Annotated in this window: 41 protein-coding genes and 1 pseudogene (1 of these 42 running past the window's edge); 19 read left to right on the top strand and 23 right to left on the bottom strand. The window is 40.9% G+C overall.

Annotated features, from left to right (window positions below):
- Positions 1-119: 119 nt before the first annotated feature.
- The 4 genes from V7L20_RS18885 to V7L20_RS18900 all read right to left on the bottom strand — a co-directional run bounded on the left by V7L20_RS18885 (position 120) and on the right by V7L20_RS18900 (position 3,064).
- Positions 120-305 (bottom strand): hypothetical protein, encoded by a 186-nt coding sequence (locus V7L20_RS18885; RefSeq protein ID WP_334745558.1) that lies wholly within the window; start codon positions 303-305, stop codon positions 120-122.
- 174 nt (positions 306-479) lie between these two features.
- Entirely contained in the window at positions 480-2,042 is a 1,563-nt protein-coding gene (locus tag V7L20_RS18890) for a thioredoxin-like domain-containing protein (RefSeq protein ID WP_334745559.1), read from the bottom strand.
- A 39-nt stretch (positions 2,043-2,081) separates the two neighbouring features.
- Positions 2,082-2,699 carry a Uma2 family endonuclease gene (locus V7L20_RS18895; RefSeq protein ID WP_334745560.1) on the bottom strand — a complete coding sequence of 206 codons (618 nt, stop codon included), beginning with the start codon at positions 2,697-2,699 and terminating at the stop codon, positions 2,082-2,084.
- Positions 2,700-2,848: 149 nt separating this feature from the next.
- Positions 2,849-3,064 (bottom strand): RICIN domain-containing protein, encoded by a 216-nt coding sequence (locus V7L20_RS18900; RefSeq protein WP_334745561.1) that lies wholly within the window; start codon positions 3,062-3,064, stop codon positions 2,849-2,851.
- Between the two features lie 186 nt (positions 3,065-3,250).
- On the opposite strand from V7L20_RS18900, the gene glsA reads away from it, so the two are divergent.
- Positions 3,251-4,165: a glutaminase A gene (glsA, locus tag V7L20_RS18905; protein WP_334745562.1), complete on the top strand. Its 915-nt coding sequence runs from the start codon at positions 3,251-3,253 to the stop codon at positions 4,163-4,165.
- On the opposite strand, the gene V7L20_RS18910 is transcribed toward glsA, so the two are convergent.
- The gene (locus V7L20_RS18910) at positions 4,142-5,605 is read right to left on the bottom strand and encodes a hypothetical protein (protein ID WP_334745563.1); all 1,464 of its coding nucleotides are present in this window, start codon (positions 5,603-5,605) and stop codon (positions 4,142-4,144) included. The genes glsA and V7L20_RS18910 overlap by 24 nt on opposite strands.
- 544 nt (positions 5,606-6,149) lie before the next feature.
- Between V7L20_RS18910 and psaA the strand changes: the two genes are divergently transcribed.
- The 4 genes and pseudogenes from psaA to V7L20_RS18930 form a co-directional block, all read left to right on the top strand.
- The gene (gene psaA, locus V7L20_RS18915) at positions 6,150-8,408 is read left to right on the top strand and encodes a photosystem I core protein PsaA (RefSeq protein WP_334745564.1); all 2,259 of its coding nucleotides are present in this window, start codon (positions 6,150-6,152) and stop codon (positions 8,406-8,408) included.
- A gap of 119 nt (positions 8,409-8,527) precedes the next feature.
- Entirely contained in the window at positions 8,528-10,759 is a 2,232-nt protein-coding gene (gene psaB, locus V7L20_RS18920) for a photosystem I core protein PsaB (protein WP_334745565.1), read from the top strand.
- 132 nt (positions 10,760-10,891) lie between these two features.
- Complete coding sequence (locus V7L20_RS18925; protein WP_334745566.1) at positions 10,892-11,947, top strand: DUF262 domain-containing HNH endonuclease family protein; 1,056 nt, start codon at positions 10,892-10,894, stop codon at positions 11,945-11,947.
- A gap of 135 nt (positions 11,948-12,082) precedes the next feature.
- Positions 12,083-12,511 (top strand): annotated as a pseudogene (locus V7L20_RS18930) (DNA methyltransferase); the annotation flags it as partial.
- Positions 12,512-12,589: 78 nt separating this feature from the next.
- Here V7L20_RS18930 and V7L20_RS18935 read toward each other — a convergent pair.
- Complete coding sequence (locus tag V7L20_RS18935) at positions 12,590-12,802, bottom strand: hypothetical protein (protein ID WP_100899890.1); 213 nt, start codon at positions 12,800-12,802, stop codon at positions 12,590-12,592.
- 920 nt (positions 12,803-13,722) lie between these two features.
- Between V7L20_RS18935 and V7L20_RS18940 the strand changes: the two genes are divergently transcribed.
- A complete protein-coding gene (locus tag V7L20_RS18940; protein WP_334745567.1) occupies positions 13,723-14,778 on the top strand; it encodes an SGNH/GDSL hydrolase family protein in 1,056 nt (351 codons plus the stop codon).
- Positions 14,779-14,954: 176 nt separating this feature from the next.
- Here V7L20_RS18940 and larE read toward each other — a convergent pair whose 3' ends face one another.
- Positions 14,955-15,782, bottom strand: a complete 828-nt coding sequence (gene larE / locus V7L20_RS18945) for an ATP-dependent sacrificial sulfur transferase LarE (RefSeq protein ID WP_334745612.1) — start codon at positions 15,780-15,782, stop codon at positions 14,955-14,957.
- A gap of 182 nt (positions 15,783-15,964) precedes the next feature.
- Positions 15,965-17,827 carry a hybrid histidine kinase/response regulator HrmK gene (hrmK, locus tag V7L20_RS18950; protein WP_334745568.1) on the bottom strand — a complete coding sequence of 621 codons (1,863 nt, stop codon included), beginning with the start codon at positions 17,825-17,827 and terminating at the stop codon, positions 15,965-15,967.
- A gap of 205 nt (positions 17,828-18,032) precedes the next feature.
- Between hrmK and V7L20_RS18955 the strand changes: the two genes are divergently transcribed.
- Entirely contained in the window at positions 18,033-18,899 is an 867-nt protein-coding gene (locus V7L20_RS18955; protein ID WP_334745569.1) for a branched-chain amino acid ABC transporter permease, read from the top strand.
- Between the two features lie 20 nt (positions 18,900-18,919).
- Here the strand turns inward: V7L20_RS18955 and V7L20_RS18960 are convergent, their stop codons facing one another.
- Together V7L20_RS18960 and lipA are read right to left on the bottom strand one after the other, a co-directional pair.
- Positions 18,920-19,057 (bottom strand): photosystem I protein PsaX, encoded by a 138-nt coding sequence (locus tag V7L20_RS18960; protein WP_334745570.1) that lies wholly within the window; start codon positions 19,055-19,057, stop codon positions 18,920-18,922.
- A gap of 170 nt (positions 19,058-19,227) precedes the next feature.
- Positions 19,228-20,133: a lipoyl synthase gene (gene lipA / locus V7L20_RS18965; protein WP_334745571.1), complete on the bottom strand. Its 906-nt coding sequence runs from the start codon at positions 20,131-20,133 to the stop codon at positions 19,228-19,230.
- Positions 20,134-20,463: 330 nt separating this feature from the next.
- Between lipA and V7L20_RS18970 the strand changes: the two genes are divergently transcribed.
- Together V7L20_RS18970 and V7L20_RS18975 are read left to right on the top strand one after the other, a co-directional pair.
- Positions 20,464-21,129, top strand: coding sequence for a response regulator (locus V7L20_RS18970; RefSeq protein ID WP_334745613.1), 666 nt, complete (start codon positions 20,464-20,466; stop codon positions 21,127-21,129).
- A 994-nt stretch (positions 21,130-22,123) separates the two neighbouring features.
- Positions 22,124-27,820, top strand: coding sequence for an AAA family ATPase (locus V7L20_RS18975; protein ID WP_334745572.1), 5,697 nt, complete (start codon positions 22,124-22,126; stop codon positions 27,818-27,820).
- Positions 27,821-28,158: 338 nt separating this feature from the next.
- Here the strand turns inward: V7L20_RS18975 and V7L20_RS18980 are convergent, their stop codons facing one another.
- Together V7L20_RS18980 and V7L20_RS18985 are read right to left on the bottom strand one after the other, a co-directional pair.
- Complete coding sequence (locus tag V7L20_RS18980; RefSeq protein WP_334745573.1) at positions 28,159-29,559, bottom strand: cytochrome P450; 1,401 nt, start codon at positions 29,557-29,559, stop codon at positions 28,159-28,161.
- A gap of 180 nt (positions 29,560-29,739) precedes the next feature.
- On the bottom strand, positions 29,740-30,705 hold the full coding sequence (locus V7L20_RS18985) for a terpene synthase family protein (RefSeq protein WP_334745574.1): 966 nt from the start codon (positions 30,703-30,705) through the stop codon (positions 29,740-29,742).
- A gap of 735 nt (positions 30,706-31,440) precedes the next feature.
- Between V7L20_RS18985 and V7L20_RS18990 the strand changes: the two genes are divergently transcribed.
- The 5 genes from V7L20_RS18990 to V7L20_RS19010 all read left to right on the top strand — a co-directional run bounded on the left by V7L20_RS18990 (position 31,441) and on the right by V7L20_RS19010 (position 37,345).
- A complete protein-coding gene (locus V7L20_RS18990) occupies positions 31,441-32,736 on the top strand; it encodes a sensor histidine kinase (RefSeq protein WP_334745575.1) in 1,296 nt (431 codons plus the stop codon).
- Between the two features lie 38 nt (positions 32,737-32,774).
- Complete coding sequence (locus V7L20_RS18995) at positions 32,775-33,926, top strand: FIST signal transduction protein (RefSeq protein ID WP_334745576.1); 1,152 nt, start codon at positions 32,775-32,777, stop codon at positions 33,924-33,926.
- Between the two features lie 6 nt (positions 33,927-33,932).
- Positions 33,933-34,976: a sensor histidine kinase gene (locus V7L20_RS19000; RefSeq protein WP_334745577.1), complete on the top strand. Its 1,044-nt coding sequence runs from the start codon at positions 33,933-33,935 to the stop codon at positions 34,974-34,976.
- Positions 34,977-35,321: 345 nt separating this feature from the next.
- Positions 35,322-35,864, top strand: a complete 543-nt coding sequence (locus V7L20_RS19005; RefSeq protein WP_334745578.1) for a methanogen output domain 1-containing protein — start codon at positions 35,322-35,324, stop codon at positions 35,862-35,864.
- A gap of 83 nt (positions 35,865-35,947) precedes the next feature.
- Complete coding sequence (locus V7L20_RS19010) at positions 35,948-37,345, top strand: ATP-binding protein (RefSeq protein ID WP_334745579.1); 1,398 nt, start codon at positions 35,948-35,950, stop codon at positions 37,343-37,345.
- 285 nt (positions 37,346-37,630) lie between these two features.
- On the opposite strand, the gene V7L20_RS19015 is transcribed toward V7L20_RS19010, so the two are convergent.
- The 9 genes from V7L20_RS19015 to V7L20_RS19055 all read right to left on the bottom strand — a co-directional run bounded on the left by V7L20_RS19015 (position 37,631) and on the right by V7L20_RS19055 (position 49,700).
- Positions 37,631-39,235 carry an NAD(P)H-quinone oxidoreductase subunit N gene (locus V7L20_RS19015; protein WP_334745580.1) on the bottom strand — a complete coding sequence of 535 codons (1,605 nt, stop codon included), beginning with the start codon at positions 39,233-39,235 and terminating at the stop codon, positions 37,631-37,633.
- Between the two features lie 361 nt (positions 39,236-39,596).
- Positions 39,597-39,869 (bottom strand): hypothetical protein, encoded by a 273-nt coding sequence (locus V7L20_RS19020; RefSeq protein WP_334745581.1) that lies wholly within the window; start codon positions 39,867-39,869, stop codon positions 39,597-39,599.
- A gap of 76 nt (positions 39,870-39,945) precedes the next feature.
- Entirely contained in the window at positions 39,946-41,007 is a 1,062-nt protein-coding gene (locus tag V7L20_RS19025) for a WD40 repeat domain-containing protein (protein WP_334745582.1), read from the bottom strand.
- A 72-nt stretch (positions 41,008-41,079) separates the two neighbouring features.
- Positions 41,080-42,051, bottom strand: a complete 972-nt coding sequence (locus tag V7L20_RS19030) for a CobW family GTP-binding protein (protein WP_334745583.1) — start codon at positions 42,049-42,051, stop codon at positions 41,080-41,082.
- Between the two features lie 321 nt (positions 42,052-42,372).
- On the bottom strand, positions 42,373-43,284 hold the full coding sequence (locus V7L20_RS19035) for an alpha/beta fold hydrolase (RefSeq protein ID WP_334745584.1): 912 nt from the start codon (positions 43,282-43,284) through the stop codon (positions 42,373-42,375).
- A gap of 118 nt (positions 43,285-43,402) precedes the next feature.
- On the bottom strand, positions 43,403-43,843 hold the full coding sequence (locus tag V7L20_RS19040) for a SufE family protein (RefSeq protein WP_109011258.1): 441 nt from the start codon (positions 43,841-43,843) through the stop codon (positions 43,403-43,405).
- A gap of 446 nt (positions 43,844-44,289) precedes the next feature.
- On the bottom strand, positions 44,290-44,796 hold the full coding sequence (locus V7L20_RS19045) for an RNA recognition motif domain-containing protein (RefSeq protein WP_334745585.1): 507 nt from the start codon (positions 44,794-44,796) through the stop codon (positions 44,290-44,292).
- A gap of 803 nt (positions 44,797-45,599) precedes the next feature.
- On the bottom strand, positions 45,600-47,867 hold the full coding sequence (locus V7L20_RS19050; RefSeq protein WP_334745586.1) for a M48 family metalloprotease: 2,268 nt from the start codon (positions 47,865-47,867) through the stop codon (positions 45,600-45,602).
- A gap of 204 nt (positions 47,868-48,071) precedes the next feature.
- On the bottom strand, positions 48,072-49,700 hold the full coding sequence (locus V7L20_RS19055) for a peptide chain release factor 3 (protein WP_334745587.1): 1,629 nt from the start codon (positions 49,698-49,700) through the stop codon (positions 48,072-48,074).
- A gap of 123 nt (positions 49,701-49,823) precedes the next feature.
- Here V7L20_RS19055 and V7L20_RS19060 point away from each other — a divergent pair, with 123 nt between their 5' ends.
- The 3 genes from V7L20_RS19060 to V7L20_RS19070 all read left to right on the top strand — a co-directional run bounded on the left by V7L20_RS19060 (position 49,824) and on the right by V7L20_RS19070 (position 51,883).
- Positions 49,824-50,183, top strand: coding sequence for a DUF4870 domain-containing protein (locus V7L20_RS19060; protein WP_334745588.1), 360 nt, complete (start codon positions 49,824-49,826; stop codon positions 50,181-50,183).
- A gap of 536 nt (positions 50,184-50,719) precedes the next feature.
- Positions 50,720-51,700 carry a porphobilinogen synthase gene (hemB, locus tag V7L20_RS19065; RefSeq protein WP_334745589.1) on the top strand — a complete coding sequence of 327 codons (981 nt, stop codon included), beginning with the start codon at positions 50,720-50,722 and terminating at the stop codon, positions 51,698-51,700.
- Positions 51,701-51,736: 36 nt separating this feature from the next.
- The gene (locus V7L20_RS19070; RefSeq protein WP_334745590.1) at positions 51,737-51,883 is read left to right on the top strand and encodes a hypothetical protein; all 147 of its coding nucleotides are present in this window, start codon (positions 51,737-51,739) and stop codon (positions 51,881-51,883) included.
- Between the two features lie 385 nt (positions 51,884-52,268).
- Here the strand turns inward: V7L20_RS19070 and V7L20_RS19075 are convergent, their stop codons facing one another.
- The gene (locus tag V7L20_RS19075; RefSeq protein WP_334745591.1) at positions 52,269-52,502 is read right to left on the bottom strand and encodes a hypothetical protein; all 234 of its coding nucleotides are present in this window, start codon (positions 52,500-52,502) and stop codon (positions 52,269-52,271) included.
- Positions 52,503-52,662: 160 nt separating this feature from the next.
- On the opposite strand from V7L20_RS19075, the gene V7L20_RS19080 reads away from it, so the two are divergent.
- Complete coding sequence (locus V7L20_RS19080; RefSeq protein WP_334745592.1) at positions 52,663-54,810, top strand: NAD(P)/FAD-dependent oxidoreductase; 2,148 nt, start codon at positions 52,663-52,665, stop codon at positions 54,808-54,810.
- Between the two features lie 99 nt (positions 54,811-54,909).
- Here V7L20_RS19080 and V7L20_RS19085 read toward each other — a convergent pair whose 3' ends face one another.
- A complete protein-coding gene (locus V7L20_RS19085) occupies positions 54,910-56,460 on the bottom strand; it encodes a hypothetical protein (protein ID WP_334745614.1) in 1,551 nt (516 codons plus the stop codon).
- Positions 56,461-57,157: 697 nt separating this feature from the next.
- On the opposite strand from V7L20_RS19085, the gene V7L20_RS19090 reads away from it, so the two are divergent.
- Positions 57,158-57,671: the start of a threonine aldolase family protein gene (locus tag V7L20_RS19090; RefSeq protein WP_334745593.1), read on the top strand. It continues 545 nt past the right edge of the window; 514 of the gene's 1,059 nt are visible here — the first part of the coding sequence; the start codon lies at positions 57,158-57,160; its stop codon lies beyond the right edge, outside the window.

Genomic DNA, 57,671 nt, shown 5'->3' on the forward strand with positions numbered 1-57,671 from the left:
ACGTTGTTTTTTGAAATTAATTGACTTTATGAATAATTTTCGGGCGAGTCCAATCAGTTTTCCTATTGCTAGTTGAATAACATTACCGTTTTTTCATTCCCCAAAGTAACAAAAGAGGGCTAATACCAATTTTTTATGAAGATGCACAGAATATTAAACGAACTGCCCTTCGGGTGACGCTCCTTCATCGCTTTAAGCAAAGCCATGCCAAAGGCTTTACGCTGCGCTAACACCAGTCGCTTACGGTGGGAAACCCGCTTACAGCGCTGGTTCACCAAGTACGCCAAGAATAGAGAGTTACTCATTTAGTGCAGCTTCACATTAAATTGGTATAAGCCCTCTTTTGTCACTCTGGGGAAATAAAAATTGAAGCTAAATAATGAAACCTAGATTTAGTGAGAAGATTAGCGATCACAAACTAATAGAAACAACCAAACAAAGTTCTATAGGCAAAATCTTGTCTGGGCAAGAGTTACAGATTATTCTCTGCCGAAAGTGACAAAAGAGGGATAAGAATTAATGACTGGCAGATTAACTGGAATACAAACATCCGGCGCACACAATCCAAAAAACTCTAGCGTTTTCACTTCAAAAGTATTCAAATCTACGCGGCGGATGGCATGATTATTGGTATCGGCAATATATAAAAAAGAAGCGATCGCACTCAATCCTGAAGGTTCAAAAAACCGAGTGTTTTTACCCTGGCCATCTTGTAAGCCACTACTACCATTACCTAAAACTGTTTGACAATTCCCTGTACTGGGACTCACTAATTTAATTTGGTGATTGTAAGTATCTGCCACCCAGAGAAAATTTTGAGCGTATTCTACTCCTAAACAGTGCTGCAAACGGACATCTTCACCTTGTCCATCTAAATTACCAAAACCAAATAAACTCCCACTACCGCAAATAGTTCGCACTTGATACGGTTCTACAATTCCAACACCGCGAATTGAGCTAACTTCACTATCAGCAATATATAATTCATTCCCATCGGTGCTGATACCACTAGGTTGAGCAAAGGCAGATTCGGTAAGTGAACCATCAACGCAAGCTTCTGCACCAGTACCAGCATAAGTTTTGATGATGGTAGTTTCTAAGTCCATTTCCCAAATTTGATGCGACCCAGCCATTGCAATAAATAAGGTATTTCCCACTTTGACTAAATCCCAAGGAGAATTTAGCGCAGTTTCTAAACCAGCACCGCCATGAGGATGGATATTGCGGCTTTGTTCACCAGTTCCTGCGATCGCTTCCACCACTTGATGCTTCAAGTCAACTCGCCGCAGTGTATGATTTTCTGTATCAGCAACATAAAGAATTTGATTTTCGGCATCATAAGCCATTCCCTGTGGTGCAAAAAATTGCGCTTCGCTAAAAGCACCATCAGTTAAACCAGATTTTCCAGTACCAATCAAATGTAAAATTTCCCCATCAAAGCTACTCATAATCAAGCGATGATGTCCAGAGTCAGCGATGAATAAACCCGTTGGAGTAGCTAGAACTTTACCAGGAAAAGCTAGAGGTGTGATTAATGGTTGGTGCTGTTTTTCTAAAGTCAAGCTGAGTTCTTGAAAATTAATTGTGCCTTTGTCTTGATGTTGATGAATTAGCTTTTGAATTAACTCGTCTAAAATGTCACGATTTCCTTCACCAGAAATCTGATCAATCACGTAACCTTCTGGATCAATAATTATTAATGTAGGCCAAGCACGCACAGCATACTCTTCCCAAATCCGAAAACCACTGTCAACTACAACTGCATGTTCAATGTCGTAGCGCAGGATAGCTTGACGAATATTTTCTATTTCTTTTTCGTTGTCAAATTTGGCAGAATGGACACCAATAACAGTAAGGCTATCTTTATATTTCTGTTCTAAATATTTCAGGTTTGGCAGAATATGCAGACAATTGATGCAACAGTATGTCCAAAAGTCTAAAATTACGACTCTACCTTTGAATTGTTTAAGAGATAAGGGTTTTTCGGTGTTGAGCCAAGAATAATTTTGCGGTAATTCTGGCGCTCTGACACGAGGAATCATCTTTACTGCCTACCTCTGATAATTTAGTAAAATCAATACTTATTGACCAGCATTAAAAACTTGTTCCACCGTCAACTTTAACTCAGGTAAAGTAGGAGATATTATTTTATCCCTACCCCGAAACTGACTGACTTGGTATTCCCCATCAATTAGTTGATAAACTGAAATAGTGGGTTGTTTAGGATTACCAATAAATTTTATAGCTCCCAAGGCGGCATAATCAACAATCCAATATTCAGGAATGCCCATCTCTTCATAATTGGCAAGTTTCAGATAATAATCATCGCGCCAATTGGTACTGACAACCTCAATTACTAAAGGAATTGATGTACCCTTAGTCACAGTAGAATATTTTTCCCAAAGAGGTTCATCAACCAAAGCCACATCATTTAGTATTAATACATCAGAGAAATAACCTGATTCTCTTTCCGGTGGTTTTACAATTGCTTGATTGGGGATAAAGTAGGCAAAATTTAATCGTCTAAACTCTAAAGTCAATTCAGCAGATGAAAATCCTTTTATCCTTTCATGTTTCCCGGTTGGCTGTGCCATTTCGACAATTTCCCCATTATGTAGTTCGTAGCTTACCCCAGAGTTTTCGGGATACCAGGTGATAAATTCATCAAAGGCAACTATTTTCGCTAAGGTTTGGGTCATAACAGTTGATTACTGTAGGTTGTATTTTTATTCTAGAAGTACTGTACCTTCTTCAGTTTCTTCTTCCTAATTTTCTAAAATAAGCCGATGAAAAATAATGATATATTACCCTATGTTGCTATTAGAGGCTTAGACAAGCGTACGCACAATTACAAGAAATCATTGATGAGTTGTATGAAGCTCATGAGAGGGCAATGATCTGTGATTTTACCAGAAGGGCTAAATCCAGACAGTTCACAGTCAAAAAGTGCCAGTGGCGTACCATTAACTGTGCCAGGATCTGCTAATACATCAAGGCACTTGTTTGATAGTTCGTTTATGATAAACATTCCCCCTACTTGGGCAATAGCATTTTGATTTTCCATTACGCAAGTTGCTCCCCATAACAACGAGCCAACGAATCCAACTATATCGCTGTATGCTTTTTCAAATTAGGTTTCACAAGTTTTTTATCCTTGATCTCGTGTTTCTACGTATTACAAAGCCTTGAGCAACATCAGAGTATACTGTTAGTTGCTATTTAATCAATGAAGTTTTATAAAATTTACACTTTGAAAAGACTTGACAAACTAACTACTACAGATTTGTCAGCCTGGGTGCAACTAGCTAAAATTCAGGCTAAACAGGGACAAGTTGCCGATCGCATTCCGCAATTAGCTAAAGTTAATCCTAGTTGGTTTGCAGTTCACATCTGCTATGAATCTGGAAAAACTATCAGCTTTGGGGATACAGCTTATATTTTCCCGTTAATGAGCGTTATTAAGACATTTTCCTTACTTTATTTGCTAGAACACTTTGGTGCAGAAACGGTTTTTGGGTGGGTTGGAGTGGAACCATCGGATGCACCCTTCAATTCTTTAGAACAACTGATTGCTGATCGCGGATACCCCCGTAACCCGATGATTAATAGTGGGGCAATTACCCTGTCTGATAAATTACCAGGAAAGAACCCTAGTCAACGCACTCTTTTATTTTGTCAATGGCTCAACCAATTAGCAGGTTGTCAACTAAGCTTAGATGAGGTAATGCTGGCCTCAGTGCGATTAACCCGTTCAACAACCAATGAAGCGATCGCAAACTATCTCACCCAAACAAATCATTTAGAAAATCCCCAAACAGCACTTGAGACTTACGAACAAATATGCTGTTTATCTGGGCGAGTTGAAGATTTAGCCCTGCTAGGAAAACTGCTAGCTTATGAAAATGGCTGTTTACTATCACAAAACTGTCGAATTGTCAATGCTGTAATGTTAACTTGTGGGTTATATGAAGCTTCTGCCGAGTTTACAGTCAGAATTGGTCTACCGATGAAATCAGGGATTGGTGGTGGACTTATAGCAATAGTACCAGGTGAGGGAGCGATCGCTTGTTACAGTCCTGGATTGGATAATATCGGAAATCCTGTAGGAGCGATCGCATTTGTTGAGGCTTTAGCCCAAGAGTTACAATTGAGTGTCTTTGGTTAATTCTGTTGTTTTAGGTAGCGGTGTTAATTTAGGAGTTGGGGTTACCGTTGGCTGTGGTTCTGGTGCAGGAGACTCAATAATCTCTGGCAGTGTGGGTGGCAAACTGGGAGACGGCGCAACTGTTACTTCTGGAGTAGGTGTCTTGCTCGTTCGACGATTGAAAAATCCACCAAACTTAGATTTTTTTGGCTGAGGGACTACTTTTTCAGGTAACGGCGTAAATTTGGGAGTTGGTGTTACCTCTGGCTGTGGTTCAAGTGTTGGCGTAATTATTTTTGGTGCCGGAGACTCAATAATCTCTGGCAGCGTGGGTGGCAAACTAGGAGTGGGAGATGGTATAGCTGTTGGAACTTCTAACTTTGGTTGTTCTGGCTGTGTTTTGGATTCTTCTGGAATTTCTGTTTCAGGAATCGACTGTTTTTCTACCTTTGGTTGTATTTGGGGTGTTTTTTCAACGGACGGCGTAGGTGTAAGTCTATAATTCTGGTCTACAATGGGGCGCACCTCATCTGCTGTGAGTTCTTTGCGGACAATTCTCGACAAAGTATCTTTACCCTTTGGCTGGTAGTCAATCAATCTAACTGTAGTATTAAAAGCATTTTTGATAGGATTTCCCTGATTATCGATAAATTCTAGTTTGACCCAGTTTTTTCCTGAACGAAAGCCTTTAAGATAAACTGCTTGCCAGCGATCAAAAATAAAGCTTTCACCATTAATTGTGGAGCGGATGCGCCAATCACTGAATTGGTCGTTAGGGTTTTCTTTACCAACGAGGTGCAGGGGAGCATTAGTTAGGTAAAAGTCTAGTAAGATTGGTTCTGCTCCATAGCTACTTTGAGGGCGGCTATAAGTTAGCAGGGGTAACTTGGGATCTGGATTGTTGTCGTCGGTTTTGGTGAAGACATGAAATGTTGTTTGGGCATAAGCGCCTTCATTCTTAAAGCTTTCATGCCAAGGACGGGAGGCAAAGACGCGCAGTGTATGAGTCCCTGGAGACAAGTCTGGCAAAACCAAGGGCTGATTCAAGTCGTAAATAGCAATATAAGGTTGATTATCCAGAATTACATGTAAATGGGGCCCCAGTTGTAATTGTGAATCCTTAAATATTGGTAGATCCTTAACCTGAAAACTGGCTGTGGCTTTGTTGTCTTGGAGAACTTCATCAGCTTGTGGAGTAACAATTGTCACTTGTGGCTGATAAACTTCCAAAATTGTCCGCAGTTCTTGGATCACAGATGGTGGGGAAACTTCCGAAAATTGCTTTGAAATTTGAGAAATTTGTGCAGGGTTTTCTCTATAGTCAGTAGATACTTCCTGGCTAGTGACTTTATCGCCACAACTAGTCAAAGTTAATACCAGCACCAATGTCATTACCCACCTGAAAATCGGGAACCTCTTAGGGAAGAGCTTCTCTAACACCCTTTTCTGCCACGAGTTCATGCGTTGCACCCAGTGATAGTTCTTCGACAAATTACAGATTATTTTGCCTCAAACTGTCCATCTGGAACTATAGCCCAAAAGATGAAATCTGCCTCAAATCCCATAATTTTTCTTGTGTATCTCAGTAAATTCTAAAATAAGTCGTATTCTTTACAGCTTTTTACTTACAACAATAGAAATATGACACAAATATTCATGAGCAATAGCAGCAAAAGCTGGAACATCGGCCTATACAGCCAAACTATAAAATTTGCAAATTGTTATTCTTTGTAAATTAAATGAATAATCTATTGACTTTTGGACAAAGGCTTTACCAGTTAAAAGGCAGTTAAGGCAGTAATTCCAGCAATATTTCAGCAAGTTTGAATTATTGTTAAAATATCTCCAAGTATCTCCAACAAAGTACAAGTTAAGACTTTATAATTCAACGAGAAACAACTATCCACATAGGTCTTCATGGCGGCTTCAGCAAAATGGAGTTTGCGGTAATGGTTAACTTTGTGGTATTCATGATTCCTCATTCCTTATCAAGAGAGGAGGTCGAATGACAATAAGTCCTCCGGAGCGAGAGGAAAAAAAGGCAAGAGTAATCGTCGATAATGATCCAGTTCCAACCTCATTCGAGAGATGGGCGCAACCTGGACACTTTGACAGATCCTTAGCCAGAGGTCCCAAAACCACCACATGGATTTGGAACCTGCACGCACTCGCCCATGATTTTGATACACATACAAGCGATTTAGAAGATATATCCCGCAAGATATTCTCAGCCCACTTCGGCCACTTAGCCGTTGTTACTATTTGGTTGAGCGGGATGATTTTCCACGGCGCGAAGTTTTCTAACTACGAAGCTTGGCTAACCGACCCATTGAACGTTAGACCTAGTGCCCAGGTCGTTTGGCCCATAGTGGGACAAGACATTTTAAACGGTGATGTTGGCGGTGGTTTCCACGGTATTCAAATCACCTCCGGTTTGTTCCAAGTATGGCGTGGCTGGGGGATTACAAACTCCTTCCAGCTTTACTGCACAGCGATAGGTGGCTTGGTATTAGCAGGCTTATTCTTATTCGCTGGCTGGTTCCATTACCACAAACGCGCTCCCAAACTGGAATGGTTCCAGAATGTGGAGTCGATGCTGAATCACCACTTGCAAGTATTGCTAGGTTGTGGTTCCTTGGGATGGGCAGGTCACTTAATCCACGTATCCGCACCAACTAACAAGCTTTTGGATGCAGGCGTTGCTCTCAAAGACATACCCTTGCCCCACGAGTTCATCTTGAACAAAGACTTGTTGACCGAGTTGTATCCAGGCTTTGCTGCTGGTTTAGCACCTTTCTTCACCTTGAACTGGGGTCAGTATGCTGACTTCCTCACCTTCAAGGGCGGTCTGAACCCAGTAACAGGCGGCTTGTGGATGACTGATATTTCCCATCACCACTTAGCGATCGCAGTTCTCTTTATCGTTGCTGGTCACCAGTACCGTACCAACTGGGGTATTGGTCACAGCATTAAAGAGATCCTAGAAAACCACAAAGGTCCTTTCACCGGTGAAGGTCATAAAGGTCTCTACGAAAACCTGACCACATCTTGGCACGCTCAGTTGGCTACTAACCTGGCCTTCTTGGGTTCGCTGACAATCATCATCGCGCATCACATGTACGCGATGCCCCCCTATCCATATTTGGCAACTGACTACGCTACCCAGTTGTGCATATTCACTCACCATATTTGGATCGGTGGCTTTTTGATTGTTGGTGGAGCGGCTCATGCTGCGATCTTCATGGTGCGAGATTACGATCCAGTTGTTAACCAAAACAACTTGCTTGATCGGGTGATTCGTCACCGTGACGCGATTATTTCTCACCTGAACTGGGTATGTATTTTCCTCGGCTTCCATAGCTTTGGACTATATATCCACAACGATACAATGCGTGCATTGGGTCGTCCTCAAGACATGTTCTCTGATACGGCAATTCAGTTGCAGCCAGTATTTGCCCAGTGGGTACAAAATATCCACACATTGGCTCCTGGTGGCACTGCTCCCAACGCATTAGAACCAGTTAGCTATGCCTTTGGCGGCGGTATCTTGGCTGTTGGTGGTAAAGTGGCAATGATGCCCATTGCTTTGGGTACAGCGGACTTCCTAATTCACCACATTCACGCCTTCACGATTCACGTCACCGTACTAATTCTGCTCAAAGGTGTGCTGTTTGCCCGTAGCTCTCGTCTGATTCCAGACAAAGCAAACCTGGGCTTCCGCTTCCCCTGCGATGGTCCTGGTCGTGGCGGTACCTGTCAAGTGTCTGGTTGGGATCACGTATTCCTCGGACTTTTCTGGATGTACAACTCCCTGTCTATTGTAATTTTCCACTTCAGTTGGAAAATGCAATCAGATGTCTGGGGAACGGTAGATGCAGATGGTGTTGTGACTCACATCACTGGTGGTAACTTTACCCAAAGTGCCATTACCATCAATGGTTGGTTGCGTGACTTCTTGTGGGCACAAGCTACACAAGTCATCAATTCCTACGGCAGTGCGCTATCTGCTTATGGACTCATGTTCTTAGGCGCTCACTTTGTTTGGGCATTCAGCTTGATGTTCCTATTCAGTGGTCGCGGCTACTGGCAAGAATTAATTGAGTCCATTGTTTGGGCGCATAATAAACTGAAGGTAGCACCAGCAATTCAGCCTCGTGCTCTGAGTATCATTCAGGGTCGGGCCGTAGGGGTAGCTCATTACCTGTTGGGAGGAATTGCCACAACTTGGGCGTTCTTCCATGCACACATCCTTTCAGTAGGGTAGCAATCAGCAAAATTTTGGGTTTTGGATTTGAGATTTTAGATTCAATCCAAAATCCAAAATCTAAAATCCGAAATTGAACTGATACTTGATGGCTAAAGGTCAGAGGATTTATTAAACCTATGGCGACAAAATTTCCCAAATTTAGCCAGGATCTCGCACAGGACCCGACGACTCGTCGGATATGGTATGCGATCGCTACAGGCAACGATTTTGAAACCCATGATGGCATGACGGAAGAAAATCTTTACCAAAAGATTTTCGCAACTCACTTCGGTCACTTGGCAATCATCTTCCTGTGGGCATCCAGCCTCCTGTTCCACGTAGCCTGGCAAGGTAACTTTGAACAGTGGATTAAAGATCCCCTTCACATCCGTCCTATCGCTCACGCGATTTGGGACCCCCACTTTGGTAAACCAGCGATCGAAGCTTTTACTCAAGCGGGCGCTAGTAATCCGGTAAACATTACCTACTCTGGTCTTTACCATTGGTGGTATACCATCGGTATGCGGAATAACAGTGAACTGTACAACGGTTCAGTTTTCTTGCTTTTATTCGCTGCTGTATTACTGTTTGCTGGTTGGCTGCACTTGCAACCCAAGTACCGTCCTAGCTTGGCATGGTTTAAGAGTGCTGAACACCGCCTAAACCACCACTTAGCAGGTTTGTTTGGTGTTAGTTCTTTGGCTTGGGCTGGTCACTTAATTCACGTTGCTATCCCCGAAGCTCGCGGACAGCACGTAGGTTGGGATAACTTCCTATCCACCCCACCCCACCCAGCAGGTTTGACACCTTTCTTTACCGGTAACTGGGGTGTTTATGCTCAAAACCCTGACACTCCTGGGCATATATTCAGCACATCCCAAGGTGCAGGAACTGCAATTCTGACTTTCTTGGGTGGTTTCCATCCTCAGACAGAAGCTTTGTGGCTGACTGATATAGCTCATCACCACTTAGCGATCGCAGTTATCTTTATCGTCGCCGGTCACCAGTACCGGACTAACTTCGGAATTGGTCACAGCATCAAAGAAATGCTGAACTCCAAATCCGGTTTAGTACCTAATACCAAAAGTGAAGGTCAGTTCAACTTGCCTCATCAAGGGTTGTACGACACCTATAACAATTCACTGCACTTCCAGTTGGGTATTCACCTAGCTGCTCTGGGAACTATCACCTCTTTGGTGGCACAGCATATGTACGCCATGCCTCCTTATGCATTTATTGCAAAGGACTACACGACTCAGGCAGCGCTGTACACGCACCATCAATACATTGCTGGTTTCTTGATACTTGGTGCTTTTGCTCACGGGGCAATATTCTGGGTACGTGATTACGATCCAGAGCAAAATAAAGGCAACGTTCTTGAACGGGTGCTAAAGCATAAAGAAGCGATTATCTCCCATCTTAGCTGGGTATCCCTTTTCTTAGGCTTCCACACCCTCAGCTTGTACGTCCACAACGATGTAGTGGTTGCTTTCGGTACTCCTGAAAAGCAAATACTGATTGAGCCAGTGTTTGCTCAATTCGTCCAAGCTGCTCACGGTAAAGTACTGTACGGCTTAGATACCTTGCTGTCAAACCCAGATAGCATTGCCCATACAGCATGGCCCAACTACGCTAACGTCTGGTTACCAGGCTGGTTAGATGCCATCAATGCTGGTACTAACTCCCTGTTCTTGACAATTGGCCCTGGCGACTTCTTGGTACACCATGCGATCGCTTTGGGTCTGCACACCACCACCTTGATCTTGGTCAAAGGTGCTTTGGATGCCCGTGGTTCTAAGCTGATGCCCGATAAAAAGGACTTCGGCTATGCCTTCCCTTGTGACGGCCCAGGTCGTGGCGGTACTTGCGACATCTCAGCTTGGGATTCCTTCTATCTAGCTGCATTCTGGATGCTGAATACCCTTGGTTGGGTTACCTTCTACTGGCATTGGAAGCATCTAGGTATTTGGCAAGGCAACGTAGCTCAGTTCAATGAGAACTCTACATATCTCATGGGCTGGTTCCGCGATTACCTCTGGGCTAACTCTGCTCAGTTGATTAACGGTTACAACCCCTACGGCGTGAATAACTTGTCTGTCTGGGCTTGGATGTTCTTGTTTGGACACCTAGTTTGGGCAACTGGCTTCATGTTCTTAATCTCCTGGAGAGGTTACTGGCAAGAGTTGATTGAAACCCTTGTTTGGGCACACGAACGCACTCCTCTAGCTAACCTAGTTCGCTGGAAAGACAAGCCCGTGGCTCTGTCTATCGTTCAAGCTCGTGTAGTTGGTCTAGCTCACTTCACAGTTGGCTACATCGTCACTTATGCCGCATTCTTGATTGCTTCTACTGCTGGTAAGTTCGGTTAATTCGGCTGCTAGTTTTGTAAGTAAGTAATAAAAATCCCCTGCCGCAAGGTGGGGGATTTTTATTACTTAGTCCAAGTAATGACTACACACAACATTTCGTCTTATTTGTTACATTATATAAAAACTATGACTATGCAGCCTGAAAGTACATCATTAGGAGATTTGTTTTGTCGTCGAATTCCTTTTAAAGTACCAAAATACCAAAGAGCTTTTGATTGGGAGCAAGAAGAAATTGATGATTTTATCAAAGATTTACTGGTGCTATATAATGCAAGAAAAATTAATCCTAGTCAGCCAAGAAAACATTTTTTTGGTGGCTTAGTAAGCATAAAACAACATATACCCAACAGTTATACGGGAAATCTTTACGATTTGGTTGATGGACAGCAAAGGCTTTTTATAGAAATATCAGAACGACGATGGCCTTATCGAGATGCTACTGCTTCAGATTGGCAACAGGAAAGACTACAACGTTTAATAAAAGTATTAAGGCACACACTTTGTATACCACTTTTACTTAGTGTTTATAACTGTCTTTCGGAAAAGGAATTTATAGAAATCATAAACATTTTAGAACGCTTTGCCTTTCGCTATATTACTATTGTAGGAGGACACGCTGAAAAAATATCTACTATATATTACGACCACGCAAAATTGATTAGACAAGCACCGCAAGAATATAAAATTCCTACTTTAAGAAATGAATTAAAAACAGTACAGGAAAAGTATGCTTCTGATGAAGCTTTTGAATCTTTATTAATACAAAAGTTAAGCTATCAAGATAATTCTTCAAAAAAAATAATTATCAGGCACTTTTTAACTACATTAGAGGATCATATTGAGTGGTACTCTAATGGCGCTAATGGCAGACCAAAACCAAATGAAATAAGTATTTTTGATCTAAGCAAAGTTACGATAGAACATATATATCCGCAGAATGCTAGCAGTACCTCACAAATTGAAGAGCTTGAACTGTTGAAAAATGACATTGGGAATTTGTCTTTTTGGCCTGGACGTAACAATACTAGTGCAGGTAATAGGTCATTTTCTGAGAAGAAAACTCTTTACGAACAGTCCAATGTAACACTCAATCGAGAGTTAGCAAAATTTATGGACTGGGATAAGCAAAACTTTCAACAAAGAAGAAATAAATTACTAAAGATAGCGAAAAAGATTTTTACTGTTTAGAAAATAGTCCAGTAGCGTATAATCAGCTATTTAAGTTTATGACTACAAAGTTACGAGTCTAGAAGTGTAGAAAATATTTAGCACAATCTAATTACCAGCTTAATTAAAAGTGCGAACGCCTAAAATTAAATTAAGTCTAAAACTCCGAATCCTAAAGCAGATCACAGAAAAGTTTTAAAGCCCTATAGCCAAAGTATCAAACAATTACTAAAAGATGGCTATAAAGCAAAAATACGTCTTAGTGGACATGATATTTCTGATAAATTCCAAAAAGATAACCAAGGTGCAATTCCGGCAAATTTGTTAAAAATTGCTAATACTGAATCGAATAGTGCTTATTTACGACGCTGTAAAACAGCAGAAATCAAGCCTCATCCGGCACGTTTTCCTCAAGGGTTTGCCGAGTTCTTCATCAAATTCTTAACTGATGAAGGTGATATGGTTTTAGATGCACTTGCAGGTTTTAACACAAGCGGGTTTGTGGTTGAGATTCTGCAACGCCGATGGATATCTTTTGAAATTAACAAGAATTATGTAATAGGAAATCGTTATCGATTTCCTTAATAATTATATTAAGTAAAGGTCAGGATTGAGGAGTTAAAATCTGAAATTCATAACTCCTAACTCCTAACTCATAACTACTTAAATTTCTCCATTCACCTGCATTTGATGAACTTGATCTGCTAACTCTTGACGACCTTGATCATCTAGTTTGTCAATTGCTAACATTCCCATGAGAATAACTTCTTTCAGGGTCAAACGTGTCGAATGTGCCTGTTTTTGCACAATCTCTTTAATAATGGGACTCACACCAATCGCTGTACTAGCTCTAGCCACAGAATAAAAGGAAAATATTAATGATTAAGCCTAAATCTTACCATCTCCCATGAAGTTATTTTCTTTAGTTAAAACTTAATTTCAATATGTTTCAACTCATACTTCAATAAGTAAACATTAATTTGAAATTAGGTATGTAGAAAATAACCTTTTAAGTGCGGGGCACTGTTCCACAACTGGACAATTTATATCAAAACCTCAATGATGGCATCAAAGGTAAGAGGCTACTTTTAGATGAAAATAAATTTAACTTTTATTATCCCAGAATAACGGGTATAGTGTCTAACAGTGCTATAAATAGCTTTAGAGTTATCCCAAACCTTTTTGATTAAGGGTCTATGGGTATAACTTCTAACTGTGCTGTAAATTAAACCAAAATGGTCAGAAACTTCTTTGAGTGTCGATCCTTGTCTGATGCTAGTTATCGAATCTTTAATCTGACTAATTCCATATTTGATAACTGACGCTTTTGCAACGCTCAATTTCATCTTAAAAATTAAAAAGCTATACCCCTTGTTTTAGTAAAGTCTCATGTGATCGCCATAATTGACTGACATTTTTAAATCCAAAATCAAATGGTTATTTTTATATGAGCAACGGCAAAAGCCAAAACCTTTGTCCTGAGATACTCAAAAATAACCTGCTAATTGCTGAGTTCGTACACACTTGCAATATTTGTGACAACTGAGTTATAAAAAATAGTCAGCTTGTGAAAATAGGACTTTCAGTATAAATATCCTCACAAATAAAATTTGTATACCATCGGTAAAACCGTAATTTAAAGAGATCGTGAATTGTCAAATATAATCTGGTTAACACACTTTACAGAACTATACAGTTTAAATAAGAATAATAACTTAACCGAAGTAAAATTTTCCTGAATACAGGTAACTAATGCTGTGAGATGGAAAAGCAGTGAGTAGAGGAGAGACAAAGCGATGAGGGACCCTTATCTGTTGGCAGCAGGCTTGTTAACAGTATTAGCAATACCAGCATTGGCTCTTCCACATTTGTCGATTGTGCTGCGAGAAAATCCTAGATCCCTGTGGGATTTAAAACAGGGTTCTCAGGCGATAGTCAGTACAAAAATTATCAATAGCGTTGATATCACCTTACCAGAACTCAGCGGCCATGCGTTCCAACCCCTAAAAAGTTTGCAGCCAACAGCAGGTGAGAAAAATATTCAGAGTTTGGCAGAAGTCAGTAGTCAAGGATTACCAGCCCCAACAGAGTCATCACTCAACCCCAGCGCCCAACCAGCTGGTCTTTCGCTGACATCTGGAAATCAACTTTACTACCAAAGATTAGCAGCTTTGAAAACAGGTCAGATTTATACGCGTGTAGATAGTGATAATTTGCAATCATTGTGGGAGTCGATCAAGAAACGTCAATTAACTTATGATGACTGGAAAAGTCTATTAGCTTTAGAAGCCAGAGCGATCGCTCAAGGTCAAGGTGCAAATCATCTAAGTATTTTAGTTGGTGATTCTTTGAGCATGTGGTTTCCTAGAGAAAAACTGCCTACTGGGAAATTATGGCTCAATCAAGGCATATCTGGAGATACTTCCAGTGGCGTTTTAAAAAGATTGGAGGCATTTTCGGCAACGCGGCCCGATGTGATTTACGTCATGGCTGGAATTAACGACTTACGCAAAGGCGCTAGTGATGACACAATTTTGCGTAATTATCGCCGAATTGTCCGTCGCTTACGGCAGACTCACCCAAAAGCTCAAATCATTGTTCAATCAATTTTGCCTACTCGCCTACCAAAACTTTCCAATAGCCGCATTCGTCACATCAACATACAATTAACCGTGATTGCCAAACAAGAAGGCGCTAATTATCTAAATATTTATAGCTGGTTTACCGATATGGAAGGCAATTTGCGCCCAGAGTTGACCACAGATGGGTTGCACCTGTCTCAAGAGGGTTATGATGTGTGGCGATTGGCACTACAGCAAATAGAATACAAGCTAACTCAGCGCCAGAAGTGAGCGATCGCTTTGCGAAGACTTGGAGCGATCACATCACCATAAGTTATGGAATTACGTAGGCAGGCTGCCAAATAGTGCCTGTAAATATAAATATTTGTAATTTCAATAGTAAATTTGCGTAAGTTACAGTGAGGTAGGTGAAAAAAGCACAACTGTGTCTACGGGCTAGGAAAATACTATGGTTTAATGCTCAAAGCTTCTCGATTCAAAACCTGATTTAACTTCCCACTGCGATAACCTTCTAAATCCAGGGTTACATAAAGAAATCCGAAATCCTGAAATGCAGAAACTACTTTCTGTAAATCCGTAGTTAACACAAACTCTTTAATTTGTTCTGATGCCAATTCAATGCGTGCTGTATCTCCTTGTGATCGCACGCGTAAATTCTGCCAACCTAGCTTTCTTAAGAAAATTTCTGCTCTACCAACTCGTTGTAACTTAGCAACAGTAATCTCTTCACCATAAGGAAACCGGGAACTGAGGCAAGGTTGAGCGGGTTTATCCCACCAAGGTAAACCGAGTTGTTGGGAAAGTTGTCTAACTTCAACTTTGGTAAGACCCACTTCTGCTAAAGGCGATCGCGCACCTCTCTCTTTTGCTGCCTGAATTCCTGGGCGATAATCATGCAAATCATCCGCATTTACACCATCCACTACGTAGGGATAACCCAACTGTAAAGCTAAAGGTTTGAGAGTGTCGTGTAATTCACTTTTGCAAAAATAACAGCGGTTAACCGGGTTAGAGGTGTAATTGGGATTTGCCATCTCGTCAGTCTGGACAATTCTATGGCCAATTCCAATAGTTGCAGCTTGAATTTTGGCATCTTCCAACTCTTCTGGTAACAGCGAAGGAGAAACAGCCGTCACAGCCAAAGCGCGATCGCCCAAAGCATCATAAGCAATTTTGGCAACCAAAGTACTATCAACGCCCCCAGAGTAGGCAATCAACGCCTGCTCCATTTCTTGAAATAAAGCTCTTAATTGCTCAAATTTTTCTGTCAGCATCATTTCCCAATCTTGCCCAAACCCTATAGCACCCAACAGTTTCTATTCTAGTCATTACTTATGGGGCATTGGGCATTGGGCATGGGGAAGAGGACAAAGAGACAAGAAGAATTAGGGACAAGTGGAAAGACTTGTGTAAGTTCTCACCCCTTGTCCCCTTGTCCCCTTGTCCCCTTGTCTTTTCATCTCCCCTTGCTTCCTTCACTCCCCACTCCCCACTCCCCATCAACCAAGGTTGGTGCTTTACTGTACTTGCCCACCAGACTAGCTAAAAGTGGTAAATCAATTGGTTTAGAAATATAGTCATCTACTCCAGCTGCTAGACAAGTTTCGCGATCGCCTTTCATTGCCATTGCTGTTTGAACAATTACCGGAATCGTCCGATATTGCTGATTTTCTCGCAGTTGCTGTACCAACCTAAGACCATTTCCATCTGCCAGATGAACATCCATCAAAATCAACACTGGGTCTAACTGTCCTAAAGCTTCCCACATCTTGGCAGCATTCTCAACCCAAGTCACCTGATATCCCAATTCACGTAGATAAATTTGCATCAAATTAGCGTTGCGTAAATCATTTTCTACCAGCAAAATATCTACAGAATAACTAGGGGTGAAAGGCAAAGGAGATAAGGAGTATGCCTCCCCTGGCTCCCCTGTTCCCCCTGCCTCCCCTACCTCTTGCCTAAAGGGAAGTACAAGGGTAAAACGGGAACCGCGATTTACTTCAGATTCCACTTTCACGTTACCACCGTGAATTTGGGCGAGTTTTCGAGTCACTGCTAAACCCAAACCAGTACCTTCACCATCGGCGACAGCCTTAGCAATTTGGAAATAGGGTTCAAACAGTTGAGCCTGGTCTTCTTGGGAAATGCCAGTGCCAGTATCCCAAACTGTAAAATACACAAATAGACCTTTGGAAACAACCTCTAAGCCAACACTTCCTTGGCTCGTAAATTTTAGGGCATTGAAGAGTAAATTCAACAGCATTTGCTTGAGTCGCAAAGGGTCAGCTACTAGAGTTGTGATATCGGGGTCAAGTTCTAAACGGAGTTTCAAACCCTTATTAGCGGCTTTTTCTTTCACCAGTGCGAAAACATTGCTACATAGCATTGGCACATCAATTGTTTCCCACTGCACTTCCAGCTGATTTGCTTCAATTTTAGAGAGATCCAAAATATCATTAATCAAAGCTAGCAGGTGCCTGCCGCTAGACTGAATGATATTTAAATACTCTTGCTGGCGTTCTTTACTTGGTTCGTACCCTTGGGTTAAAAGCAGGTGGGTAAACCCAATAATAGAACTAAGGGGTGTGCGAATTTCGTGGCTGGTGTTTGCCAAAAACTGATTTTTGAGTTGATTGGTGCGCTCCAATTCCTGATTAGAGTTACTTAACTGTTGATACCGTTGCTGCAAAGATAGAATGTGTCTAAGTTGTATCAGGGCTGTAGTACAATGCTTAGCAGACCTAGCCATAAATTCTGACCTGAGTTTAGCAAGTGATTTTATAAACGAATCACGATCTGAGTTTAGGGGTGCTGCGGCAATAATTAGCCAGCCCATGACGTTGCCAAAATCATCAGCTAACCGCCAAGCGCTCGGTGGTTGTTGATTTTCAAGCTGCTGCAAATCTTCGAGTTCTATGACCTCTTGCAATCTCAACAGCAGCTTTTTTTCTGCTGTCAGCAATTCTAGAAATAAATGTGAGTTTGGGGATAGAGAAGACGAAACATGGCAAACTGTGGCAACAGTTGCTTGTGGTTCAAACAAAGCGATGCCTACAGCACAATCTGTAACCGCCAAATCACTGCTGTTGACAGCACTGTTAATCTCGTTTATCACAGTTTGGAGAATTTTTGCTTCTGCGGTTCCTGCCTGTGGGACTGTTTTACAAGCAGAAAGCAGGCAATCATTAAGGCGACTTTGCAACTGGTTCAAGCTGCTCTCCAGGCACAACTTGGCGCGAAGTTGCTCAATTGTTGTCAAAGGTTTTGGCCTTGCATCTATCTGTGAGTTATGGTCTGGTAAGCTTGAGTACTGCTGCATGGTCAACTAGACCGTTGAACTAGTTTAATTTCGCATCAGAATCCGAAGAGGATTCTATGTATATTAACTGACAATTCTTTTTTATTTATAAACCATAACTTATGTTGTTATAAACCATAACTTATGATGTTAAATTTAGCAGCTATTCTAAAAAAATTATTATCCGAACCATTGACGTAAAATTTTTTAAAGCAACTTAAGGCTTATGGATACACAATTCGCCCAACTAATCGTTAATGGGATTGCGGTGGGGAGCATTATTGCTCTAGCGGCAGTCGGACTCACTCTTACCTACGGAATTTTACGGCTATCTAACTTTGCTCACGGTGATTTTCTCACTCTAGGAGCCTATCTGACCTGGCTGATAAACACTATTGGAGTCAATATTTGGCTGTCGATGAGCCTGGCGGCGGCGGGAACTGTGGCAGCAATGCTGTTATCGGAAAAGTTACTGTGGTCAAAAATGCGCTCTATTCGTGCTACTTCCACTACGCTGATTATTATTTCTATCGGACTTGCCTTATTTCTTCGCAACGGCATTATTTTGATCTGGGGTGGCAAGAACCAAAATTATAATTTACCTGTTACATCAGCTTTAGATATCTTTGGTTTAAAGGTGCCGCAAAATCAATTATTAGTATTGGGTTTGGCAGTGTTAGCAATTTTGGCACTGCATTATCTGCTCCAAAATACCAAGATTGGTAAGGCGATGCGAGCAGTTGCTGACGATTTGGACTTAGCCAGGGTTTCGGGTATTAATGTTGATCGAGTAATTTTATGGACTTGGGTAATTGCTGGCAGTCTTACGTCTTTGGGTGGCAGTATGTATGGATTGATTACAGCTGTGCGCCCAAACATGGGATGGTTCTTAATTTTACCTTTATTTGCCTCAGTAATTCTTGGTGGGATTGGCAACCCTTACGGTGCGATCGCAGCAGCTTTTATCATTGGCATCGTCCAGGAAGTCAGCACCCCTTGGCTGGGTTCACAGTATAAACAGGGTGTAGCACTGTTAATCATGATTCTGGTGCTGCTCATTCGTCCCAAAGGTTTATTCAAAGGAACGATTTGAGCAGCACCACCCACTTCTAACTACTCAATAATGTGGAAATAGTAGGCTGCTACCAGAAAATTGATAGCTAACAAGAACAGTGCCCAGCCTGTGCGAAAGGCGTAGGGAGGTTTAGCTCCACTATTGGCAACTGGTAAATCTTTGCTTTTAGCAGTCATAATCCGATTCTCCTAATGTCAGGACTTTTTAAGAAATACCAAACTGGTGTACCAAATATTCAAATTCTTTAAGAATATTTGTGTGAAGTTGGAAATTGGGAACTGGGGAATGGGGACTAGGGATTGGGCATGGGGCATTGGTTATTTCTTCTCCTGCTCCCCCTGCTCCCTCATTCCTCCTCTCCAGCATGATAGGAACTGCGAACCAGAGGCCCAGAACGAACATGGTTGAATCCCATTTCCCATGCTAATCTGCCGAGTTGATCGAATTCCTCTAGAGTCCAATATTTTTGGACTGGCAGATGTTCTAGAGAAGGACGCATATACTGCCCGATAGTCAAGCGATCGCACTCCACTGCCCTTAGATCAGCCATTGCTTCAATGATTTCATCAAGTGTTTCTCCGTGTCCCAGCATCAAACCTGATTTGGTGGGAATTGTCGGATCGATTTCTTTAACCATAGCTAGTACCGAGAGGGAGCGATCGTACTTGGCTCCCCGGCGCACTGGCGCAGTTAACCGTTTCACTGTCTCGATATTGTGATTGAAACAAGCTGGTTTGGCTTTTACAATCATAGCTATTCGCTGGCGTTGACCTGATTCCCCAACACCAGCACCACCCCAAAAATCAGGGGTCAGCACTTCAATTTGAGTCTCTGGGTTCAATTGGCGGATAGTAGCGATCGTCTCCACAAAGTGCCCTGCACCTTGATCGGGCAAGTCATCACGGGCTACAGAAGTCAGCACCACATAACGCAATCCCAAAAGCTGCACCGCCTGTGCTACCTTTTGAGGTTCTTCTAAATCAAGAGGCATTGGTGCATGACCTTTATCTACTTGACAGAAAGCACAAGAGCGTGTACAAGTAGGCCCCATTAGTAAGAAAGTTGCAGTTTTTTGGGCATAGCACTCTCCCCGGTTGGGACAGCGCCCTTCTTCGCAAATTGTGTGAATTTGGCGTTGCTTAATAATGCGTTGTACAGTAGAGATTTCACTGGCTTTGCCAATAGGACGACGTAACCAGCTAGGCATTGCCGTAATTTCAGACTTTAGTTCGGCTCGTTGTGACCAAATCATAGACATCTAAGCAAGATACGGATATAGAGTAACAGTCTGTTAATTAACAATAGATAAAAATAGACGTGGGGATGCTCTTAATGAAGTCACCATGTCTCGGTATCACTATGTCCCTTATGCCCTTGAACAGAGCTAGAGCCTTAAATATCACCATGACATAAATTGAAAATAGTACATGCAAAAGTTTTACAAAACACCTCTAGCAACATTATTTATACCGAAATCTACTATCCCCCAATTGCTAAAAATTTTGTATATAGTGGGGGAATTCTCAATGACAATCGGCAAAGCCGCTATTTACACTTAAAGTTTCTCTTAGAGCAAACAGTCGTGGCAAGCAACAAAATTTTAGTTATCGATGACACTACAGTTGTCAGGGTAAAAGTACGAGAAATGTTGCCTCCGGGCAATTTTGAGGTACTGGAAGCAAAAGACGGTTTGGAAGGACTAAATTTCATTCTTCAGGAAAAACTTAGCTTAATTATGCTGGATTTCCTGTTGCCTAAAATGAGTGGCTGGGAGGTTTTCCAGAAAGTTCAAGCCGATCCTGAATTAAGAAAAATTCCTTTGGTGATCATGTCTGGTCGCAAGGAAGAGGTGACTGAGAAAATCACAGAACCCTTTGAATACTTTGAATTTCTGGGTAAGCCTTTTGATCAGAAGCAGCTAATTAACGCAATTAAGTTAGCTATGACCAAGGCGAAACTGCCACGCCCAGAACTAATCCCACTAGGAGCAGGAGTTGCTGTCAAAAATGGCACAGTTGCAACTCCTAATGTAGCCACTGCTACGGTAGCAACTCCTAGTGTAGCCACTGCTACGGTAGCAACTCCTAGTGCTGCAAATACTGCGATCGCAACTCCTACTGCCAAAGGAACCTCCGACGCAGAAATTAACGCATTGAATGAGAAAATTGTCAAAATGCAAGCTGAAATCGATAGCTTGAAGAAACAGCTAACTCAGGTTGTGACCTTTATTAAACAAAAAGTCAAGTAACATTGGTACTCATTGTTATTATCGCAGCCAAGAATACCTCGTTTATAATACACGCTTGGCTTTGTGAAAAATTGCTTTGTTGGTTTAAGCAAAGGCAACTTAACAAAGCCCCGGAAATGTTGGGTTACCCTGGTGGATCTTGCTATGTTCCTCAAACGCCACTTGCTACCCTACGGGAACGCTAAGAGCGAACAAGTCGGGAAACCGCAAGGGCGCAGTGGCTCCCCAACCTACACAGGTTAAGGTTTTTAGCGTTAACTGAACTGTATTGGTTTACAGTAACGGGTGTCCGATTAAAAGCGGGTAAAAATAGTTAGTACAAAAATACTTATGTTGATAAATCATCGTTGACCACAAAATTCAAAAGCAGGAAAACATAACTAGCAATTATCTGCACCTCTAGAAATTTTGAATTTTGAATTTTCCAAACGCGAATTTATATTGAGTGGAGTCGAAACATAGCGTCTTCACAAAAGAATGAAGTTGACAGTCTAGAAAAGCAGCTAAATACCCACTAAACCTGCCGCAGTTTGCTCTTAATTTAAGAGAGCGGCAGGCTTTTTTCTTATTTGTAGGACTTACGCACTGTACAAATGCGTCGTGATGTGAAACAACTCGTTGAGGTTGTTTCAGGCTTTTCTAAATTATCCTGCGATCGGAAAGTACCTAATTTTGTTCAATAATCAAAGCAGAATCATATAGTTTAATATGAAATATTTACTTAAAAAGGATATAAAGCAATACGCTTGGCTTTGTGAAAAATTGCTTTGTTGGGTTAAGCAAAGTGCAATCCAACAAAGCCCCGGAAATGTTGGGTTTCGTTCCTCAACCCAACCTACACAATTTAAGGTTTTTGGCGCTAACCCAAGCATATTGGGATATAAGGGTATGTTTAAATTTTATTTAAACGTATAAAATTTCTATTTCATGATGCATATAGCCTTTTCAGGGGAATACTAAGCCATATAAACAAGAATTATGAGCATACCCCGTAATGTTAGTATTATTAGATACATTGTTTGAGTTTCCTGGCTATCGCATCACTGAGCAAATCTACTCAGGCAGTAAAACCCTAGTTTATAGGGGTATTAGAGAACAAGATCAAAAACCAGTCGTTCTCAAATTGATGCGGAATGAATATCCTACGTTCGCAGAAATCGCCCAGTTCCGCAATCAATATATCATCACCAAAAACCTCGATCTTCCTAATATAGTCAAAACCTATAGTTTAGAAAACTACCGTAACAGCTACGTTCTAGTAATGGAAGATTTTGGTGGTATTTCCTTACAAGACTGGCGAGTGGAAGACAAGGGGAAGAAAAAGAACTGGCATTCCCTCAACGAGTTTTTTCAGATTGCGATTAAAATTGCTTCTACCCTTGAAGGATTGCACTGCGATACCCACGGCGAGATGCGTCTACGGATTATTCATAAAGACATTAAGCCTGCCAACATCCTGATAAACCCTACCACAGGTGAAATAAAACTCATCGATTTTAGTATTGCTACCCTCCTACCAAGAGAAATTCAATTTCTTACGAATCCCAACGTATTAGAAGGCACCCTAGCTTACATTTCCCCAGAACAAACCGGAAGAATGAATCGAGGTATTGACTATCGCACTGATTTTTACTCCCTCGGTGTCACATTCTTTCAACTCCTCACCGGACAGTTACCCTTTACAACAAAAGATCCGATGGAGTTAATTTACTCTCACATTGCCAAACAACCGCTAAAAGCCAGTCGGATTAACTCTAATATTCCGCCAATTTTGTCTGACATTATCAGCAAGCTGATGGCCAAAAATGCCGAAGACCGCTATCAGAGTGCTTTAGGGTTAAAGCATGACTTGGAGGTGTGCCAAAACCAGTGGCAAGAAACAGGAAGTATTGCACTTTTTGAACTAGGCGCCAGAGACATCTCAGACCGTTTTGTAATCTCTGAAAAACTCTATGGTCGCCAAAGTGAAGTTAAAACACTACTTGCTGCTTTTAAACGTGTGACAGAGGGGGCAACAGAAATTATATTAGTCGAGGGTTCCTCTGGCATTGGCAAAACTGCTGTGGTCAATGAAATTCACAAACTTATTGTGCATCAGCGTAGTTACTTCATCAAAGGTAAATTTGACCAGTTTCAACGTGACATTCCTTTGTCAGGATTGGTGCAAGCTTTTCGGGACTTAATTGGGCAACTGCTCTCGCAAAATGATGCCCAAATTCAACAATGGAAAGCCAAAATTATCTTGAGATTGGGTACACAAACTCAAGTGATTATTGATGTACTTCCTGAACTAGAACAGCTTATTGGTAAGCAACCTCCGGTTACAAAACTTTCTGGCAGTGCTGCCCAGAATCGGTTCAATTTATTGTTTAAAAAATTCATCCAAATATTTACAACGAAAGAACATCCCCTAGTTGTATTTCTCGATGACTTGCAGTGGGCAGATACGGCATCTTTGAAATTAATTCAGTTATTAATGTGTGAAAGCAAGTTGTCTTCTCTTTCAGAAGAAACAGAACAGATGTGTGAAAATAAGGGAGGTTTATTGTTAATTGGTTCTTTTAGAGATAATGAAGTTTCCAAAGCACATCCGCTTTCATTGACACTAAAAGAAATTCAAAAAGCAGGAGCAACTATTAATACGATCACCCTTGCACCCTTAAATCAGGGTGATTTAAATCATCTAATTGCTGATACACTGCATTGCTCTGAAGGAGTTGCGCTTCCTCTTACCCAGATGGTATTTGCCAAAACTAAAGGCAACCCATTCTTTTGTGTCCAATTCCTTAAGTCTTTACATGATGATGGGCTAATTGTATTAAATTTTGATGTTGGTCATTGGCAGTATGATATTTCCCAAGTCCAAGAATTAGCTCTTACAGATGATGTCGTACAATTTATCACTTTGCAAATAGAAAAGTTGCCAATATATACTCAAAAGGTTCTGAAACTGGCTGCCTGTATTGGTAATGAATTTGACTTAAAAACTCTGGCGATCGCTAATGAAAAATCTGTAGCAGATACAGCATCAGACTTGTGGCAAGCATTAATTGATGGGCTAGTTTTATCACAGACTGAAAATTACAACATCTTTCCACAAGATAATATTAATCAAGGCTTGATTGGTAATGAGATAGAATCTACACAATTTTCAATTTCTAATTTACAGGCAAGTAGGTATAAATTCGTACATGATAGAGTGCAGCAAGCCGCCTATTCTTTAATTCCCGAAGAACAAAAAAAGTCAATTCACTTAAAAATTGGGCTACTGTTATTGAACAATATTCCAGTTGCAGAACAAGAAGAAAGGATTTTTGAGCTTGTCAATCAGTTTAATATCGCAGTGGAATTTATTTCCCCTCAAGCTAAACGAGATCAACTGGCACAGATGAATCTAATTGCTGGACGTAAAGCTTTAGCATCTACAGCTTATCTTGCAGCCGTTAAGTATTTAACTACTGGCATCAAACTGCTAGCAGGTAATAGTTGGGAGATGAAACATCATCTCACCCTGGCTTTATATGAAACTGCGACAGAGGCAGCATACCTGGCTGGCAACTTTGAACAGATGGAGGAATTGGCAGAGGTGGTGTTGGTACGCAAACCACTGCTAGAAAAAGTAAAAGTTTATGAAGTCAAAATTCAGGCTTATGGGGCACAGAACCAAGCACTGAAGGCTGTAAATACTGCCCTAACCTTTTTGAAACTTTTGGGAGTAGAGTTTCCTGAACATCCAAGCCAGTCAGATATTCAGCTAGCAATGGCAGAGTTAACATCAAATCTTAACGGCAGACGTATTGAGGATTTAATTGACCTGCTTGAGATGACAGAAGAGCAAGCTTTAGCATCTATGCGTATTCTATCAAGTGCCCTTGGTCATGCCTATCAAGTTTTTCCTGTAATTTATCCCTTGTTTGCTTTTAAACAGATTAATTTATCGCTTAAGTACGGTAACACTTCCTTATCAGCCTATGCCTATGTAGCTTATGCGGTAATACTCTGCGGAGTAGTAGGAGATATTGAGTTTGGCTATCAATTTGGGAAACTGGCTGCAAGTTTATTAACTCGCTTTAATGCTAAAGAAGTCAAAGCTAAGGTCATAGAAGTATTTAATGCTGCTATCCGGCATTGGAAGGAACATGCCAAGGAAAACTTAAAACCTCTGCTGGAAGCATACTCTGCTGGACTAGAAACAGGAGATTTAGAATATGCAGCCTATGCTCTTAATGTTTATTGCTACTGTTCATATTTTGTTGGTAGAGAACTGACGGGACTGGAACAGGAGATGGCAATTTACAACAGTGCAATCGGTCAAATCAAGCAGGAAACAGTATTTAACTGGAGTACTATTTATCGGCAGAGTGTCTTGAACTTGATAGGTACTGCGGAAAATCCCCATCTTTTAATTGGTGAAGCCTACGATGAGCAGAAAATGTTGCCGACTCACCTTGAAGCAAACGATGGCATGGGACTGTTATATTTGTATTCAACTAAACTGCATCTCTGTTGCCTATTTCAGAAATACTCTCAAGCGGTTGAAAATGCTAGCTTGGCAGAAAATTATTTGCATGGTGGGATAGGACAGTTAGTTTTTCCTATTTTTCATTTTTATGAATCACTAGCTAGACTGGCAGTTTATTCTGATGTTGAGGAATCTGAACAAAAACAAATCTTAAATAAGGTTGTTGTCAATCAAGAAAAGATGCAGCACTGGGCAAATCATGCCCCGATGAATTATTTGCATAAGTTTCATTTAGTTGAGGCAGAGCGATATCGAGTTCTTGAGCAATATATAGAGGCAATGGATAATTACGATCGCGCGATCGCCTTGGCTAAAGAATATGAGTATATCAACGAAGAAGCTCTTGCCAACGAACTTGCCGCTAAATTTTATCTAGAACTGGGCAAACAGAAGATTGCCCAAACCTACCTAACTGATGCTTACTATGGCTATATTCATTGGGGAGCGTTAGCCAAAGTTAATGATTTAACAAAACGCTATCCTCAATTACTTACTCCTATACTCCAGCAAAAAAAATTGAGTATCGATTCTAGTGATGAAAGCACTTTTGTCAATAACATATCTATATCATCTTTACCTACCTTAAGCGATCAACAAACTGTTATTGGCTTGAAGAAAAGTATTTCTGACTCTCTGGATTTAGCCGCATTTATTAAAGCATCTCAAGCCCTCTCTGGGGAAATCGAGCTTGAGCGACTACTTTCTACTTTAATGGAAGTTGTTATGGAGAATGCAGGAGCCTCTAAATGCGCTTTAATTTTGAGTGAAGGTGATAATTTAGCATTAACTGTCGCAGTGGTGTGTTCAAATTCGCATTTTGATCGTATCTACACTGAGTTTCCATCAACTGGTCTTGAGTTAAGCTACGATGTTCCTATTACTTTGATTAACTACGTTAAACGCTCCAGAGAAATATTGGTTATTGATGATATAAATACTGTTCATTTTTTAGCATGTGATAACTACATTATTACTGAAGAACCTAAAAGTTTATTGTCTATACCTCTTCTAAATCAAGGTAAATTGATTGGGATTCTTTATCTAGAAAATAATCTGACGACAGGAGCATTTACACGTGATCGCGTAGAAGTTCTCAAACTCCTCACCACTCAAGCAGCAATATCCCTAGAGAATGCTATCCTCTACAAAAATTTGGCACAAGCTAAAGAAAGATTGGAAGATTACAACCATACTTTAGAACAAAAGGTCCAGGAAAGAACGCAGGAAATCAACGACAAAAATCACTGTTTACAAGAAACTCTACAGGAATTGCAACGTACCCAAATCCAATTGATTCAAAGCGAAAAAATGTCTTCTTTGGGAGAAATGGTGGCGGGAATTGCTCATGAAATCAATAATCCCATTAACTTTATTCATGGCAATATTAATCATGTAAGTGAGTACGTCCAAGACTTGCTAGATTTAGTAGCTGTTTATCAGCAAGAATATCCTCAGACCTCGTCCTTAGTTGAGGATAAAGCTAAGGAGATTGACATAGATTTTCTAGTAAAAGACTTACCAAATATTCTAGATTCAATGAAAGTGGGAAGTTCGCGGATTAGAGATATTGTTTTGGGCTTACGCAACTTTTCTCGCCTAGATGAATCTGAGATAAAGCCTGTAGATGTTCATGAGGGAATAGACAATACCTTAATGATTTTACAGCACCGATTTCAAGAAAATAGCAATTTACCTGAAATTGAAGTTATCAAAAAATACGGTAACCTTCCAAAAGTTATTTGTTACCCTGGTCAACTAAATCAAGTGTTTATGAATATCCTAAATAATGCGATTGATGCTTTAAAAGAGACATTTATTATTGCTCATGAATCTTTGGGAAATGACGAAGAACAAATAACAAAGGATATAAACGTGTCAGTAGTTTATCGTCAAGTAAAACAAATTCATATCTTGACTGAATTAACAGATTCTAATACAGTGATAATTCGGATTGGCGATAACGGTTCTGGAATGACAAAAGCGGTGCAGCAGAAAATATTTGACCCATTTTTTACCACAAAGCCCATAGGAAGTGGCACGGGGTTGGGGTTGTCGATTAGCTATCAAATTATTGTAGACAAACACAAGGGTAGTTTAACCTGTGATTCCACATTAGGAGAAGGGACTGAGTTTGTAATTGAGATACCAATGCAACAGTCAGATATCTAGACTAGTGGTCTGTTTCATTAATTTTGATAAGTTCGTAGTAAGCACTTCAGTCCTTAAAAATCTAGAACTAAAGCCCTTGTTTTCTAAGCCTTAAAGTGCTTACTAAAAACCTTCAAAAAAGCTTGACAGACTACTAGTCCCGTAAGGCGGAAGTCAACCCCTTCCCTACGGGACGCTGCGCGAACAAAGAAGTCACGCATTCACGCATTCAATAATTTACCAAGCCCATACTTCGGCTACGCAGTTAGACTGCGGTTCCATCGAGCAAAGCCGAGATGCTCACCGTAAACTCAGCAACCATAAATAAATTTACTTGCTCTGTACCTTTTTATTTATAGTCAGTAAGATGCAGGAAGTGAGGGGAAGGGAGCAAGAACTGCCTCTTGTTGACGCGCACGTTGCCCTGTAATTACCATTTTGACTCCACTGGCTGGTGCAAGGGTAAAACCTCGACGCTGAGGCAGTTCTGTTCGTCGATCAACTAGCTCTAACTGATAGCGTGACAGAATAGTTGCTAATACTAGCTTCATTTGAAATATAGCCAAAGCCTCGCCGATACAACGACGGACACCACCACCAAAGGGTAGAAATTCATAGGGAGAAAATTGCCGTTCTAAAAAGCGCTCTGGTTGAAACTCTTTCGGTTGAGGATATAAATCTTCACGCTGATGAATGAGATAAATGTTGGGAAGCAGTACAGTCCCAGACTCTAAAGAATGTCCCAACAGCTTGGCAGGTTCTTGTACTACTCTGGGAAAAGAGAACATGACAACAGGGTGAATTCGCAAGGTTTCATTGCAGACAGCACTTAGATATGGCAGTCGGTAAATGCTCATGGGATCTGGAGAATCACCGAGGGTATCCAGTTCCTGAAGTAGTTTTTCACGGACTAGGGGCTTTTGGTGAATCCAATACAATCCCCAAGCGATCGCTGTTGCTGTGGTTTCATATCCAGCAACGATTAGAGTCATCAACTGATCGCGCAACTCTTGATCTGTCATGGGTTGACCAGTGTCATCCAGTGCTGATATCAGCATGGATAAGATATCGTTGCGGTCTGAATCATTTTGCTTTCTGCGTTCGCTAATTTCAGCATAGATCAATTGATCAATTTGCTGGCGATTGCACAGGAATTTTCCCCAAGGACTCCGGGCTCCTAAATCCTTTTGCAAGAATGAGAAAAACAATAAACTAGAACTCAAAGGTGACCGAAAAAGATCCAACATCTGCAACAATAGATGCTCAAGTTTTTGAAGTTTTTCTCCCTCATTCAAGCCCAAGACAACCTGTAAAATGACTTGTAGGGTTATCTCCTGTGTTAAGTTCCGAGCCAAGAAGTGCTGATTTAGTGCTAACTGATGAAAAACTTTTGTACACAGACCACAAATCCGTTGACCATAGGCTTGCATTCGCTCTCTATGAAAGGATGGCATGACCAGTTGTCGTTGACGTTTGTGACGAGTACCCTCTATTAAGGCAACTGAATATTCCCCTACTAAGGGTTCCCCAATTTTGTTCATCTTGCCGACAGCAACAAATTTATTTCTATCGTTGGTTAAAATTTCCTGGATTGCTTGGGGATGATTCACGAATACTACAGTATCACCAAAACCAATTATCTTACCAGTAAAAATGTCGGGATACTGTTGAGCAGCTTTTTCCATATACCGAACAGGATCAGCAATCCATTGAAGCTTTTGAAGAAAAGAAGGGGTTTTAAGAGGATTAGGTAGTTGCATTTAATGGAAAGGGGTAAGGAGATACTATGAGATAACAGTTTGCTTCTTTGTGCTATAGGATTAAAATCAAAATTTTATAGGAACCTTTAAAAAGTAAAAGGCCAACCAATATAATCAACATAGTTGTATTGATTGGAACTGATGAAGGAGCGAGAGAGCCAATCCAACTTTCCTTTTTTATTATTTAGCTAGCTCCAGCATTTCTACACTTTTGTAGCGAGCAGTGAAAGAATACCAATCGAGGTTTCCACGTATCCAAGCATGAATCCCTAATATATATTTTGTAAAATCTGCATCTATTTCTTCTCCAAAAGATGGAACGCTTGCTTCTAAATCTATCAACTTTCGTATCTCATTATCATGCATTTCTATAGCAAGCTTGATTGCTTCTTCTAGAGAAATTTTGTGCTGATAATGCAGTACAAATACTAAATTATGAACATGACCAGTTGCCAATTCTCTAGATAATGAAAAAATATCATTAGACCAGCCAAGAAGATTATTTGTAATCTCATTAAGTTGTTTAAAAATATCCTGTTTTCGTAAAAAATCAGGAATTGTCAACTGATTACAAAGTTCAATTAATGGCAAGGCAACATCTGCACCTGCGCTTAATCTACGCATTGCAATATAAGTATCGGTATCGGGTACAATCCCATATACACGGTTATTTGCTTCCTCAAAACAACCGTATAAATATTTCTCAAAGCCGTAGATAAAATAATTTAACCATTTCACGCTTGCTTTTTCAAGCATCCGCTCTCGTAAGTTACTTAAAGCACGACTAAGAGGTATATCGTAGCTCGTAACTTCTGCTCCGTTCAATATTTCTAGAAATCTCTTATGAATAGCTTTTAGAGATTCAGGTTTTGTTTTCAACTCTGATAAATCGCATTGATCATCCCAAATAAATAGCCAACTCAACCAGTCATTTGCTATTTTCAGTTCTTGAAAGTTGCAATAGGGATAAGTAGTAGCTGCCATCAAAAAAAATTTAGACTTGCAGAAACGCTGATAAGATGATTCGTTTGCCAGAAGATTGAAATCAAGTACCCATTCAAGACTGTACTCTTCCAAAAAATCAATATTTTTATTGATTTGTGATGAAAAAGGACAGTACAAATCTGAAGAAACTAATTTTTCCATAACTAATAGAGTTATTCAAAATCTACAACATCAATTTTTGAAAATAAATTATTTAAATACCAATTTTTCTACAGGGTGTAAATTATATTTACGCCACAATCTTGATATTTAAAAAATATACATTTTTTCCAACACTTAACTGTTTATTGTGATTTTATTTTCTCAAAAAGATATCCGAAATCATACTGGATTAATATTTTTCCAAAAAATATTATTTAAGTAAATATGTATTCAGGATAAATACAGATAACAAAGTTACAAAGTCAGTGAGAGGTTTGCAGCAATAATTTTATTTTTACAAAACAAACATTACTTGTCTGAAACAACAAGAGTATTAATAACTAAATTCATAACGTTCGCCTTCATTAAAAAGATTTTTCAGTAGCAATATTGTGCTGAATTAACACTACTTTTTTCAAAAGGCAAGGGTAATAATGACTAATTTAAAGCCAATCACCTTCATGAAAGAGGATGTTCAGGTGTAGTCAAAATGAAGATTGGGTTCATTTTCATACTGTAGCAATCGCCCCCGTGGTCGCATACAAGAATTTAGTGTGAGAATGTTGCTGTTGTCAGAGTTTTTGGGAACTATAAGATTGTCTGGCTATAAATTTATTTATCAGTCAAATCGCCAAAAAAACAAAGGTGACTTAGCTGCGATCCCAGAGCCAGCATTGAATAAGTAACAAGGAGTTAAATTGATTTAAATACATGAATTATAAAAGAGATATAAAAATGCTTGATTTACCAAAAGATAGTTTAATTTTAGTGGTAGATGATACTACTACAAACTTAGAAATTGTTTTGAACATATTAACTAACATAGGTTTTGACGTTATTACAGATAATAATGGAGAAAGTGCAATTAAACAAATTGAATCTCGACTCCCTGATTTGATTTTATTAGATGTAATCATGCCGGGAATAGATGGGTTTGAAACCTGTAAAAGACTGAAAAACAACTTAGCGACTTGTGATATTCCAGTAATTTTCATGACGGCTGATTCTGATACCGATAGTAAAGTAAAAGGTTTAAATATAGGGGCAGTTGATTACATTACTAAGCCTTTTCATGAAGAAGAATTATTAGCTAGAATTAAAACCCATCTTCAGTTACGAAATCTCACAAAAACTTTAGAAAAACGAGTTGCAGAAAGGACAGCAGCGTTGTCTAAGGTATTAAAAGACTTGCAAGAGTCTCAAATTCAGCTTGTACAGACAGAAAAAATGTCCGTCCTTGGTGAATTAGTAACAGGAGTTGCTCATGAAATTAATAATCCAGTTGGTTTCATTCATGGCAATCTCGGACACGCTTCAGTATATTTCCAAGACATGATTAATCTCATTAACCTCTATCAGCAGCACTATCCTAATCCGGTTCCAGAAATTCAACAGGAAATTGCAGCGATAGATTTAAAGTATATGCTTGCCGATTTACCTAACTTAATTTCCTCAATGAAAGAGGGTGTTCAACGCATTCGCAACATTAGTAACAGTCTGAGAACCTTTTCTCGAGCAGATAGCGATCGCAAAGTTTCTTGCAACATTCATGATGGCATTGACAGCACAATTATGATTCTCAAATATCGCTTAAAAGCATCCGAGGATCGTCCTGATATTCAGGTAATTAGAGATTACGGGAATTTGCCAGAAATAGAATGCTTTATTGGACAACTTAATCAGGTATTTATGAATTTATTAGCTAATGCTATTGATGCTTTAGAGGAGTCTAATCTAGGGCGCACCTATATTGAAATTGAAGCAAATCCCAATCAAGTTTTAATTCAAACTAGCCTCACTGAAAACAAAAAACATATTTTGATTCGGATTAAAGATAATGGCGTGGGAATGTCACCTGATATCCAGCAAAAAATCTTTGACCATTTATTCACCACCAAGGGTGTGGGTCAAGGCACAGGATTAGGGTTATCAATTGCTCGTCAAATTGTTGTCGAGAAACATGGAGGAACTCTGGAAGTAAATTCAGCACCAGCACAAGGTTCAGAGTTCATCATTAAGCTTCCCGTTTGAAAATCATAGTAAAAATAATTCTCCATATAGATAAATTTATGTTTAAGGCAGTAGTTGGTCACAGTAACGATCCAGATTCTCTATCAGCAGTTGAAGAAGTTATTCAGCAATGTGTCAGTTCTCTTGCAGGAGATATACCAAAAGCTGGGATTCTTTTTGCTGCAATTGATTTTGAACATTCTCTCATTTTGCAGCAAATTCATCAGACTTTTTTGGGGATTGAGTTGATTGGTGGAACAACAGATGGAGAAATTTCTTCAGTCTTAGAGTTTCAGCAAGACTCAATTACTTTGATGTTGTTTTGCTCAGACGAAGTTGAAATTTATGCAGGAGTTGGACGCAAAGTTTCAGGTGATCCAATTACTGCAACTAAACAAGCTGTGGAAGAAGCCAAAGCAAAAAGTAACACAGAGCCAAAGCTATGTTTAACTCATCCAGAGAGCTTGACAACTAGCGGTGTATCTATATTGAATGGCTTAAAACTAGCTCTTGGGCAACATGTGCCAATATTCGGTGGTTTAGCAGGCGATCAATCAAGATATCAAAATACATATCAATTTTTTCAAACAGAAGTATTAAGTGATTCTGTACCAATTCTTATTTTTTCTGGCACAATATTATTTTCCCATGCTGTTGCAAGTGGTTGGCATCCCATAGGTCAAACAAGCAAAGTAACTAAAGTAGATAAAAACATACTCTATGAAATAGATGGTAAGCCAGCTTTAGATTTTTATCATCATTATCTAGGTTTGCTTCCTCCTTCAATAGAGTATCCGCTAGCAGTCTTTGATCAGAATGAAGAAAGTTTTTATCTCAGAGCACCTATTGCTTACAATCAGGAATCTGGTAGCATAACCTTTTTTGGAAATATTCCTGATCAAGCAGTTATTCAAATTTCAGAAGCAGCTTATGAAGATATTTTGGCAGCTTCCAAAGCATCATTCATGAATGCTTTAGATAATTATCCAGGCACAGAACCGAGTGCTGTGTTGTTTTTTTCATGTGTAGCTCGTCGGCAAATACTTGGCACGAGGGCACAAGAAGAGTACCAGAATACCAAACTTTCTCTGACTAGCTATTTACCTGCCTGTGGATTTTATTCTTACGGAGAGATTGCTCCTATAGATCGAATTAGCCAGGCGCAATTCCACAATGAAACTTTTGTTACTTTAATTTTGGGAAATCGGTAAAAGCTGATGAACATTGAGGATTATCAACAAGAAATTAAGGAACTCCAAAAAGCAAATAGAATTATCCAAAAGCAATTAAAGCGTTCTGAATTAGACCGGATAAAACTTGAAGATATAAATCAAAAAAAAGAATGTTTGCTTAAGACAGTAATTGAGGAGTTAAAAGAATATCAAAATAACTTAGAGGAAAGAAGTCAAGAACTAGAAATGATGCTGCTTAATCTTCAGATAATGCAGAATAAGATGTCTAGTTTGGGAAGCCTTGTTGCTGATGTAGCTCATGAAATTAACAATCCAGTTAGCTTTATAGCAGGTAATCTAACTCCGGCTCAAGAGTATATTGATAATTTGTTACATCTCATCAACCTTTATCAGCAAACCTATCCCAAAGCATCTCAGGAAATTCAAAAAACAATTGAACTGATTGACCTTGAATATATGCGCGAGGATTTGCCTAAACTAATTTACTCAATGAAAGAAGGTACAGATCGTATTTGTAGTATTAGCAATAGCTTGCGAATTTTTTCTAGAGCAGATACAGAGCAGAAAGTTCTTTTTAACCTTCATGAAGGTATTGATAGCACTCTTATTATTCTCAAGCACCGTTTAAAAGCTAATAAGATTCGTCCTGATATTCAAGTAGTTAAAAATTATGGTGAATTGCCTCTATTAAAATGTTTTCCAGGACAACTGAATCAGGTATTTATGAATTTATTGGCAAATGCTATTGATGCTGTAGAAGAGTCTAACTCTGGACTGAGTTTTTATAAAATTAAGGCAAATCCTAATCAAATTACAATTCATACTGACTTAATTGAAGAGACAAATCACGTTTTGATTCGGATTCAAGATAATGGTGTAGGAATATCTGCTGATGTTCAGCAAAAAATTTTTGACCATTTATTCACAACTAAACCTGTAGGAAAAGGGACAGGGTTAGGATTATCAATCGCCTATCAAATAGTTGTCCAAAAACATAGAGGAACTTTTAAAGTGAATTCTTTGTTAGGGGAAGGCTCTGAGTTTATAATTACTATTCCAATTTATTAAATTAACAATTATTCAAGTTAATTTTAGGAAAAATAAATATTCAATGTGATAGCAGTCCATACGTAATTAATTATAGTTTCAGAGCGGCAAAATTTATTTATGAAAAATAGCAAACTTTGATCCTGATTATAAGCAAGCGGATTTATCAGTTCCTAACTCTTGCCTCTTGACTCAAAACCTGTAGCTTTGTACTTCATACAAAAGAAAACTGCTTTATGATGACTTTCCTCTTGATTAGAAACAAAAACAAGCATCAAATCCCCTAAAGAAAGAGATTAAGCAGTTATTTTAGATATATTTTGGGGAACTCTAAAACTGTAGTTCCAAAATTATGCCCTCAAAATTATGACCAATCCACTTAACCACTCAATGGCTACACTTAATCTTTCTTTAGAACGCGATATATTTTTACGTACATTAATTAGAGAATTATCTGGTACTTTACAGGAGGTAGTTGGCTTAGAAGAAGCTTCTGGATTTATTAGTGTAGTTGGCGAAAGGATGGCTAGGCAGCTAAACCAAGATTACAAATCTGCCCTGAAAGTCTCAAATCTTTCGCCTGAACAGTTAGCTGATGTCTTAATTGATTTAAAAAAACGAATCCAAGGCGATTTTTATGTCATTGAGCAGGATGATGAAAAAATTATCTTTGGCAACCGCGTCTGCCCATTTGCTGAAAAAGTGGTTAATCGCCCTGCCATGTGTATGATGACTTCAAATGTTTTTGGAACGATCGCAGCTAATAATCTGGGATATGCGAAAGTAGAATTGCAAGAAACCATAGCACAGGGTGCTTCTGGATGTAGAGTTATTATTTACTTAAAACTTACACAAGAGGCAGAAGATGCAGAAGGTCGAGAATACTTTAAAGGACTAGAATCTGTGTAAACCCTTAATCACTAAACTAACCCCAAGATACAAGCTTGAGTGCAGATATGTAAAGTAGAGCCGAGCCGTGAAATTGGAAGCCCATGACTCCTGAACAATTTCTTGAAATTGCTAGAGTTTTACCAGAACCTTTACTCCTAGTGAGTAGTGATGGTCAGTTGTTAGCTACCAATCAACCAGTAGCAGATATGCTGGGGTTACGCCGTCAGCAACTGCGGGAAAAAACGCTTTTTGAATTTGTAACTGAGTCTGCTAATGATGTTGTAAAGTACCTGCAAGCTTGTTCAAGTAGCAGGGCAATGGTTATTGGCTCTTTAACTTTACGAAAAAATGATGGGCAAACATTAATATGTCGTAGTCAAGGAGCAGTTATTCAACCTTGGTCGCCTGAATCTTCGGCTTTAATTCTCTTACGCTTGGAAAATAGAATTTTAGCTAGCAGTAATTTCGTCCTCCTTAACGAGAAAATCGATGAGTTAGCAAAAGAAGTTCAGAGACGTAAACAGGCGGAGGAAGCGCTATGGAAAGCGAATCAAGAGCTAGAAATTCGGGTTGAGCAACGTACAACTGTTTTACAAGAAACATTAAATGAACTACAACTTACCCAAACTCAGCTTATCCAAGCTGAGAAAATGTCTAGTTTAGGACAGATGGTTGCTGGTATTGCCCATGAAATTAATAATCCCGTCAGTTTTATTCATGGAAACCTTCACTACGCCCATAAATATACTCAAGATTTAATAAAATTGGTGCAAATTTATCAACATTTTTTTCCAAATACTCCTTCAGAAATTCAAGAGTATGTAGAAGAAATAGACTTAAATTTTATCATTCAAGACATAACTAAACTCTTCCAGTCAATGAAAGTAGGAACAGAGCGTATTCAAGAAGTTGTTCAATCTCTACGTAACTTTTCCAGACTGGATGAAGCAGAACTTAAGCAAGTTAATATCCATGAAGGAATTGATAATACTTTAATGATTTTAGAGCATCGGTTGCAAGCTAGGCATGAGTACCCAGAAATCAAAGTCATCAAAAAATATAGTCAACTACCTAATGTAACTTGCTACCCTGGTCAACTTAACCAAGTGTTTATGAATATTATTGCAAATGCGATTGATGCGCTAGAGGTATCGGCGGTCAATGGTCAGTGGTCAAAAGTCAATCCACAAACTAATCACAATCAAACACTTACAAAGAATAATCCCCAAATTGAAATTAAAACTGAGGTAATCGATGAAAAATGGATAACGGTTAGTATTGTTGATAATGGTTTGGGAATAAATGAACAAGTTCACTCAAAGCTCTTTGATCCATTTTTTACTACTAAACCTGTGGGCAAAGGTACTGGACTAGGACTATCTATAAGCTATCAGATTATAGCTGAAAAACATAATGGACAAATTAGCTGTTTTTCTGTTCCAGGAAAAGGTGCAGAATTTGTAATTAGGATACCTGTAGCTCATTCTGATGAAATTTAATTGATACAGCAGAATGTAGAATTCAGAATATTGTAATATAAGTAGTAAATTATATTTTATGTTAAAAAATATCAGAAACGCCTGTCAATACAGTTCAGTTAGCGTGTTTATTCCTCGAAGATCCCCCCAACCTCCCTTAAAAGGGGGGCTTTTTTTCAAATTACTTACCCCCTTTTTAAGGGGGTCACCACAGGCGGGGGGATCTTATCCGAACCGTATTGAAACGCCTGTCTGCTAATGAGCAGACAGGCGTTTCTTTAAATACAAAGTTTGGTTGAGACTCGGTTAAATCTTAGCGGTAGAATCAACAGAGGGTTGAGATTGACTAACCGCGTCTAACTTTGGTAACAGCAGTGGATTTTCTGCTTTTACATTAGTGTTCATTGTTGCTTGCAAAATTGGGGTATTAGAGATAGAATTGTTAGCCAATGTAAACAGTGGATTTGACAAAATCCCTGCTATGGATGTGGCAATTAATGTTACCACCAACCCGACCTGCAAAGGTCTTAGTCCAGGCAAATCCCAACGCACTTGTGGATAATTCTTCACCGAGTCGGACATTTCATGAGGTTCTTTGACTACCATCATCTTAACTACGCGAATGTAGTAGTAGATGGAGACGACGGTGGTAACTAAGCCCAGCAAGACTAACCAATAAAGACCTGCTTGCCAACCAGCCCAGAATAAGTAAATCTTGCCGAAAAACCCAGCCAATGGTGGAATACCACCCAAGGAAAGCAGGGAGATACTCAACCCCAGTGTTAAGAGTGGGTCTTTTTGATATAAACCAGAGTATTCGGCAATCTGGTCGGTTCCTGTCCGCAGTGAGAACAGGATGATGCAGGTAAAGCCGCACAGGTTCATGAACAGGTAAACCAGTAGGTAGAATATCATACTGGCATAGCCCGCTTGTGTACCAGCAATCAAGCCAATCATCACAAATCCAGCTTGGGCAATGGATGAATAAGCTAGCATCCGTTTCATGCTGGTTTGGGCTAAGGCAACTACGTTACCCAAGATCATGCTGAGAACAGCTAGAGCTGTGAAGACAAACCTCCACTCGTCAGCAACAAGGGGGAAGGCTGTTGTCAGCAAGCGAATGGCTAGGGCAAACCCAGCTGCTTTGGAACCGACAGATAAAAAGGCGATGACTGGGGTGGGAGCGCCTTCGTAAACGTCTGGTGTCCACTGGTGGAAGGGTGCTGCGGAGATTTTGAAGCCAATACCTGCGATCGCAAAAACCAACGCAATCACTAAACCTAAAGATTGACCGACTTTAGCTGTGGCAATGCCATTAGTGATCGCACTTAGTTCAGTTTGTCCTCCAGATAGTCCATACAGCAGCGATACACCGTATAAAAATACTGCTGTACTCGAAGCTCCAATTAACAAGTATTTCAGCGCCGCTTCATTAGAACGGGGGTCACGCTTGGTATAACCTGTCAAAAGATAAGACGAAATACTCAGGGTTTCTAGGGAGATGAAAATCATCACCAACTCACTAGCCCCGGATAAAAACATTCCTCCCAGAGTAGCACTCAGCAAAATAGCGATAAATTCTGCTAAAGCTGTGCCGCTCTGCTCAACGTAGCGAACTGACATCAGTATAGTGGCGATCGCAGACAAGGCAATAATACCGCGAAAGACGATACTGAGGTCATCACTATTAAAGCTACCAGTAAAACCGATGGGATTAGGAGCGTCCCATTGAAAAGATAGGGCGACAATCGAGGCAAATAAACCTGCGATCGCTAGATATCCAATCCAGCGTCCAGATGTACGCCCCAATATCAGATCAACAATCAAAACCCCCAAGAGGGTGAGAATAACAATCCCCTCTGGCAAAATCGTTCCAGCGTTTAGCTGGGATGCAATATTAGCAAAATCCATGAGATGTATAGGTTTTGGGGATTAGACATTAAGGCTAACTCTACGTTCACTCTAGCAAGTTTTATAATCCCCGGACTAGCTCTTTTAACAAGAGCTTAACAGCTTGGGTGCAGATGGTGATTGCACCAATTTCACTGGCTTACCAGCAGGTTTCTCAGTATCTAGGAATTTACCTAACAGCTTTCCTACCTCGTTTTTCAGACGTGACCTTCAGCAAATATCTTGATTATATAAATAATCATGCCGCAGCCAGCGCGAGCGCGTAGCGTGCGTAGGCAATCGCCACGGACAAAAAACTGATTAAAATTAATAAGGGCACAGCATTGCTGTGCCCCTAAAATATTTATAGCTCCTAACTTTATTAAAAATCGACTGATGGCAGCTTGCCTTGTAGCGACTGAAATTTAGACTGAACACAGTTGGCACAATTGCAACCAACTCGATCGATTATCGGATTAGATGTTGGAATCAAGTTTGGTGTTGCCAAATCAGGAATTTGTTGTGTAGATACTACCGTCATAATTTGGATAGCATAACCAGATTTCAGGCTGGATGCGTTTGCTGGATTGACTACCAGCAGCATGGATACCAGAAATGCAGGACAGGCAAGTAGAATCAGTTTGATAATGTTCATAATTTACAAAGATACCTTTGCTGATACAGCATAGCCAATAAATTGTCGAGGTTCAACTTTAATTAGTGAGTATTGCTTAACTACGCCCGAATCCCTGACCCCGCAAAACCTTCGACCATACAAGTAATTCGCCCTGTTCGCCGCCTGCGGCCAGTAACTTGCCTTGGGGATGCCAAGCTAGGCTAGAAAATCCTGCTGAGACACCTGTGATAATTTGGGATACTTCCTTGGCTTTATTCCACAAACATAACCAGCCGTCAGCAGCAGCAGAAGCGAGAAGGAAGCTTTTGGGTGCAAAGGCGATCGCATTGATTACACCCACATGATTTGTTAATACTCGTGCTTCCCAACCTAAGGAATCATCCTCTAGCTTCTCCCATATTACAATACCTTCAACGCTAGAAGATGCCAGTATTGGCGCACCACCTACTTTAGTCATAGCTTCTGACCATGCCAATTGGCGAATTTTACCGGGGAAGCCACGCATTACCCAAGGATCGGGGTTGTTCCATTCCAAAACGGTGACACTACGATCCATATTGCCAGAAGCGAGGAATTTGCCATCGGGCGACCAAGCCATAGCTAAACTGACAGTAGTCATATCTAAGCTGTATGGTTCTTCATCCCAGCTTTGACTATGCCAAATTTTGACTCCTTTATAACCACTTATGGCTAAGTATTGTCCGTCAATCCGCCAATCTATACCCAATACTGAAGAGTTGTCGAAATTCAGCGTTACAACAATTTCATGAGTATCTGCATCCCAGACTTGGACATAACGCCCTAAACTAAAAGCTAGTTGGTTACTGGTGTAATTCCAAGCTAGCTTGTCAACCCATGCAGGGGCATTTTCCAAGGTGGCGATTAATTCAGTATCGCGCCAAATTTTCACCTGTCCATCTTGTCCACCAACGGCTAAAAATTTACCATCTGGCGAAAAAGCTAGACAGTCTACCGATTTACCGTTACCAGTTTGTAAGGTTGTGAGTTCGCCATCATTCCACAAAACTACTTCACCGGCGGCGGAAGTTGCTGCTAAAGTTTTACCTTGTGGCGACCAAGCGATCGCAGTTACATAATCTGAAAGTGTCCCCGAATAGTGTTGTTCAAATTCCTTAGATTTGGTTGTGGAGTTCATAGTTATGTAGAGAAGTTAGGAGCTAGGAGTTAGAAGTTAGGAATTTTTAACTCATAACTCCTAACTCACTTTTTATGCTAGACAGGCGAGAAAATCTTGCTTGAGTTGGGCTGCATTAAGGTTGCGACCAATAAATACCAGTTCGTTTTTGGGGGTTTCACTTGGTTTCCAAGGGCGATCAGGTTTGCCATCAAATATCATGTGTACTCCTTGGAATACAAATCGATTATCTTCTCCAGCAATATTTAAAATGCCTTTCATCCGAAAAATATCTGGGCCTTGGGTACGCAGTAACTCGGAAAGCCAAGTGTTTAATTTTTCTCCATCGACTGCACCTGCTTCTACTAAAGCCACAGAAAAGACCGTTTCATCGTGTACGTGGGCATCTTCGCCTAAGAAATCTGGATCAATTTCTAATGCTCGATCTAAATCAAAGGCTTTTACACCTAATAAAGCATCCATCCCTAGTTCAGAATTGCGGGTACGGTAGATTTTTGCGATCGCATTCATCGCCCGAATCCGTTTTTCTAATTCATTTAACTCTTCCGGCGCTACCAAATCTGTTTTATTAAGTAAAATTACATCGGCAAAGGCAATCTGTTCTTGGGCTTCGTCTGCATCCCAGTGCTGTGAGATATGCTTGGCATCTACAACTGTCACCACTGCATCTAGAGACAGTTGGCTTTGCAAATCTTCATCAACAAAAAATGTCTGAATCACTGGGGCAGGATCGGCTAATCCAGTTGTTTCAATTACTAAATGGTCAAATTTATCGCGCCGCTTCATCAAATTGCCAATGATGCGAATCAAATCGCCGCGTACTGTACAACAGATACAGCCATTGTTCATTTCAAATATTTCTTCATCTGCATCGATAATCAACTGATTATCAATACCCACTTCCCCAAATTCATTGACAATCACAGCAACTTTTTTGCCATGTTCGTAGGTAAGGATGTGATTGAGTAGAGTCGTTTTACCTGCTCCCAAATAGCCTGTCAGAACAGTAACGGGAACTGAATTATTGATTACGTCAGCCACCATACTCTAAATTCCTCTTGTCTCACCTTATGGATAATCATTATCGCCTATGATAAATCTTTTTATATTTTTGTGCGACCTTGCTGTTCTTTTAGGTTTTAGCAAAATAATCACATAATTTAATCAACAAATATTTCATTTTTCTAATTATTAATTAAAAAGAGATAGGTTAGCCATAATAGAGTTATTGTCTCTCAAAACGACAACTCAAAAACCACTCTTCAGCCCTGGGCCCACATCTTATCACTATTACAATGCCTGTTACCGCAGATAATAACTTGTGATAATTAGGGTGTAGAATGTGGAATGTTCATCTCTGATTAATTATTTTTGATATAACAAAAAATCTTGAACTGCTTCTAAAACAACTGCTGGATATTCTTCATGTAGTCCCAGAGAACCACGAATGACAACGCTTTTCACTCCTGGTAAGGCTACCAAAGCGTTCATTTCTTCTCGTGATTTGGGGGGGCTGGATTCTCCAATTACTACCATGAGCGGTACGGTTAAAGACTGCACAAGTTCCAGAAAATCAGATTGTTTGTGTACAGCATCAAGATTACCTGTTACAAAGGCAGCAGATGCAAATCGCGCTCCTGGTTGTTGAGTCGTGTGCCACTTCTTTTCAATGAAACTGGGTGTAATTTTAGCCGCATCAGTAAAGACATGACGGCGGTACATAAAACTTAAGAAAGATTGAGTAGTGTTGAGTTTGTAGAGAGCTTGACCAAGTATAGGCGATCGCACCAATTCTCTCACCATGCCAGCTATTTGCTGACTTGCCCCCATTGTCGGCAAAGGCCCACGCCAAGTAGGAGCTAATAACACAATTCGTGAGAAAGCAGCTTGCTGTTTGACAGCTAATTGTAAAACGTAACTAGCAGCATGACCAGCCGCTACCACAGTAATGGGAGTATTAAAAATAGCTTTGACAAAATCTTCCAGAAATTGCTGATAAATTTCTGGTCGGTAATTCAAGCTAGGGCGAGAAGATTCACCAAAACCAGGCCAATCTATCGCTACAACTTGAAAATTAGGAGCTAGTAACTTGGCAAGTTCGCCTACTTCCAAACGCGTCGAAACACTGCTGAAAGATGGTAGCAGCAATAGCGGTGAACCTTTACCAAGGGTTTCATAAACAACGCGCAATTGCTGGTTTTCCCAATTCCACAGATATTCTTGAACCAATCCACCAAAGCCAGTAGTAGCAGAGGTAGATAATAAATTTGTTGACATGAGACTAAATTTAGTATTAGGAGTTAGGAGTAGAGACGCGATTAATCGCGTCTGTACAGGAGTTAGGAATTCAAAACTTATCACTCTTAATTTTTGAGATTTACCTGGACTTATCTGTTTAGCTAGGTAAATCTAACTTACATTCCAACGCTTTTTTTTGCATGGTTTTGAAAATGTTGTAAAACCCATTAGCGCGGGAAGGTGTTAGGCTAACATTTAAACCTGTTTCTTGAATAAAATCTGGGGTAAGTTGGACAATCTCACTTGGTGTTAATCCATGTAATCCTTCAACCAGAAGCCCTACTAATCCTTTGGTTAATTGGGAATCAGAATCGCCCTGAAACACAACCTTACCGTCATCCAAGGCTGCTGTGATATAAACTTGAGATACGCAACCAGGAACTTTATTTTCGGGTAATTTATCAGCTTCTGGGAACTCATTGAGCTTCTGAGCATACCAGATTAGCTGTTCGTAGCGTCGCTTCGGTTCGGAAGCGCGTTGAAAGCGCTGGACAATTTTAGCGAGCGCAGGTGGCAAAGAATCTAGAGTTGAGGACATAACAGAAGCTGCAAACGATCGGTCTTACCTTGAGTGTAAATTATCTGGAGAGGGATGCCTACGGCAGGCTGCGCCTACGCGCCTCTTCTTTACCAAGGCATATCAGCTAGCTATAATATGTTAAATCTAGACAATTAGTGCGATCGCATTCGCATCAATCAGATTTTTTAATCTGTCTAATTACAAAAACTTAATTTTTTCTAAGTAAAAAATATAATTACTTGGTAGCAAATTCTTCGCGTAGCTCTATACCCCTAGAGCGTTTAAATTTTAACCGTCAATTCTCGACGATTTGGCAATGCGATGCTTACGGTGGGCTGCGCCTACGCACTTATAAAATTAGCTGCAATTAGCCTTCAACTAAGCAGCTAGGTAATAATTAATAATTAAAAATTAAAAATCAAAAAAATTCTGATTTTTAATTTTTAATTTCTCCCCCTTAAGGATTAATTCGTAGTTTGTGCAGCTAACATCTGCTTGAGCTTTTCTAATTCCGAAGCCCAACGAGGATCTGGACGAATAGCGTCTGAATCGGTGGTTGTAGTGTTGTTTTCACGAGAACCTCCGCCGCCACCACCGCCACGACGAGGCTTCTTAGAGCTTTTCTCACGGCGGCTACCTTCTCTATTAGGGCTAGGAGTGGGGGTACTACTAGCAGCAGTAACTGGTTTTGGAGCTTGCTCCTCACCCTCATCACCTTTTGTCCGAGGTAATGCCTTCTCTAGCTTAATCGGAGTGTCTTTGAACATCTGACCATTATATTTTTCAATAATTTCGTCAGCTTGTTCGTCGTTGTTGACTGTAAGAAAACCGAAACCACGGCATTTGCCAGTTTTACGGTCTTTGATTAATTTAGTAGTTACAGCATCACCTTCTGCTGCAAAAACTGCTTGCAGATCCTGACGATCTATTTCTTCTTTAGGCAAATTACCTATATATAGGCGAATGGACATGAACTATACCTCCAGAGTTAAATGAACATGGCAAGGCAAGAAAACAATCACTTGGCTTTGGCTTTTAATTAAATAGATGCTATTGACCAAGACTGCCATCAACCAATTTTTTTGATCGAAACTGTCAACCTATATAACAATACAGTTTTTCGTCGGGATCAAGCTTGTTTAATCTAAAGGCCCACACTATGTATGGTGAGCTAATAACACCTTAATTCTAAGAATTGTAAATTTAATAGCCTATTGCCTGCTAAAGTACACGCTTTCTTCCATGCCTTTTTTCGCAGAATCAAATACCATTCCTTACATTACCACGGTATTTTCTACGTAGCTAGTTTAGCGTATACATTTCCAACATTATTATTACTGTATCGTAACATAAAACACATTTTTTTATTCAAGGAAGCATATTTTGAAACAAAAACCAGCCACTGGCTGGTTAATCTCCTGCTGTGTTGGGAGAATAAAAGGTATGGAGCGGGGGAAAAAGCATTAGAGTTCACAACTAAGCTGTAATGCTGAGTTATGCCGCCTGCTATTGTTTGTGTAAATAAATGTAACACTTTGAAAGAAAACCTGCAACTTTTGTTTACATTCTGATTTGTCCTTAGTCTTTTGCTAATGACAAATGACCAATGACCAATACTTCGGCTTACCTCGGCTTTGCCCTTCGGCTACCAAGAGGACAAGCTCGGCACGAGTCGCGCGCGGTTCCTGAGCGTAGTCGTAAAGCCTGCGGCATAGCTACGCTTAGGGCGCAGCCTAAGAAGAGAAGGGCAGTACAAGTGCCCAATGCCCAATAACTAACCAGTGAGAAAAATGTATGCGCCCCAAGCCTGTGCTGCAACTACTAAAAAAGTAGACCAAATGGGATGAGGGCTATGAATGGTTTTACCACTTTGGGTTTCCAGGGTTTGGATATCGATCCAAGGTGTTGCTCCTCGGCGGAACCAACCTGTGACGATAATTTGCCTACCAATTAGATCCTGGTGATTGACTGGCTGTCCTAGCCAAGAAACATGGTGTAATTTCACTAAACCTGCGCTCGATTGAAGGATTAAATCTTGCGCTAGGGAGTTGCTAGTGCCTTGACGACCTAATAATTTACCTACAAGACGCACCCTGATACTATCAATTGGTAAGGCAGAAGGGTCAGCTAACAGGTTGGGCAGGTAATCGTCAGTTTGCACACTGGCAGGTTTAATATCGGGGAAGAAAGAATTAATCCGCATCAATGTACCGATGCTAAAGCCAATCAGAAGGCAGCCTGTAATGAAAGACCAATCTTCATATATCCACTTTAGATTTAAAAACTTGAGTGCGAATGCTAATTGCCAGGTTAGCCAGACGAAAGCTGCAAACAGAACCCCTAGAGGAATTCCCAACCAGGGAGCGATTTGTAATAAGAAAGACTGACGCTTAACTTTTGATGGTTCGCTTGCAAAATGTAGTTCGGTGTCTAGATGCCAGTGACGGGCTATTTGGCAGAGGCGTTCGATGCGATCGCCCATTAAGGGATGACTATTATTAATTGTAAACCATCGGCGATAGGGATTGGCAGTATCCCACTTCAAAAAGGATTCAAAAGATAAATTGCTGGCAATAGTGCCCAAAGAAAGGCTCTGTTGGTGGCTAACTGGTGTCAGCAGATTTAAGCTTTCTAGTTGCCAACTGGTTTCTTCCTCTTTTTGGATATCAGCTGCAATGCCAATGGCGATTTTGAGTAAAGCGCGAATCAGGGCATTGGGATTACCAGTAATTTCAGAGGCGACGCGATCGCTATAATAAAGCCGCAACCGCGACAACCATAATGCAGTCCCAGTCAGCAAACACCAAACTCCATAAACGAGACTAGCCAGAATTGTCACCGGCGAACGCCAAATTTTCCCTGATATTTTGTCTCCCCACTGCGATACTTGCTGATATAGCTGATGAATTGGTAGTGTCACCAGCAGTAACAAAGACAGCACAGCAAAATCCCAGTGAGCAATATGCCCTAGCTGCGTGGCGTAGATAATGGCGATTTCATCATCAGCTAGTTGCTCTAATAACCCCTGACTTACAACAATCCTAGCGTTACGTGGTAAACTACCATAAGTCAGGATAATTGGTGCAGCCATTGGTAAAATCCGCAGTTTGGGTAATGGCCAGTGCCTCTGTTGGCAACAACGTTGTAGCACCCGAACAGCTTCGCGGCTATGGGCATTCAACACATCTTTAGAAAATTCTCGCTGACCATACAAGTTCACCAGTAGCAGATCCAGCAACCAAGGTGATACTCCGAGCAAAATCACCAATACTATTAGCAACAATTTAGTAGGGTCGCTGTATAAAAGCTGCAATGGCTCCAGATAAGGTAGTTTGACTAGAGTCTGGTTGATGAATCCCATTGCTAACTTGAGCATTTCTCGCATCACCCAAAACAGGGCAATGAATGTTCCAGCTGTCAGCAAGCGTAAAGGGATTAATTTTGGTTTGCGTAGGGGTTGCCATGCTCTGGCGCGTTGTGCTTGTCGCCAATAAATAACGCCGAATAATTTAGCTTGGGTGCGGGTAACAGAACCCATGAAGCCGCTTAAGGGCACAGATGCTGCTGGCAATGATGTCGCTACAGTAGCTTTGAGTTTAGCTAGTGGCACCATCGGCGGTGTATCCTCGGTTTTGGTTTCTATTACTTGATCTTTTGGCTGTTCCTCTGATGTTGGAGTTTCTGGGGGAGTAACTGGGGTTGAATCTGGGGTTGAATTATCAAAAGCAACAAATCCAGTTTCGACATTTTTTGGTTCTTGATCGCGTTTTTGACGTTTTGTCAGGTGTTCGAGTGCGCGTGTTGCCCACTCTTGAACTTGCAGATTGTTACTCTCAATGAGATTCTGAGAAATAGCGATCGCTTTGGAGGCTTCTCCAATCCGTGCATAAGCCATCACTAAACCAACCTGGGCTTGTAAGCTAGCAGTAGCATTGCTTTGAATACTAGCAATAGGTTCTAGTTGAGCGATCGCTGTTTGGTAATTTCCCTGCTTGAGGGCAACTAAACCAGCCTCCAAAGACGATTTGGCATGTGAAGGCATACAAATTCTGGCACTCCAATCTCTTCTAGGTGATCCACGTTTGTGCAAAAGCGCGAACCTCGGATGCCGTGGAACTCAACCGCGCCCAAGTTTTGCTTGTCAAGTGAATGAGCAAGAAAGAATAAAGGCGTCAGTCGTCAGAATTCAGTTGGGTCTTCTGTAAGACTAATTCTGAATTCTGGATTCTGAATTCTATATTCTTCTTTATTTCTCCACTGGTTGTTGACTAGAAAATACTGGGGCAATCGCGCTTAATTTTAACTCTGGATGGTCGCCTAATAACTGTTGACAATTCCATTCATTACGGAATAGCAACACTGGCCGTCCCATACTGTCTTTAACTGTAGTGGTATTGAATATTCGTCCCACTTTTTCTAATGCTTCCCAACCACCCTCAACCCAACGGGCGACACTGTAGGGCAATAACTCTAATATGGTTTCTACACCATACTCATTTTGTAACCGAAACTGTACTACCTCGAATTGCAACTGACCCACCGCCGCCAAAATTGGATCGCGCTTGGCTTCATCAGTTGAATACATAATTTGCACAGCACCTTCTTCTCGCAATTGGGCAACGCCTTTTTGGAATTGTTTAGACTTTGAGGGGTTGGGATTCCTCAGAGATGCAAACAGTTCCGGCGAGAAATACGGAATCCCCTCATATTCGAGCTTTTGTCCCGTGTAAATTGTATCCCCGATTGCAAAAACACCGGGATTGTTCAAACCGATCACATCGCCAGGATAAGCGACATCAATCGATTCTCGCTCTTGGGCAAAGAGTTTTTGCGGGCGAGATAGACGGATGAGTTTACCAATGCGGGCGTGATTCACCATCATATCTTTTTCAAACTTACCAGTGCAAACCCGGATAAATGCGACGCGATCGCGATGTTTCGGGTCCATATTCGCTTGCAGTTTGAAGACAAACCCCGAAAATTCTGGGTATGTAGGCGGAACTTCACCAACACTGCTGACATGAGAACCGGGTTTGAGGGCATAGTCGAGGAAATACTTGAGGAATAACTCGACCCCGAAGTTAGTCATGGCGCTACCAAAGAACACAGGCGTCATTTTGCCTTCGTGTATCAACTGTAAATCTAGCTCTGGGCCAACTCCTTCTAAGAGTTCTAGATCATTTTTCAGTTGGTAGTACAGATTTTGTTCTAGCTGTTCTTCGATTCTTGGATCGCCTAATTCGACAATCGTATCACGGACTTCTCGGCTGCCGTGGGCGCTGCGTTCAAACAGGTGAATTTGTTGCTTATGTCGGTCAAAAACACCTTTAAAGCGATCGCCCATACCAATTGGCCAGTTTACTGCATAGGTTTGCAATCCCAATTCTTGCTCAATTTCATCCAACAGTTCTAGAGGTTCCCTACCTGGGCGATCAAGCTTGTTAATAAATGTAAAAATTGGGATACCCCGCAACTTACACACTTCAAACAATTTGCGCGTTTGAGGTTCCAAACCTTTTGCCGCATCAATTAACATCACGGCATTATCGGCGGCGGCAAGGGTACGATAAGTATCTTCACTGAAATCTTGGTGTCCGGGAGTGTCTAACAAATTGATTTGACAATTCTGGTATTCAAATTGCAACACTGTAGAGGTAATAGAAATACCCCGTTGTTGCTCCATCGCCATCCAGTCAGAGGTAGCCTTACGCTGTGCCCGTCGCGCTTTGACTGCCCCAGCTTCGTGAATTGCACCCCCATACAAGAGTAGCTTTTCAGTTAGTGTAGTTTTACCAGCATCGGGGTGAGATATAATCGCAAAGTTGCGGCGAAGTTCAACTGCTTGAATAAGTTCAGACTGAAGTTCAGTAGACATAAATGTATTTGTTTGTCAGCTAACTTAATTTTTTTGACTCTGGCAAGTCTTTTAATCTTAAGACAACGATGCTCATGATAGGGTCGTAGTATAACCAACAATCTAACTAAATAGGAGAAAGTAATGTACGATACAGACAAGCGAAAGCTTCTATCTGCCTTGTCTCATGGAGCGATTTTTTTCAGTACAACATTGGTATCTGTAGGCATACCTATTGCCATACTGTTTGTATCTGACGATCCTGTTGTTAGAGAAAACGCCAAAGAATCTATCAATTTCCACTTTAATGTCTGGTTTTATGGTGCGATTCTGGGAGCGCTATTTTTTCTATTCGGCTGGTTAGTGTTACCTCTATTGTTGCTGGGGCCACTAGCTGGTCTGGGATATCTATTACACTGGGGATTAACAATTTGGGCGCTGATCAAAGTTTTCGGCAATCCTGATATACCTTTCCGTTATCCCTATATTTTCAGAGTTTTTTAACACAATTTATTATTGGGCACTTGTACTGAGCTTGTCCTGAGTTTGTCCTGAGCTTGTCCTCTTGGTAGTCGAAGGGCGTAGTCGTAAAGCCTGCGGCATAGCTACGCTTAGGGCACAGCCTAAGAAGAGAAGTATTGGGCATGCGGCATTGGTAAGCTGTTAAGCATTTAAGCAAGCACATCGAGACCGCAGGGGTGGCAGTTCTTGCTGGGGGCAAGGGAGAGGGTTTGTAGCTTTTTTTGACAATGAAAATAGTGCAACTTGTCGGCGCGACAGCTTAATTGTCTGCCAAGTTTTGCCAACAGAGGGTTTTACGATTTTGAATTTTGAATTGGTTACTATGTTGTTTTTTTTCCAGCCCGTCGGATAGATGCAACCAAGCTGTAAAATACAAAACTGCCCCACAACTTGATTAAGAGTAGGGCAAAGGACAGTTAAGCACTGTTTGTAGTTTGTCTGACGGCAGGAAAATTTTAGCCTGCTTTTGTGACGCTTTGTTTTGTGTCCATTTGCGTTGTTTTTCTTGATAAAATTTTATGTTTCCTATACATCGCCCCCGTCGTCTGCGTACTCATCCTCAACTGCGTCGGATGATTCGTGAAACTGTTTTGACAACAAGCGATTTAATTTACCCACTATTTGCTGTACCGGGTGAGGGAATCGCTAACGAAGTAAAATCGATGCCCGGAGTTTACCAACTTTCGGTAGATAAAATTGTCGAAGAGGCAAAAGAAGTTTACGACTTAGGAATTCCTTCTATTATTCTATTTGGTATTCCAGCTGATAAAGATGTGGATGCCACTGGCGCTTGGCATGATTGCGGTATCGTTCAAAAAGCAGCGACGGCGGTAAAAGCAGCAGTGCCAGATTTGATTGTAATTGCTGATACTTGTTTATGTGAGTACACTAGTCACGGTCATTGTGGTTATTTACAAGTTGGTGATTTAACAGGACGAGTTTTAAATGACCCAACTCTAGAATTGTTGAAAAAAACAGCAGTTTCTCAAGTAAAAGCTGGTGCTGATATCATTGCGCCTTCTGGGATGATGGATGGCTTTGTCCAGGCAATTCGTGTAGGTTTGGATGAAGCCGGATTTCAAGATACGCCGATTTTGTCTTATGCTGCTAAGTATGCTTCGGGTTATTATGGGCCATTTCGGGATGCAGCAGATTCGACACCGCAATTTGGGGATAGAAGAACTTATCAAATGGACCCAGGTAACGCCAAGGAAGCGATTAAAGAGATTGAACTGGATATCGCTGAAGGTGCTGATATGCTCATGGTTAAGCCAGCCTTGGCATACATGGACATTATTTGGCGGGTGAAAGAAGCGACTAACTTACCAGTTGCGGCTTACAATGTTTCTGGTGAGTATTCGATGGTGAAAGCTGCAACTCTCAATGGTTGGATTGATGAGGAGCGCGTAGTTTTGGAAACTTTAACTGGGTTTAAACGGGCTGGGGCAGATTTGATTTTGACCTACCATGCCAAAGATGCGGCGCGATGGTTAAAGTAGGGACAAACGTCGCTAATCTGACAAGCAGGTAAAAGTTTGGTTGAGAGGCGGGGTGGATACCCTGAATATCTGCTAGGAGATGTACCAATAGATTTGTTGGAACACTCAAACCATAAAAAAGCGATCGCTAAATACTTAACAAGCGCTACCCATGACCTGCTATCCGTTTATACTCACGCATAGCAGGTTCTTATTCATCTTAAACATCAAATTGAATTCAAAATTAATAGCTTTTTTAATTAAATTTAATAGCTATTTTTAATAAAATTAAAGTGCAAATTGGGAAAAATAAACCTACCATTTCATTACTGCCAGAAAGCCCAAAATTAAAGCATAGGTGAATTTTTACTTTTGACTTCCGCCTTGCGGTACTAGCGCCCAGTGCTGATGTGGTTAAGTTAGTGGCTTCTGTGCCGTAAATGCAAAAATAGCAACCTAATTGCCAATTCCAGACATGTTACTCCTGTACCTAAAATGCGTAGGCGCAGCCCGGCGCAGGCATCGCCAATATTTAGGTGCAGATCTAGAAATCTAATGCTGCGACAAAAACTTCATCTTATGCAAGGTTTTAGGAGAACTTTTCCCAGGATTGGGCAACTAATTGGGTCAACCAGCGACGTTGTTGCTGATCCAGCAGTGGATCATCTGCTAACAACTGAGCGGTTAATTCTTCCAAAGATTGACCTTGAGCGCGGACAATTTTAATAACTCCAGCTATGGCACTGGCAACTAGTTCTTCATCAATCGGCTGTTGTCGTAGGGCAACAATTTCCTGGGGACTGTCTGGAATGGGATAATTCATGGCGTGGGTTTACAGAAATACAAAATGAACAATAAATTTGACAAATTCTTAAAATTTCTTCACTGAATCTTTACAAAAGTAATAGGGCGGAGTGTACCTTATTTTGTGCCTTCATAAAATCTGTCTTAGTGAGTAGATTGATCGGAGATGTCAGGAAACGATGAGAGAAATTCTTTATTTAGAAATTCCAACTTCGGATATAGGAATTGTTCGTAACTGGTTACAAACAGATTTTGAACCTGGAAATGGAGAAAAAGTGGTTACCTCGGAAGGCTTTCGCCTCAAAATTCCCACTGCAACTACAACTGCTACCGGAGCAATTTCTGAAAACTTGCCTGCGGAACTTTCGGTATTTGTCTGGTCGGTGCAACGAACTACTTATTTAAAAGTGTTTCGTTGGGCAGAACAGCCCTTTCCCAAGGAGGAGCAAATTCTGCAACGTCTAACCAAAGAAATTAGAAGCCGTTTTGGGCATCATTACCCAGAACCACCAGCAATTGATTTATCTAAGCAATCAATATTTGCAGCATTAGGCTCTGCTTACCCTCTCACCGTCAAGTATTTTCAAAAAATGCCTAACGGTGAATACGATCTAACGCGTGCCTACTGGTGGGAACAGCGATGGCGCGAAGGAGTACGGAATCCGCAGCAGCCACGTCAGGTGGTGTTTTCTGGTAAAGGGGACTGGGGACTAGGGACACTTCGACAAGCTCAGTGCATCGCTGGGGACTGGGAAAAAGAAAATCTTAATCCCCAGTACGACATCATCTATATCGGTGGCGCACTAGGCGCGATTCATGCAGCACTGATGGCAAAACTCGGATATAAAGTCTTGTTGGTGGAACGAATGCCCTTTGGGCGGATGAACCGAGAATGGAATATTTCCCGCGATGAGATTCAAAGCTTAGTTAATCTGGGTTTAGTCACCCCCACTGAGTTAGAAACCATCATTGCTAGAGAATACAAAGATGGATTCAATAAGTTTTTTGATGCGAATAATCCAGCCAAACTGCGATCGCCCGTCCTCCACACACCCACAGTCCTAAATTTAGGTTTAGATTCTGAAAAATGGCTGCAAATGTGTGGGCAAAAACTGCAAGCGGCAGGCGGTGAAATCTGGGATGAAACAGAGTTTATCCGTGCAGATATTGATATATCACAAGTTATTTTGAAAGTCAAGCACTTACCCAGTCAGGTTGAGAAGCAAGTAAGTGGACGACTGCTAATAGATGCAATGGGAACTGCGTCCCCCATCGCTTGGCAATTAAATGGTGGTCGTGCTTTTGATAGTGTATGTCCAACAGTGGGAGCGGCAATTGAGAGCGGATTTGAGCCAGAGGTATGGGATTCCCAATATGGGGACGTTCTTTATAGTCATGGGGATATTTCGCGGGGAAGGCAGTTAATTTGGGAATTGTTTCCTGGAGCTGATGATGAACTGACGATTTATTTATTTCATTACCATGAGGTCAATGCTGAAAATCCCGGTTCCTTGCTAGAGATGTACGAGGACTTTTTCACGATTTTGCCAGAGTATCGCAGGTGCGATATGGACAAATTGGTGTGGAAAAAGCCGACATTTGGGTATATACCGGGGCATTTTAGTACGGGAAGTAGCGATCGCACAGTTGCCTTTGATCGATTGATTGCGATCGGTGATGCTGCATCACTCCAATCTCCCCTCGTCTTCACTGGTTTTGGTTCGCTAGTTCGCAACTTAGAGCGTTTAACAACACTGTTGGATATTGCTCTCAAACATAACTTGTTGAGTTTTTGCCACTTGAACCAAATTCGCGCCTACCAAAGCAACGTTTCCGTGACTTGGCTATTTTCCAAAGGCATGATGGTGCCTACTGGGAAATTTTTACCACCTCAACGGATTAACTCCATGCTCAACACCTTCTTTGGGCTGTTAGCAGACGAACCCCAAGAAGTAGCAGATAACTTCATCAAAGATAGGTGTGATTGGTTAACCTTTAACCGCCTAGCACTCAAAGCAGCTAGAAAAAATCCTGCCTTACTTTTATGGATTTGGGAACTTGCTGGGCCAAGGGATTTGCTCAGATGGCTTGGTAGTTATTTCAACTTCGGTCGTCATGCCCTGGTTGGTAGTCTACTGAGTCCGTGGTTACCGTGCTTCTTGAACCGGGTAGGTTTTTGGCTAGAACCCCGGAACCCGGGATTGTGGCTATGGCTGTTAGCAATTAATTATGCGATCGCCACAGGCAAACCGCGATCGCCCACTCAAGTAGTAAAAGCCAACCCAGAAGCCATAATTCCGAAGTCAGAAGCAAGAATTCTGAATTAGGCATTGGGTACTTGTACTGAGCGAAGTCGAAGTATTGGGCATTAGTCATTAATAACTTGACTCCTAACTCCTGTACAGACGCGATTAATCGCGTCTCTCCTAACTCTTGGGGCGAAAATTTGGTAGTTCCACAGATGCCAATGACTTACGCCCCTTGGGTGGACGCTGGGGATAAACCACTGGTGAAGGTGAACTTGTATCATTGGTGTTATCACCTAATAACTCTGGAGGCAAATCAGTTGCCGACAATTCCAACTGTGTCAATTGTGAAACTTCTGACCAGTAATCTTCAATCCCTTCAGGCTGCGTCTCAGTGTGAGGTGAACTAGAAGAGACTGGTAAGTTATTGACTGGTGAGACTACAGAATTTATTGTCCAAGAAGTGGAGGTAGTTGTAGGAGAATTAATTTCTGCTTCCAACTGCTCTTCTTGTGGATTCTCTAATTCCTCATCGTCTTCTAGGATTGTTGCCAAAGTCTCCCAAATAGGTGCATCACCCTGATTACTATCTACATTCGTTTTCACCGCAGGTGGTGGCGATCCAGATGCAGGCTGGGAGGTGAAAAACATTTGGATAAGACTATCTAATTGCTGATCTAAATTTGATGATTCTGAAGTTGAAACAGCTTGCGGTGTCTCTGGGGAATCATCAATTTTTGGAGGAGGGTCCGATTCTGCTGGTGTTGACGAATCTTGCTTAACTGACCAGTTCCAAGAAGATGATGGCGTCGGAGTCGGTTCATTTCTTTGGAATGGGATTGGTGCTGACGGTTCGCCCCAAGAATTATCTAGATCATCAGTCAAGGATTCTGGTTCTGCTGACCAAGGTTGAATTGGTTGGGCGTTAGGAAACAAAGATCGAGCTTTTCTAGAGAATCTCCCTTGTCCACTAGTTATATCTTTGGGATGTTTAGCAGCATCTTCTAGGGAGTCATAGTTAGGAACTGATGTATCTAGACATTTTTCCAAAGCTGCTTTAAATTGCAGCGTCTGGCGTTGTTGTCGCATCAGTCTGGTACGCAACTCCCGACAAACAGTTTCTGATTGCAATAACTGCTGAGACTGTTCGCTGCTGTTAGTGTGTAACAAGGTACATTCTCGCTCTAGCTGGGCAAGGCGTTGTTGGCTGATTTGTAGCTGTGCTTTATAACTTTCGCTGAGAATTTCCTGGCGTTGAACAGTTTGTACAGCAGTTTCTAATTGTTGAAATAGGGATTTTATTTGTTCTTGAGCCGCAGCCAGTTCTTTTGCGTGTTGGTTGAGCATCGACTCACTAACGCTAGAACGCGTTTTCTGCCACTGCAAAACTTTTTCTGACTCAGCTAGGTTGTCTTTTAACTGCTCCACTTGTTCATACAAGTTATTGTTAGCCGCACGCAATTCTTCGTTCAATGCCAGCAGGTTCTGAAATTCCGAGTCAATAAGTGCTTGTTTGCCGCTTTCAGGCTCTGCAACCCAGTCTTCCTGGGTGGTATCTTTTGAAAATTGTGTATCTTCAGCTGGCATAAGGAATGGCAGTTTGCTGACTGTCATGTTGTCATTAGGCACAACTGAGTAAAAGGGACAACTCGCCTCCTTTGATTGTGGCGAATTAGCAGAATTTAGGGATTCCATGACAACCCCCTTGTTTGAGGTGTTAGCTTCATTCATCACTACTTGACTCACCTGCTTAAAAATATTCAGCAGTGCTGGCATTAGCATTGCTTATTAACTGTGTCTAATCAGGGTTTGCTCTCGAAGCTAAGTTTAACTCTCTCCAAGCACCAGCAATTAATCATCAATTGGTGTTCCCCATTTTGTATTTAGACTGATGCCGTTATAACACTACGATACTCTTACCCGTCAAGAAGAGACGGAAGGGGAATTCAAGCCGCCTTTGGGGATAGGCGGCAGAGAAGAGAAACCCGATGCTTAAAAACTAAACTGTATTGGCTGATGAAGTTTTTCTCTGTAGAAAAACTGCCTCACTACATAAATTATTGTCTATAATCGCATCCCCCTTAATATCTAAATTAAAAATGTATTCTTCAATACTTTTTTCTGCTGAGTTTTTTATTACTTAGGATAGATGTTAGTACAAGTATTTATTATCAGATACTAATTTTATAGTACTTACGTATTGGCAAAGACAATCAACTGTGAGTTACCTCTAGTTAAAAGGCAGAGCTTTGTAATCTCTTGTAGGAGGTACCTGCCGTTAATCCAGGAGGCAAAGCCTGTGAACGAGGTAGAGTAAGACTTTTAGCTTAACAAGCTTACGATTAACATGATAGTCAATATGTAAAGTACTTAATTACTCTTCTGTTATTTTGGGCGATCGCTATATATACCTGCTCTAGGAGTGCTGATGATTCTGCTGACAAGCGATACTGAAACAAAGCCGACACAGGCGATGCGACAAGCGATCGCCACTGCTGAAGTTGGAGATGAGCAAAAAGGAGAAGATCCGACCGTTAACCAATTGCTAGAACGGGTTGCAGATTTACTAGGCAAAGAAGCCGCTCTTTTCTTTGCCTGTGGAACCATTTGCAACTTTGTAGCAATCAAGACCCATACTCGCCCTGCTGATGTGGTGCTAGTAGAACAAATGGCACATATTATTCGAGCTGAATCGGGGGGTGCAGCGATGACTTCTGGTGTGCTGATGGAACCGATTGCCAGCGATCGAGGAATTTTTACAGTCGATGCTCTGGCTCAATCACTTGAAAGAGTTGCGACTGCTCCTTACCTTTACTCTGCAATTCCTCGCTTATTATGTGTTGAGCAAACCCACAATTTTGGAGGGGGTTCGGTTTGGCGGCTGAATGAACTAAGTGAGGTTTGCGAGTTCTCCCGTCAAAAAGGTTTAGCTACCCACATGG

The organism is Nostoc sp. (assembly GCF_036916735.1).
Taxonomy (GTDB): Bacteria; Cyanobacteriota; Cyanobacteriia; order Cyanobacteriales; family Nostocaceae; genus Nostoc.

Excerpts from the sequence above, each read along its gene's own strand:
- lipA (WP_334745571.1), bottom strand. The coding sequence starts at position 20,133 with ATGATTTGGTCACAACGAGCCGAACTAAAGTCTGAAATTACGGCAATG.
- V7L20_RS19015 (WP_334745580.1), bottom strand. The coding sequence starts at position 39,235 with ATGGATTTTGCTAATATTGCATCCCAGCTAAACGCTGGAACGATTTTG.
- V7L20_RS19055 (WP_334745587.1), bottom strand. The coding sequence starts at position 49,700 with ATGTCTACTGAACTTCAGTCTGAACTTATTCAAGCAGTTGAACTTCGC.
- V7L20_RS18960 (WP_334745570.1), bottom strand. The coding sequence starts at position 19,057 with ATGACTGCTAAAAGCAAAGATTTACCAGTTGCCAATAGTGGAGCTAAA.
- V7L20_RS19045 (WP_334745585.1), bottom strand. The coding sequence starts at position 44,796 with ATGTCCATTCGCCTATATATAGGTAATTTGCCTAAAGAAGAAATAGAT.
- larE (WP_334745612.1), bottom strand. The coding sequence starts at position 15,782 with ATGCTGACAGAAAAATTTGAGCAATTAAGAGCTTTATTTCAAGAAATG.
- V7L20_RS19075 (WP_334745591.1), bottom strand. The coding sequence starts at position 52,502 with ATGAATTATCCCATTCCAGACAGTCCCCAGGAAATTGTTGCCCTACGA.
- V7L20_RS18975 (WP_334745572.1), top strand. The coding sequence starts at position 22,124 with ATGTTAGTATTATTAGATACATTGTTTGAGTTTCCTGGCTATCGCATC.
- V7L20_RS18990 (WP_334745575.1), top strand. The coding sequence starts at position 31,441 with ATGCTTGATTTACCAAAAGATAGTTTAATTTTAGTGGTAGATGATACT.
- V7L20_RS19000 (WP_334745577.1), top strand. The coding sequence starts at position 33,933 with ATGAACATTGAGGATTATCAACAAGAAATTAAGGAACTCCAAAAAGCA.
- V7L20_RS18940 (WP_334745567.1), top strand. The coding sequence starts at position 13,723 with ATGAGGGACCCTTATCTGTTGGCAGCAGGCTTGTTAACAGTATTAGCA.
- V7L20_RS19060 (WP_334745588.1), top strand. The coding sequence starts at position 49,824 with ATGTACGATACAGACAAGCGAAAGCTTCTATCTGCCTTGTCTCATGGA.
- V7L20_RS19080 (WP_334745592.1), top strand. The coding sequence starts at position 52,663 with ATGAGAGAAATTCTTTATTTAGAAATTCCAACTTCGGATATAGGAATT.
- V7L20_RS18885 (WP_334745558.1), bottom strand. The coding sequence starts at position 305 with ATGAGTAACTCTCTATTCTTGGCGTACTTGGTGAACCAGCGCTGTAAG.
- V7L20_RS18900 (WP_334745561.1), bottom strand. The coding sequence starts at position 3,064 with ATGGAAAATCAAAATGCTATTGCCCAAGTAGGGGGAATGTTTATCATA.
- V7L20_RS19030 (WP_334745583.1), bottom strand. The coding sequence starts at position 42,051 with ATGGTGGCTGACGTAATCAATAATTCAGTTCCCGTTACTGTTCTGACA.
- V7L20_RS18925 (WP_334745566.1), top strand. The coding sequence starts at position 10,892 with ATGCAGCCTGAAAGTACATCATTAGGAGATTTGTTTTGTCGTCGAATT.
- V7L20_RS18980 (WP_334745573.1), bottom strand. The coding sequence starts at position 29,559 with ATGCAACTACCTAATCCTCTTAAAACCCCTTCTTTTCTTCAAAAGCTT.
- V7L20_RS19005 (WP_334745578.1), top strand. The coding sequence starts at position 35,322 with ATGACCAATCCACTTAACCACTCAATGGCTACACTTAATCTTTCTTTA.
- V7L20_RS19035 (WP_334745584.1), bottom strand. The coding sequence starts at position 43,284 with ATGTCAACAAATTTATTATCTACCTCTGCTACTACTGGCTTTGGTGGA.
- V7L20_RS18895 (WP_334745560.1), bottom strand. The coding sequence starts at position 2,699 with ATGACCCAAACCTTAGCGAAAATAGTTGCCTTTGATGAATTTATCACC.
- V7L20_RS18955 (WP_334745569.1), top strand. The coding sequence starts at position 18,033 with ATGGATACACAATTCGCCCAACTAATCGTTAATGGGATTGCGGTGGGG.
- V7L20_RS19020 (WP_334745581.1), bottom strand. The coding sequence starts at position 39,869 with ATGAACATTATCAAACTGATTCTACTTGCCTGTCCTGCATTTCTGGTA.
- V7L20_RS19025 (WP_334745582.1), bottom strand. The coding sequence starts at position 41,007 with ATGAACTCCACAACCAAATCTAAGGAATTTGAACAACACTATTCGGGG.
- psaA (WP_334745564.1), top strand. The coding sequence starts at position 6,150 with ATGACAATAAGTCCTCCGGAGCGAGAGGAAAAAAAGGCAAGAGTAATC.
- V7L20_RS18890 (WP_334745559.1), bottom strand. The coding sequence starts at position 2,042 with ATGATTCCTCGTGTCAGAGCGCCAGAATTACCGCAAAATTATTCTTGG.
- psaB (WP_334745565.1), top strand. The coding sequence starts at position 8,528 with ATGGCGACAAAATTTCCCAAATTTAGCCAGGATCTCGCACAGGACCCG.
- V7L20_RS19050 (WP_334745586.1), bottom strand. The coding sequence starts at position 47,867 with ATGCCTTCACATGCCAAATCGTCTTTGGAGGCTGGTTTAGTTGCCCTC.
- V7L20_RS18995 (WP_334745576.1), top strand. The coding sequence starts at position 32,775 with ATGTTTAAGGCAGTAGTTGGTCACAGTAACGATCCAGATTCTCTATCA.
- V7L20_RS18910 (WP_334745563.1), bottom strand. The coding sequence starts at position 5,605 with ATGAACTCGTGGCAGAAAAGGGTGTTAGAGAAGCTCTTCCCTAAGAGG.
- V7L20_RS19010 (WP_334745579.1), top strand. The coding sequence starts at position 35,948 with ATGACTCCTGAACAATTTCTTGAAATTGCTAGAGTTTTACCAGAACCT.
- V7L20_RS19040 (WP_109011258.1), bottom strand. The coding sequence starts at position 43,843 with ATGTCCTCAACTCTAGATTCTTTGCCACCTGCGCTCGCTAAAATTGTC.
- hrmK (WP_334745568.1), bottom strand. The coding sequence starts at position 17,827 with ATGCAGCAGTACTCAAGCTTACCAGACCATAACTCACAGATAGATGCA.
- hemB (WP_334745589.1), top strand. The coding sequence starts at position 50,720 with ATGTTTCCTATACATCGCCCCCGTCGTCTGCGTACTCATCCTCAACTG.
- V7L20_RS18985 (WP_334745574.1), bottom strand. The coding sequence starts at position 30,705 with ATGGAAAAATTAGTTTCTTCAGATTTGTACTGTCCTTTTTCATCACAA.
- V7L20_RS19085 (WP_334745614.1), bottom strand. The coding sequence starts at position 56,460 with ATGAATGAAGCTAACACCTCAAACAAGGGGGTTGTCATGGAATCCCTA.